The organism is Paraprevotella clara YIT 11840 (assembly GCF_000233955.1).
Taxonomy (GTDB): domain Bacteria; phylum Bacteroidota; class Bacteroidia; order Bacteroidales; family Bacteroidaceae; genus Paraprevotella; species Paraprevotella clara.
The window spans coordinates 1-56732 of the sequence record NZ_JH376582.1 but is presented as its reverse complement, the minus strand read 5'-3'; the positions used below and the strand labels follow the sequence as shown (position 1 = coordinate 56732).

At 45.7% G+C, this 56732-nt stretch carries 63 protein-coding genes, 1 tRNA gene and 1 pseudogene (1 of these 65 running past the window's edge); 41 read left to right on the top strand and 24 right to left on the bottom strand.

Features of this window, described 5'->3' with window-relative positions:
- Positions 1 to 4806 carry the 3' portion of a hypothetical protein gene (locus tag HMPREF9441_RS02570; RefSeq protein WP_008617644.1) on the top strand. Its footprint begins 981 nt before the window's first position, so the window shows 4806 of its 5787 coding nt (coding positions 982–5787); the start codon falls outside the window, past its left edge; the stop codon is at positions 4804 to 4806.
- Between the two features lie 114 nt (positions 4807 to 4920).
- Here HMPREF9441_RS02570 and asnA read toward each other — a convergent pair whose 3' ends face one another.
- A complete protein-coding gene (asnA, locus tag HMPREF9441_RS02565) occupies positions 4921 to 5961 on the bottom strand; it encodes an aspartate--ammonia ligase (protein ID WP_008617643.1) in 1041 nt (346 codons plus the stop codon).
- Positions 5962 to 6139: 178 nt separating this feature from the next.
- Here asnA and HMPREF9441_RS02560 point away from each other — a divergent pair.
- Both HMPREF9441_RS02560 and HMPREF9441_RS02555 read left to right on the top strand, forming a co-directional pair.
- Positions 6140 to 6213: transfer RNA gene (locus HMPREF9441_RS02560), tRNA-Arg, on the top strand.
- Positions 6214 to 6542: 329 nt separating this feature from the next.
- Positions 6543 to 7577: a phage integrase SAM-like domain-containing protein gene (locus tag HMPREF9441_RS02555; protein WP_244949582.1), complete on the top strand. Its 1035-nt coding sequence runs from the start codon at positions 6543 to 6545 to the stop codon at positions 7575 to 7577.
- Positions 7578 to 7616: 39 nt separating this feature from the next.
- Here the strand turns inward: HMPREF9441_RS02555 and HMPREF9441_RS02550 are convergent, their stop codons facing one another.
- From HMPREF9441_RS02550 to HMPREF9441_RS02530, 5 genes are all read right to left on the bottom strand, one after another.
- Complete coding sequence (locus HMPREF9441_RS02550; protein ID WP_008617634.1) at positions 7617 to 8186, bottom strand: ORF6N domain-containing protein; 570 nt, start codon at positions 8184 to 8186, stop codon at positions 7617 to 7619.
- Between the two features lie 102 nt (positions 8187 to 8288).
- Positions 8289 to 8591, bottom strand: coding sequence for a helix-turn-helix domain-containing protein (locus HMPREF9441_RS02545; RefSeq protein WP_008617625.1), 303 nt, complete (start codon positions 8589 to 8591; stop codon positions 8289 to 8291).
- On the bottom strand, positions 8575 to 8910 hold the full coding sequence (locus HMPREF9441_RS02540) for a type II toxin-antitoxin system RelE/ParE family toxin (RefSeq protein WP_008617619.1): 336 nt from the start codon (positions 8908 to 8910) through the stop codon (positions 8575 to 8577). Before HMPREF9441_RS02540 ends, HMPREF9441_RS02545 begins: the two co-directional genes overlap by 17 nt.
- Before the next feature lie 103 nt (positions 8911 to 9013).
- Positions 9014 to 10411: a DUF4041 domain-containing protein gene (locus tag HMPREF9441_RS02535; RefSeq protein WP_008617618.1), complete on the bottom strand. Its 1398-nt coding sequence runs from the start codon at positions 10409 to 10411 to the stop codon at positions 9014 to 9016.
- 1 nt (position 10412) lies between these two features.
- Positions 10413 to 10703 carry a helix-turn-helix domain-containing protein gene (locus HMPREF9441_RS02530; protein ID WP_008617617.1) on the bottom strand — a complete coding sequence of 97 codons (291 nt, stop codon included), beginning with the start codon at positions 10701 to 10703 and terminating at the stop codon, positions 10413 to 10415.
- 192 nt (positions 10704 to 10895) lie between these two features.
- Between HMPREF9441_RS02530 and HMPREF9441_RS02525 the strand changes: the two genes are divergently transcribed.
- From HMPREF9441_RS02525 to HMPREF9441_RS02355, 38 genes and pseudogenes are all read left to right on the top strand, one after another.
- Entirely contained in the window at positions 10896 to 11228 is a 333-nt protein-coding gene (locus tag HMPREF9441_RS02525; RefSeq protein WP_008617616.1) for an SH3 beta-barrel fold-containing protein, read from the top strand.
- 223 nt (positions 11229 to 11451) lie between these two features.
- A complete protein-coding gene (locus HMPREF9441_RS02520; protein WP_008617614.1) occupies positions 11452 to 12552 on the top strand; it encodes a DUF4417 domain-containing protein in 1101 nt (366 codons plus the stop codon).
- Positions 12545 to 12883 (top strand): hypothetical protein, encoded by a 339-nt coding sequence (locus HMPREF9441_RS02515; RefSeq protein WP_008617613.1) that lies wholly within the window; start codon positions 12545 to 12547, stop codon positions 12881 to 12883. The genes HMPREF9441_RS02520 and HMPREF9441_RS02515 overlap by 8 nt, the downstream gene beginning before the upstream one ends.
- Entirely contained in the window at positions 12883 to 13398 is a 516-nt protein-coding gene (locus tag HMPREF9441_RS02510; protein ID WP_008617611.1) for a hypothetical protein, read from the top strand. The genes HMPREF9441_RS02515 and HMPREF9441_RS02510 overlap by 1 nt, the downstream gene beginning before the upstream one ends.
- A 184-nt stretch (positions 13399 to 13582) precedes the next feature.
- Positions 13583 to 14044, top strand: coding sequence for a hypothetical protein (locus HMPREF9441_RS02505; protein WP_008617601.1), 462 nt, complete (start codon positions 13583 to 13585; stop codon positions 14042 to 14044).
- A complete protein-coding gene (locus tag HMPREF9441_RS02500; protein WP_008617600.1) occupies positions 13998 to 15233 on the top strand; it encodes a PBSX family phage terminase large subunit in 1236 nt (411 codons plus the stop codon). The genes HMPREF9441_RS02505 and HMPREF9441_RS02500 overlap by 47 nt, the downstream gene beginning before the upstream one ends.
- Positions 15234 to 15245: 12 nt before the next feature.
- Positions 15246 to 16760, top strand: coding sequence for a phage portal protein (locus HMPREF9441_RS02495; protein ID WP_008617599.1), 1515 nt, complete (start codon positions 15246 to 15248; stop codon positions 16758 to 16760).
- 170 nt (positions 16761 to 16930) lie between these two features.
- Positions 16931 to 17551 carry a hypothetical protein gene (locus tag HMPREF9441_RS02490; protein ID WP_008617598.1) on the top strand — a complete coding sequence of 207 codons (621 nt, stop codon included), beginning with the start codon at positions 16931 to 16933 and terminating at the stop codon, positions 17549 to 17551.
- A gap of 20 nt (positions 17552 to 17571) precedes the next feature.
- Entirely contained in the window at positions 17572 to 18165 is a 594-nt protein-coding gene (locus tag HMPREF9441_RS02485; protein WP_008617592.1) for a head fiber protein, read from the top strand.
- Between the two features lie 14 nt (positions 18166 to 18179).
- Entirely contained in the window at positions 18180 to 19259 is a 1080-nt protein-coding gene (locus HMPREF9441_RS02480) for a hypothetical protein (RefSeq protein ID WP_008617590.1), read from the top strand.
- The gene (locus tag HMPREF9441_RS02475) at positions 19259 to 19594 is read left to right on the top strand and encodes a DUF6706 family protein (RefSeq protein ID WP_008617587.1); all 336 of its coding nucleotides are present in this window, start codon (positions 19259 to 19261) and stop codon (positions 19592 to 19594) included. The genes HMPREF9441_RS02480 and HMPREF9441_RS02475 overlap by 1 nt, the downstream gene beginning before the upstream one ends.
- Before the next feature lies 1 nt (position 19595).
- The gene (locus tag HMPREF9441_RS02470) at positions 19596 to 19934 is read left to right on the top strand and encodes a hypothetical protein (RefSeq protein WP_008617579.1); all 339 of its coding nucleotides are present in this window, start codon (positions 19596 to 19598) and stop codon (positions 19932 to 19934) included.
- Positions 19925 to 20329, top strand: coding sequence for a hypothetical protein (locus HMPREF9441_RS02465; protein WP_008617578.1), 405 nt, complete (start codon positions 19925 to 19927; stop codon positions 20327 to 20329). The genes HMPREF9441_RS02470 and HMPREF9441_RS02465 overlap by 10 nt, the downstream gene beginning before the upstream one ends.
- A 1-nt stretch (position 20330) precedes the next feature.
- The gene (locus HMPREF9441_RS02460) at positions 20331 to 20855 is read left to right on the top strand and encodes a hypothetical protein (RefSeq protein ID WP_008617576.1); all 525 of its coding nucleotides are present in this window, start codon (positions 20331 to 20333) and stop codon (positions 20853 to 20855) included.
- An 18-nt stretch (positions 20856 to 20873) separates the two neighbouring features.
- Positions 20874 to 21068, top strand: a pseudogene (locus HMPREF9441_RS19305) (hypothetical protein); the annotation flags it as partial.
- Positions 21069 to 21126: 58 nt separating this feature from the next.
- Positions 21127 to 21510, top strand: coding sequence for a hypothetical protein (locus tag HMPREF9441_RS02455; RefSeq protein WP_008617573.1), 384 nt, complete (start codon positions 21127 to 21129; stop codon positions 21508 to 21510).
- Between the two features lie 35 nt (positions 21511 to 21545).
- Positions 21546 to 21704 (top strand): hypothetical protein, encoded by a 159-nt coding sequence (locus HMPREF9441_RS18550; protein ID WP_008617572.1) that lies wholly within the window; start codon positions 21546 to 21548, stop codon positions 21702 to 21704.
- Positions 21704 to 22102 carry a hypothetical protein gene (locus HMPREF9441_RS02450; protein ID WP_008617571.1) on the top strand — a complete coding sequence of 133 codons (399 nt, stop codon included), beginning with the start codon at positions 21704 to 21706 and terminating at the stop codon, positions 22100 to 22102. Before HMPREF9441_RS18550 ends, HMPREF9441_RS02450 begins: the two co-directional genes overlap by 1 nt.
- Positions 22102 to 26226, top strand: a complete 4125-nt coding sequence (locus HMPREF9441_RS02445) for a hypothetical protein (protein ID WP_008617570.1) — start codon at positions 22102 to 22104, stop codon at positions 26224 to 26226. Before HMPREF9441_RS02450 ends, HMPREF9441_RS02445 begins: the two co-directional genes overlap by 1 nt.
- The gene (locus HMPREF9441_RS02440) at positions 26223 to 26648 is read left to right on the top strand and encodes a hypothetical protein (protein ID WP_008617569.1); all 426 of its coding nucleotides are present in this window, start codon (positions 26223 to 26225) and stop codon (positions 26646 to 26648) included. The genes HMPREF9441_RS02445 and HMPREF9441_RS02440 overlap by 4 nt, the downstream gene beginning before the upstream one ends.
- 73 nt (positions 26649 to 26721) lie before the next feature.
- Positions 26722 to 36969, top strand: coding sequence for an RHS repeat domain-containing protein (locus tag HMPREF9441_RS02435; protein WP_008617568.1), 10248 nt, complete (start codon positions 26722 to 26724; stop codon positions 36967 to 36969).
- Between the two features lie 71 nt (positions 36970 to 37040).
- A complete protein-coding gene (locus HMPREF9441_RS02430; protein WP_008617567.1) occupies positions 37041 to 37358 on the top strand; it encodes a hypothetical protein in 318 nt (105 codons plus the stop codon).
- Between the two features lie 108 nt (positions 37359 to 37466).
- The gene (locus tag HMPREF9441_RS02425; RefSeq protein ID WP_008617565.1) at positions 37467 to 37928 is read left to right on the top strand and encodes a hypothetical protein; all 462 of its coding nucleotides are present in this window, start codon (positions 37467 to 37469) and stop codon (positions 37926 to 37928) included.
- 1 nt (position 37929) lies between these two features.
- Entirely contained in the window at positions 37930 to 38217 is a 288-nt protein-coding gene (locus tag HMPREF9441_RS02420; RefSeq protein WP_008617564.1) for a hypothetical protein, read from the top strand.
- A complete protein-coding gene (locus tag HMPREF9441_RS02415; RefSeq protein WP_008617562.1) occupies positions 38214 to 38432 on the top strand; it encodes a hypothetical protein in 219 nt (72 codons plus the stop codon). The genes HMPREF9441_RS02420 and HMPREF9441_RS02415 overlap by 4 nt, the downstream gene beginning before the upstream one ends.
- Before the next feature lie 2 nt (positions 38433 to 38434).
- Entirely contained in the window at positions 38435 to 40879 is a 2445-nt protein-coding gene (locus tag HMPREF9441_RS02410) for a pyocin knob domain-containing protein (protein ID WP_008617560.1), read from the top strand.
- 122 nt (positions 40880 to 41001) lie between these two features.
- Positions 41002 to 41445, top strand: a complete 444-nt coding sequence (locus HMPREF9441_RS02405) for a lysozyme (protein WP_008617558.1) — start codon at positions 41002 to 41004, stop codon at positions 41443 to 41445.
- 2 nt (positions 41446 to 41447) lie between these two features.
- A complete protein-coding gene (locus tag HMPREF9441_RS19160) occupies positions 41448 to 41582 on the top strand; it encodes a hypothetical protein (RefSeq protein WP_008617554.1) in 135 nt (44 codons plus the stop codon).
- Positions 41583 to 41761: 179 nt separating this feature from the next.
- Positions 41762 to 42910 (top strand): Fic family protein, encoded by a 1149-nt coding sequence (locus tag HMPREF9441_RS02400; protein ID WP_008617553.1) that lies wholly within the window; start codon positions 41762 to 41764, stop codon positions 42908 to 42910.
- A gap of 82 nt (positions 42911 to 42992) precedes the next feature.
- Complete coding sequence (locus tag HMPREF9441_RS02395; protein ID WP_008617552.1) at positions 42993 to 43550, top strand: hypothetical protein; 558 nt, start codon at positions 42993 to 42995, stop codon at positions 43548 to 43550.
- 182 nt (positions 43551 to 43732) lie between these two features.
- Positions 43733 to 44026 carry a hypothetical protein gene (locus HMPREF9441_RS02390; protein ID WP_008617551.1) on the top strand — a complete coding sequence of 98 codons (294 nt, stop codon included), beginning with the start codon at positions 43733 to 43735 and terminating at the stop codon, positions 44024 to 44026.
- Between the two features lie 79 nt (positions 44027 to 44105).
- Positions 44106 to 45086 (top strand): hypothetical protein, encoded by a 981-nt coding sequence (locus HMPREF9441_RS02385; protein ID WP_008617550.1) that lies wholly within the window; start codon positions 44106 to 44108, stop codon positions 45084 to 45086.
- A 23-nt stretch (positions 45087 to 45109) separates the two neighbouring features.
- Complete coding sequence (locus HMPREF9441_RS02380) at positions 45110 to 45535, top strand: hypothetical protein (RefSeq protein ID WP_008617549.1); 426 nt, start codon at positions 45110 to 45112, stop codon at positions 45533 to 45535.
- Positions 45536 to 45585: 50 nt separating this feature from the next.
- The gene (locus HMPREF9441_RS02375) at positions 45586 to 46128 is read left to right on the top strand and encodes a hypothetical protein (protein ID WP_008617547.1); all 543 of its coding nucleotides are present in this window, start codon (positions 45586 to 45588) and stop codon (positions 46126 to 46128) included.
- Between the two features lie 2 nt (positions 46129 to 46130).
- Positions 46131 to 46424 carry a hypothetical protein gene (locus tag HMPREF9441_RS02370; protein WP_008617545.1) on the top strand — a complete coding sequence of 98 codons (294 nt, stop codon included), beginning with the start codon at positions 46131 to 46133 and terminating at the stop codon, positions 46422 to 46424.
- A 47-nt stretch (positions 46425 to 46471) separates the two neighbouring features.
- Positions 46472 to 46906, top strand: coding sequence for a DUF7841 family protein (locus HMPREF9441_RS02365; RefSeq protein ID WP_008617542.1), 435 nt, complete (start codon positions 46472 to 46474; stop codon positions 46904 to 46906).
- Positions 46903 to 47325: a hypothetical protein gene (locus tag HMPREF9441_RS02360; protein WP_008617541.1), complete on the top strand. Its 423-nt coding sequence runs from the start codon at positions 46903 to 46905 to the stop codon at positions 47323 to 47325. The genes HMPREF9441_RS02365 and HMPREF9441_RS02360 overlap by 4 nt, the downstream gene beginning before the upstream one ends.
- 18 nt (positions 47326 to 47343) lie before the next feature.
- Positions 47344 to 47517: a hypothetical protein gene (locus tag HMPREF9441_RS02355; RefSeq protein ID WP_244949581.1), complete on the top strand. Its 174-nt coding sequence runs from the start codon at positions 47344 to 47346 to the stop codon at positions 47515 to 47517.
- A gap of 95 nt (positions 47518 to 47612) precedes the next feature.
- Here HMPREF9441_RS02355 and HMPREF9441_RS02350 read toward each other — a convergent pair whose 3' ends face one another.
- From HMPREF9441_RS02350 to HMPREF9441_RS18295, 18 genes are all read right to left on the bottom strand, one after another.
- Positions 47613 to 48047, bottom strand: coding sequence for a hypothetical protein (locus HMPREF9441_RS02350; RefSeq protein WP_008617537.1), 435 nt, complete (start codon positions 48045 to 48047; stop codon positions 47613 to 47615).
- A gap of 86 nt (positions 48048 to 48133) precedes the next feature.
- Positions 48134 to 48283, bottom strand: a complete 150-nt coding sequence (locus HMPREF9441_RS18545; RefSeq protein WP_008617536.1) for a hypothetical protein — start codon at positions 48281 to 48283, stop codon at positions 48134 to 48136.
- Between the two features lie 8 nt (positions 48284 to 48291).
- Complete coding sequence (locus HMPREF9441_RS19000; protein WP_244949580.1) at positions 48292 to 48540, bottom strand: hypothetical protein; 249 nt, start codon at positions 48538 to 48540, stop codon at positions 48292 to 48294.
- Between the two features lie 194 nt (positions 48541 to 48734).
- Complete coding sequence (locus HMPREF9441_RS02340; RefSeq protein WP_008617532.1) at positions 48735 to 49049, bottom strand: hypothetical protein; 315 nt, start codon at positions 49047 to 49049, stop codon at positions 48735 to 48737.
- A 2-nt stretch (positions 49050 to 49051) separates the two neighbouring features.
- The gene (locus HMPREF9441_RS02335; RefSeq protein ID WP_008617530.1) at positions 49052 to 49456 is read right to left on the bottom strand and encodes a hypothetical protein; all 405 of its coding nucleotides are present in this window, start codon (positions 49454 to 49456) and stop codon (positions 49052 to 49054) included.
- On the bottom strand, positions 49446 to 49910 hold the full coding sequence (locus HMPREF9441_RS02330; RefSeq protein ID WP_008617528.1) for a YopX family protein: 465 nt from the start codon (positions 49908 to 49910) through the stop codon (positions 49446 to 49448). Before HMPREF9441_RS02330 ends, HMPREF9441_RS02335 begins: the two co-directional genes overlap by 11 nt.
- Positions 49907 to 50230: a hypothetical protein gene (locus HMPREF9441_RS02325; RefSeq protein WP_244949579.1), complete on the bottom strand. Its 324-nt coding sequence runs from the start codon at positions 50228 to 50230 to the stop codon at positions 49907 to 49909. Before HMPREF9441_RS02325 ends, HMPREF9441_RS02330 begins: the two co-directional genes overlap by 4 nt.
- Complete coding sequence (locus tag HMPREF9441_RS02320) at positions 50227 to 50835, bottom strand: hypothetical protein (RefSeq protein WP_008617526.1); 609 nt, start codon at positions 50833 to 50835, stop codon at positions 50227 to 50229. Before HMPREF9441_RS02320 ends, HMPREF9441_RS02325 begins: the two co-directional genes overlap by 4 nt.
- Complete coding sequence (locus HMPREF9441_RS02315) at positions 50816 to 51169, bottom strand: hypothetical protein (RefSeq protein ID WP_008617525.1); 354 nt, start codon at positions 51167 to 51169, stop codon at positions 50816 to 50818. The genes HMPREF9441_RS02320 and HMPREF9441_RS02315 overlap by 20 nt, the downstream gene beginning before the upstream one ends.
- 6 nt (positions 51170 to 51175) lie before the next feature.
- A complete protein-coding gene (locus tag HMPREF9441_RS02310) occupies positions 51176 to 52099 on the bottom strand; it encodes a radical SAM protein (RefSeq protein WP_008617524.1) in 924 nt (307 codons plus the stop codon).
- 195 nt (positions 52100 to 52294) lie between these two features.
- Positions 52295 to 52687, bottom strand: coding sequence for a hypothetical protein (locus tag HMPREF9441_RS02305; RefSeq protein ID WP_008617523.1), 393 nt, complete (start codon positions 52685 to 52687; stop codon positions 52295 to 52297).
- Positions 52688 to 52736: 49 nt separating this feature from the next.
- A complete protein-coding gene (locus HMPREF9441_RS02300) occupies positions 52737 to 53183 on the bottom strand; it encodes a hypothetical protein (RefSeq protein ID WP_008617522.1) in 447 nt (148 codons plus the stop codon).
- A 1-nt stretch (position 53184) separates the two neighbouring features.
- Entirely contained in the window at positions 53185 to 53376 is a 192-nt protein-coding gene (locus tag HMPREF9441_RS02295) for a hypothetical protein (protein WP_008617521.1), read from the bottom strand.
- On the bottom strand, positions 53373 to 53837 hold the full coding sequence (locus HMPREF9441_RS02290) for a DUF6633 family protein (protein ID WP_244949578.1): 465 nt from the start codon (positions 53835 to 53837) through the stop codon (positions 53373 to 53375). Before HMPREF9441_RS02290 ends, HMPREF9441_RS02295 begins: the two co-directional genes overlap by 4 nt.
- A 64-nt stretch (positions 53838 to 53901) precedes the next feature.
- Positions 53902 to 54708, bottom strand: a complete 807-nt coding sequence (locus HMPREF9441_RS02285) for a DUF6291 domain-containing protein (RefSeq protein ID WP_008617518.1) — start codon at positions 54706 to 54708, stop codon at positions 53902 to 53904.
- Positions 54698 to 55195 (bottom strand): DUF6291 domain-containing protein, encoded by a 498-nt coding sequence (locus HMPREF9441_RS02280; protein ID WP_008617515.1) that lies wholly within the window; start codon positions 55193 to 55195, stop codon positions 54698 to 54700. The genes HMPREF9441_RS02285 and HMPREF9441_RS02280 overlap by 11 nt, the downstream gene beginning before the upstream one ends.
- 13 nt (positions 55196 to 55208) lie before the next feature.
- Positions 55209 to 56378 carry a DEAD/DEAH box helicase gene (locus HMPREF9441_RS02275; protein ID WP_008617513.1) on the bottom strand — a complete coding sequence of 390 codons (1170 nt, stop codon included), beginning with the start codon at positions 56376 to 56378 and terminating at the stop codon, positions 55209 to 55211.
- A 1-nt stretch (position 56379) separates the two neighbouring features.
- Positions 56380 to 56732, bottom strand: a 353-nt coding sequence (locus HMPREF9441_RS18295) for a hypothetical protein (RefSeq protein ID WP_216593505.1), incomplete at its 5' end; no start/stop codon positions are given.

The window sequence follows — 56732 nt, the reverse complement described above, 5'->3', positions numbered from 1 at the left end:
ATGTCAGGCAGTTCTGATGGGAACCTCTCTGTGCGACTGGCCGACAATGGGGCAGGGTTGAGTCTCCAAACGACAAGCTTGTCCGATGAAGACCGGGTTATCAAATTCAGGAAGCAAGGCGTGCGCGGAAATACCCCTTGGAGCGTGACGGACGGAAGCAAGGCCACCATCGTGGTGACGAAGATCGTGGACCGTACGACGTACAATATCGCCAAGTTCAACCTCACCTTCCGCAAGGACACGCGGTTGTTGACGCAGCACCAGTTGGAGCGGATTGACACGCGCGACGGGAATGTGGCAACACAGACTTGGTACATGCCCACACGCACACCCCGTTATTTAAGGGAAAACTACCAGTTGCTGACCTCGCGTACGTTCGATTACGACCCGGCGGTGGCTGCTGATTATGGGTCGGATATGTATTATCCTTATCCCTTGGAATGGGGCTACAGTTCCTATGCGTTCTTCGACGGGTCTCTCAAAACTGATTTTGACGGGTCTACAAGTAATAATTCTAATTATGGAAACCAACCTTTTGTGGAATGGGGTAGTTATGCCATTACCAATTCGTATGTGGGGTATAATGATATGGTTAATTTAAAAGGAACCTCTCCGGATCCCTATTTGGGTGGTCGTGGGGAAGAAGGCGACAAATCGGAATATTTCCTTTATGTGGATGCGGCCGATTTGCCAGGTTCTATTGTCACGCTGCCTTTCGCGGTAAACCTTTGCCGGGGATCAGAGTTGTTTGTCAGTGCATGGGTAAAAGGAGCCGGAGCAGCAGATGCAAATAACGCAGTTATCGAGGATGCGGCCATGCTTTTTACCATCAACGGCATCGATGCGGACGGGAACAAGACTCCGCTGTACAAGCAGTCCACGGGGCAAATCCGTACCACGACGTATATGACGACGGCAAGTTCTACAGAATATACGAGGGATAACGGCTATGGGACGGGCACGAACGACTGGTATCAGATTTTCTTCTCGTTTATCAACGATGATGAAAAGAACGCGGGTTTCGTGTCATACGAGTTGCAGGTGGACAACAACTGTGCCAGTACGGACGGCGGTGACTTCTACCTGGACGACATCGAGGTGTTTATCGCCCAACCTACGGCAGAGGTGGAACAGTTGGAATACACCTGCGTCAACGACCGCACGCCCTTGAACATCACGTTGGACTGGAACCAACTTTGCGAACGCCTCGGCATCGATGAAAGTTTGACGCATGGCAATGCGGCTGAAGGCATAGATTTCTGTTTCATCGACACTGTGAAGTATGCCCGGTTGTTGGCCGATGCCGGAACCCGGCAAGACAGTATCGAAGCACTGAAGGACGCGATAGTAAACGTGGGGGCGGCTGATGACGAATCGGAAGGTTACGACGAACCTATAGTTTCCTTGTTCTTTTACCTCGATTGGGAAAAAAATGACCCGTATCCGAAACATCAGGTCGGGGCTGACGGTCGTAAAATATATAACATCGCATACAAGCATAAAAAGGACGACGGAAATTTCTATTTCTATGCCACGGGAACAGAGGCGGAAAGTAACCGCAAGTTGTCTGTCGACTTTTACTCCGACCTTTCACCCAACCGTCCGTACCTGATGCTGATTATCGACCGCGACCTACAAAAGGGACAGGCCACGGCGGAGGATTTCTACGATATGATGGACGACCCTTGCGGCATCAAGACACTGTTCTACGTGACCTCCCAAACCATGGTGAAGGTGAATGGCGAGGTGCTCGACCCGCAGACCGATTTCTGCGAGGGGCAGGTGTTCAGCTTCGGGGCACAAATCCGCGTGCCGACCGGTTTCAATGACGAAGGGGAACAGCAGTTTGTCGTGTTGAACGAAGGCGTGTATTTCGACTGGTTCTTCGGAACGGAGGATGAATTCACGACAGGCAACATGGAGTATGGCAATGTGTCTTTATTTAATGCGTTGCAGTGTTTCCGCGAGCATTATCCCGATGCGGAGACCTTGGATGGCGTGGTGCCTCAACAAGCGGATGAGGATAAGCCGGAACTGACGCAGGATCATATCGACCTCATCCGCCATTACCTGACCGTGGAAGGCGATGCGGGCGGCATGAACCATCCGCTCGTCTTGCACCGCGAGAACTTGGACATCCGGATATTGGAGACGGGCTTGCAGTTGGTGGTGTATCCCATACATAAGGATTTCCCTCCTGCGGAAGCAGGCATTACCGATGAACAATGGACAAGGGTTTGTACGAGCTACGTACCTTTGGAATTGCATGCCAACGGGAAGGCCCCGACGCTGTATGCCGGTTTTAACCATATCATGGACTATCCGGCCGGTTACAACCCGGCCTTGCGTATCGGGTTGGACCAGATAAAGCGGGTGAAATGCGACGGAGGGCAGAGTACGAACACGCTGCGGATAGACCTGCGCGATGCTTCCTACGTGAGCGACGGCGTGGATCGGTTGGGCCTGATAGACTATAATCCGGGTACGGACGAGGTGGATTATACGCAGGTGTATCTCGTAGACACGGATGACCCACAGTATGAACGTTACTTTGCCAACACCACGCCTGAAAACTTTAACGAATTCATGCTACCTATCGGGAAGTTGTCGGCTCTCGTAGGCGAAGAGTATGAGGTAGGGGGAGGCTTTGACAACCATGCCGACCTTGGGTTCTTCTTGGATGAACAGCAACTGGCGGACGGGACTACGTTCACCTTTGCTCCACGTGAAGGGTACTATTATACTTTTATCGTGCATTTCGAGGAAAAGACCGGTGGTGGAGAGGCCACGACCAGTTGTTGGGGTTCGTTCCCGGTGACAATGAAGGTAGTGCCCGAATATCTCGTGTGGGACGACAAGCAGGCCGGGGAAAATGGAGTGGCCACGGGCAACTGGCACGAAGACGGCAACTGGCGGCGCGCAAGCAAGGGTGACTTGCACAAAGCGCAGACTGACAATACTTACGAGGAATATGCGGACGGAGACGGACGGGCGTTCACGCCGATGTTGTTTTCCAAGATCGTCATGCCGAGAGGATCGAAAGTGGAACTGTATGCAGCGGGTTTGTCGCCTTCGGGCAGCGGACAGGCATGGGTGACGCAGCGTCCGCAGCATATCGGTGCACCGACAGACAACATCCAATATGACCTGATGGCTTACGACCATAAGGCAGATGGCAGTCAATTGGAGACCGAGCCGTTCCGTGTGAGCATGGCGGACGAGATCCATTTCGAGCCGGAGGCTGAGATGTTGCATGCCGAATACCTTTATTATAATAAGGCTTACACGGACGTGGAACTGGAGGGCGGACAGTGGTACACTTTGGCTTCGCCCTTGCAGGAAGTGGTGGCCGGGGATTTCTATACGAAACGGAGCGGGCGAGAGGATGCCGGATACTTTACGGGAATTTCGTTCGACGGCTCGGAGAACGACCGTTTCTCCCCGTCGTTCTACCAACGGGCGTGGAAGGATGATGCGGAGACGGTTCCGCTGCAAACGCGGCAAGACGGCGTGAAAAATGTGGCTGTGGCCGGAAACTGGAGTGCGCTTTACAACGACGTGGACGAGCGTTATCCTTCGGGGTGGGGCTTCTCGTTGAAAGTGCAGGACCTTGCGGACGAGGCCGGAGGCAAAGTGTTGGTGCGTTTGCCTAAGGAGGATGACTCTTATCGGTACTACAGCCAGGACGGCGCGGCATCTGGACATACGACCGGAATAAGAAGGAACGAGTCCGCTGTGGGTAAACTGAAGTCGGATAGTTTGTTCGTGAGGAAACTTACACCGGATTATGGTTGGGGGAGTATTGTGGATGGGGCACTCGAAGTAGGGCTTGGGACTTCTGCCGCAGGTGGTTATTACTTGGTGGGCAACCCGTTCATGTCGCATTTGGACGTGGCCGAGTTCCTGACGGTCAACAGCGATGTCTTGGAACGGAAATATTGGTATGTGGAGAACGGAGTGCAGGATGCGGCCGTGGCCGCTGCGCAGGGCGATCAAGGATGGATTTCTGTGGCGGAAGGTGCATCGGGTCCTGCCCTTGTGCCTCCCATGCGTTCTTTCTTTGTGAAGAAAGCGGAGAACGCCGCAGGCCGTACGGTGAAATTCACGGCGGGCATGCAGGCCTTTGCGCCGGAAGCAGCCGGAGGAAATGTCAATGCCAACCTGTTGCGCTTGACGGCCACGACGGAAGACGGGCGCGAGAGCCATGCCGTGGTGGCCTATGCGGATGGATCCTCCGAGAGCTATGTTTCAGGTGAGGATGCCGAACTCTTCCTCGACTCCAACTTGGGCGATGTGCCTTTCGTCTACACTGTGGGCGGCACGCAGGCCCTGAGTGTCAACGTGACCCCGGCCACGAAACGGATTCCGTTGGGCGTGTACGGTGCGGAGGACGAGGCGGTGGCCTTGCGCTTCGAGGGTACTGACGTTTGTAACGGGGCAGAACTTTACGACGCGCAGACGCAGGCGCGGACGGCACTTTATGACGGTATGGAAATCACGGTGCGCACCAACGAGGACGGGCGTTATTACATCGTGCCTGCGGGGACGGGGCTTGAAAAGGAAAAAGAAGCCGGTGATGAGTTTGCGGTCTATTCCGTGCGTTCCGGTGAAGTGGTTGTGGCTTCGTCTGTGGGCAGTCTGGCTTCGGTGAAGGTCTATACGGTCGGTGGTGTGCTGATGGCAGAGGAAACATGTGCGGAAGGCACAACCATGTGCAGGCTGGTCGTGAAAGGAAATGAGAATTATGTGGTGCAAGTGACGAATGTCCACGGAAAGAAAGCCGACGTGAAACTCCACGTGAAATAACATGAATATGTTTAAGGGGAAAGTGTGTTTTTTCCCCATATAAGTAAAAGCCTCCCTACGTTATAAAATGTGGGAGGCTTTTTGGGCTGTATAACCATGCGATGACAATGTGGGTCAAATCAGTATCATGCCGGCTTCCTTGCATTCCCGGCGCATTTCTTCAGGCCAGATGCTCGATTGGGTTTCGCCTACATGTGCTTTGTGGAGCAGCACCATACACAGGCGGCTTTGCCCGATGCCGCCACCGATGGATTGGGGCAGAGTTCCATCGAGCAGCCGACGGTGGAAATAAAGGTTCTTACGGTCTTCTTTTCCGCTCAGTTGCAGTTGTCGGAGTAAAGCCTCTTGGTCTACGCGGATGCCCATAGAGGAAAGTTCGATGGCGCGGCCCAATATGGGATACCAGATGAGCAGGTCTCCGTTCAGTCCGGCCAAGCCGGTACGTTCGTCAGTAGTGGAGTAATCGTCGTAATCCGGAGCACGTAAGTCATGCTCTTTTCCGTCGCCCAGCTTCCCGCCGATGCCGATAATGAATACGGCACCGTACTCCCGGCAGATGGCATCCTCACGTTCTTTCGGGGTGAGGTTGGGATAACGCTGGCGAAGTTCCTCGGCATGTATGAAATGTATGTCCTCCGGCAGGAATGCTTTCAATTGTGGGTAGGTCTCGCAAATAAAGAATTCCGTGCGTAGGATGGCATTGTAAATGCGGTTGACGATTTTTTTCAGGTATTCCGTGTTGCGGCTGTGGGACGGCATGACACGTTCCCAATCCCACTGGTCTACGTAAAGCGAATGCAGGTTGTCCATTTCTTCGTCCGCACGGATGGCGTTCATGTCGGTGATGATGCCGTATCCTGGTTCCACATTATACTCAGCCAGTGTGACCCGTTTCCATTTGGCTAGCGAGTGAACCACCTCCGCTTGTGCCTCGTTCATGTCTTTGATGGGGAAAGTGACAGGACGTTCCACTCCGTTCAGGTCATCGTTCATTCCTAACCCTTTGAGTACGAATAGGGGAGCAGTCACCCTGCGTAAACGCAGTTCGGTGGATATGCTACTCAGGAAGAAGTCTTTTATTTTCTTAATGGCAATTTCTGTCTGCTGCAAATCCAACAGCGCATGATAGTTTTCCGGTTTGATTAAATGACTCATTGCTTTATGACGTTAATTGATTTCTTTCAGAATGTTCTGCAAAGATAGCGTATTTTTGTTAACGTGGAAGCGGATAAAGTGTTTTTTGTGTCTATATGATAATTTTTATTCTGCGGATTAATTTTTTGAAATAGTTTGGTGCGTCTTTGTTTTTTTCTTAATTTTGCATCGTTTTTAAGGCTCCGTAGCTTAGCTGTATAGAGCGTCAGATTCCGGTTCTGAAGGTCGAGGGTTAGAATCCCTCCGGGGTCACGGTAGAAAAGAGGATTTTCAGTAATGAATTTCCTCTTTTTCGCTGTATATAAAGGAATTGCACAGATGGAGACGAAAATATGTCATGAAGAACCTTATTACAAGTAGACTTTAAGACTTACAAGTAACCTGAATTTGTTTACCCATTGTTTATCCTAAAAGTTATGGCTACATTTAAAGCAACAATAAAGAAAGACAAGCAACGTTCTGATAAAACATGGAATGTGCTTATCAGATTCACGCATGAACGTAAGGTGAGATATATCTCTACAACGATGTACGTCACAAAGAAAGACCTGACCGCGTCTTTTAAAATCAAAAACCAGCAAGTGATAGATAAATGCGAGGATTTGATTCGGGTTTATCGGGACAAGGTTAACAAACTGAATCTTGAAATCAACTCCATGGACATTGATTCACTCATAGATTACCTGAAATCAAAAGATGATAAAAGCGGCATAGATTTTATCGCCTTCTCAAGGAAATGGTGCGCTTCCCATACTGAAATAAAGGGAATAAGGAATTACTTTACAGCCCTAAATTCGCTTTGCACGTTTTTTGGAAGAGAATCTATACTTTGCAGTGAGATAACCGTCCAAAAGTTGAAAGAGTACGAGGAATATCTTTCAGACAAGAAGCGTGCACAATCCTTATATCCATCTGCCATTGTCCGGCTTTTTATGGAGGCAAGGAACTATTTTAACGACGAGGATAATAACATTATCCGTATAAAACAAAACCTGTCAAAGTATAAGCCTAAGCAGCAAAATGTAGCCGAAAAGAGGGCGTTGACTGTGGATGAAATTAGAAATGTATTCAATATTCCTTATACCGGAATCAAAGTGAGGGGGATGGGCAATAGAAGGGATTTGGCGAAGGATTGCTTCATGCTTTCTTTTTGCCTGATGGGCATGAACTCTGCCGACCTGTATAATGCCGCAGAATATGACGGAGAATATATCACTTACTATCGTACCAAGACAAAAGACCGGAGAAATGATAATGCAAAAATGGTTGTCAAGGTACACCCTATAATAAAGCCTTTGATAGAGAAATATCGTGGTAAGAAACGTGTGTTTAACTTCTATGAGAGGTTTTCTTCAATGGGTGACTTGAACCGCTCCATAAACATAGGACTTAAAGAAATTGGAAGAGAATTGGGAATAGACAACCTCCAATTCTATTCCGCGAGGCATTCCATGGCCACAATCGCAATTAATAAAGTAGGAATAAACAAATATATTGTCAACGACATGCTTTGTCATGTGGATTCGTCAATGAGGATAACCGACCTGTATATACAAAAGGATTTCGCTCCCGTCAATGATGCTAATTTTAAGCTAATTGAATATATGTTTGGATAAGATGCTTAAAGCCGGAGGAATATTCTCCGGCTTTTTTCGTTATTTGTTTTTGATAAATCCTATCGGGTTACGTGGCTTCTCTTGCAGTCGCTTTTGTGCCTGAAGCTCGGCGAGCGTCTGGTTTATGAGTTCCAGTTGCATACGGGTGTCCTCGTTGATGTCGTTTTGGTCGGCAAAGACTTCCTCAATATAACCTTTCAACTCTTTAATTTCTTGTTGAAGATCTGAGAGTTCATTTACAGGAGGATTTGCTATCATCTGCCGTATGGAAACAAATGCACGCATGATTCCCCTATTAATCTCTATTGCAGTCTTTGAATTGAGAACACTACTGAGCATCGCCACTCCTAATTCAGTAAATGCAAAAGGTAAGTATTTGATATTACTTCCTCTTCCTTTGTTCAAGGTGCCAATTTGGCATCTTGAAAGTTCTTCACGAGTAACTTCAAACATAAAATCCTCTCCCTCAAAACGTTCTATATTGCGTCTTACGGAACGCTTTAGTTGAGAGGTTTCCGTGCCATACATTTCCGCGAGGTCAAAGTCAAGCATTACTTTCTGCCCTCTGATTTCATATATTTTGCTTTGGATGAGTTGTAGTTGGTTCATGGGTTATTCTCATTTTTCTATTTTGATTTTCTTTTCGCAATGAGGGCAATGTATAATCCCCTCTTTGGGGTTGTCAAAGAGTTCTGTTAAATACATGTTTTCTCACATGACAGGTTTGACTATCTCAACTTTCAATCCAAGTGCATCAATAATACGGAAAAACAATCCAACTCCCGGTTCGATTACTCCTTTCTCAATTCTTGATATATAGGTTTTATTAGTTCCCACTTTTTCCGCCAATTCTGATTGTGTCATTTTTTCTTGTTTCCGTGCATCACTAATCATTTGACCGACACAGTAGGCGCATGCTTCACGGTGAAACTCGTCCCTTTTCGGTGTACCAATCTTTCCGTATTTTTCATCCAGTATGGCATCAAAACTACCAATGTCATTTCTTTCCTTCATAATATTCCTTTTTAAGTTCTAATGCTTTCTTTATTTCGTTATCAGGTGTTTTTTGCGTTTTCTTCTGGAAGCCATTAAACAGCATCACGATGTTCCCTTCGTCAAAGATGAAAAACGCTCGATAAATGCACCCGTTATATGATGCTCTGATTTCATAAAGACCGTCACGTATAGACTTCACGAATTTTTCACTTACCCGTTCTTGTATTTTAAGCATACCCAAAACGTAGTCAAGTTTTTTTTGCGCTCCACTATCTAATGAGCGATAGAATGAAATGAAATATTCTCTATAAAACAATATTTTTCTTTCTTCTTTCATGGTACAAATATAGTAAAAGTTTACATATATAACAACTTTATTCGGACTTTTCTTTGATTTTTCCCACAAATTCCTCTAAATTCGCTATTGTAGTGGTGAAATATCATAAGTTGCTTGTTTTTAAATTATTGTTAATTAGATTAATTATTTTCTGAGATTCGCGATATTGTTCTGCTTGGGGATGTTTTACAAATTCAACCGTTTTGTCGTAATTGGCTTTTACTACTTCCTCAATTTCTTCAAGAGTGACATTGAAAAATTCCCTTCGTCCATTTATCATATTGACTTTTTTATTCTCGAAAGCATGATGCAAAGCGGTTTCCAAGGATGGTGCATCATCTGAAAATATCATAGCATGGACATCAAATTTGAATGGAACGGAAGCATCGCCTAATTCATCTACACGTTCCATTGGGTCAAGGCGGCGCGTCATTCCTATTTTATATATATTTTCTCCAAAAGAACCGATATTTGATATGATATATACATATCCTGCCCTCTTGTTAGCCTCTCGATAATCTATATCTTTTATAGCTATATCTAAATCTGAAAGGTGCCTTTCAATTTCTTCTTTCTTTTCTAATAGAACTTCTTTCTCCAATTCGCTACAAAATTCGATTTGTTTATTGAGTTTTACGAGTGCATTAGTATAGTGTTTTTGTTCTTTTTCAATATCTTTCCTTGTTTCCTCTATCTCTCTTTGCAATCGAGCTTCTTCTCGCATTTGTTCACGAATCCTACGCTGTTCTTCCTTTTCTTCTTGCTTTTTTACTGCATATTCATAGGCTAATTGTAATTCTTGTACTTTCAATTCGAGATATTCATAAGAGATAGAAACAGCATTTTTTGTGTTCATTCTATTTAACGCTTCATAGGATTTCCGTATTTTCTCTATGAACGCTGCGATATTATTAAATTTTACTTTACTTATGAGCATGTCACACTCATCATTAAAACAGCGTAATATCTGTTTTATATTCTGATTAGTCATAACCCGGCCTTGTGCCTCGCTACCATTTACAGTCCACACCTCAGAACATGTAGCTGCGGTTTTGTATAAAATCATATTTTTTTGTTCTGTCCGTATAGCGTCAAGTCTATCTTTATACATTTCAGAACTTGCAAAATCATAAATGGGAGAATACATACCAAATTCCTGTAATAGGATTGTTTCATCTAATTCTACAATTTGCGACTTCTTTTGCTCAATTTCTTCGGAAAGAGAGATTATTTTGTCTTTCAAAGAATCTATTTCATTTATATATTGCTGTTTATCTTGTTCAAATTTCGTATTTTGTTCTTGAATAAAGGATAGTGTTCTTTCTTTTTCCCTTTCTATATCAGCTATCTTTTCATATTGAGAGAGTTCTGAACATCGTGATTGGAGATTTGTAATTTCGGAAAAAAGTTTTTCCTCTTTCTCTTTTGCAGATTCAATATCTTTTTTCAGAAGTGCTATTTCTGTAAGTTCTTTATGCTTTAGAAAATCTAATAATCCCATATTATTTTAGTTTTAACAGTTTCTCCAAATCTTCAAAAGAGTGAACCTCATAAAGAGTCCCTTTCACTTTTACATAGCCGTTTACTTCGGAATCAGGAGTATTTCTCACAAATAGTTCCGCAATATCTACTTCTAAGGCATTTGCAATACGTTCTAAGGATTGTAATTGTGGATAATCACCTCTCAATGTCTTGTTAAGGCTAATATCAGATATGCCCATTTTATCAGCCAAATCTTTTTGAGTAAGACCCTTAGACTGGCAGAGTTCTTTTATTCTTGCTCTAAAGTCCATAATACTACTTAGTTTTATTTTGCGAATATAGGTATTTATACTATATAATACAAAGGAAAGTGAAAAATAAATCCATATAGTTTTACATTTAACATAAATTAGCTATATAATTATTGCTTAATTAAACTATATAGTATTACTTTGTAGTGTCAAACAAAACGAAGTAGTATAATTAATAAAACATAAAGAACTATGGCAATAGAAAATAGAAATCAGTTAAGCGAAATCATGAATTTGGCTTGGCAAATGGTAAAAAGAAACGGCTACACGATGAGTGAAGCATTAAAAGTAGCATGGACTAATATCAAACTTCTTGCATTGCTTCAAAAGAAGATAGTAGAGTTCTATTTCAAAAAAACAGACGGCACGTTACGCCAAGCGTTCGGCACTCTCAAAGAGGGGCTAATCGGTGAGGTAAAAGGCACAGGCAGAAATCTAAATGACAATTTGCAAGTTTATTGGGACACTGAAAAAGAAGAATACAGGTGTTTCAAGAAATGCAATCTGGTTAGGTTCTCGAAATAAAGGCCACAATGACAAGACAATAATAGCGAGTTGGGGCTTCGGCCAACGTTTCTTGCAATGATGCCCCCACCGTCAAATGGGCGGTGGGGTTTGGATGAATGATCGTGCAAATACAAGTATTTTACAACAACGCAGGGATTGTCACAAATAAGATTTTAATTTATTCCGTTGTGATTTATAGTATTATTACCTTTGAGAATACCATTTTCTCAAAGGTATTTTTATGCAAAGAGCCAAGATAGACATACAGAAAGTTTTACCCAATGAAGGACAGATAGAAGGACTTCCGAGAAATCCCCGTCTCATCAAAGACGAGAAGTTCCGGAAGTTATGCCGTTCTATCCAGTCGCTTCCTGAAATGACAGAGGCGAGGGATATTCTTGTCTATCCGTATCAAGACAATTACGTTGTGATTGGCGGCAATATGCGGTTGCAGGCCTATAAGCATTTGAACTGGCGAGAAGTCCCTTGTTGCATATTGCCTGAAAACATACCGGTGGAAAAGCTCCGGCAGATGCTTATCCAGGACAACAATCCTTTCGGAGAAACAGACTGGGACGCTTTGGCTAATGAATGGGATAGCATAGAGTTGGATGAATGGGGCTTTGACGTGTGGCAAGAACCGAAAGAGGAAAAGGCCAAGGCTAAATCCCCAAAAGAAACATCCGAAGAAAAGCAAGAACAGCCGGACTTCTTTGCTGCCATGTTAGGCGACCGCATATATGACAGTAACAATGAGTTTGACATACCGAACTTGCTCCTTGACCGCCAGCCTACAAGCGGCTTGTTGCTGCCTTTTGCCGGATGGGGAGCGGACACGAGGGCGAAGAAGGGCATATCCACTTATCATTTCTATGTGGAGGATTACCGCTTCACCAACATTTGGAATAATCCCGTATCGGTATTGGATAGCGGATGTACCGAATTGGTAGAACCTAACCTGTCTTTGTTCGACACTACACCAATAGCCTACGGATTACAACAAATCTATATGAAGCGTTGGATTGCCCGTTTTTGGCAGGAGTGCGGCGCAAAGGTGTACGCCGATCTGAACGTGGCACAGAAGTTCTACAAGTACAACCGTTTGGGCATTCCCGACGGTTACAATGCTTTCGCCACACGTGGTTATGCCGACAGACAGGAATATTTGAAAATGGAGATACAAATCGCCCGTGAAATATCCGGCAGGGATAACCCCAATATGATAGTTTACGGCGGCGGTGAGAAGATAAAGGAACTGTGTACACAGAATAATGTGCTTTATGTGGAACAGTTTATGGCTAATAGGACTAAACAAATCAAGAAAGAAGGCAAAAATGGCTAAAACAAGTGGAGGAGTAAGAGGTAAAAGCTCATCAAGAAGTAGTGGAGGCAATTATCAGGCTTCCGTTGCAGTGGAAAACCGTCATGGAGAAACAAGATGGTTGCAAAAGAACTTCCGTACACAAAAGCAAGCTGAACAATGGATTGACAGAGTGGCTTCCCGTTTCGACAGCCCGGCTAAATCCGGATTTGCAACCACAGCGGCTATTGATAAAGATACGAAACGTGGTACCCAATATGATATTTACAATCGTGACTTGGCTCGTGAGTTTGAAGCAAAGGATAAACGAGAGTTCAGAGCTGGGCGTGGTGGATATACTGGTAGAAGATAATGGCAAAGACTTCGGGCGGTGTGCGTACATATCGACAAGGCAGCTCCACTTACCGCAAAAGACAGGCGGAAGTTGAAACCATGCGTGCCAGCGGCAAGTATTCCAGCGTGGAGATGGGCAAAGGTGGTGGCTACGTAGCTATCGAGAAAAGCACAGCACGCCACAAACCCGAAGAACTGGAAGCCGCCCGAATCCTTGCAGACAAAGGGTATAAAGTGACGCTGAAAAATGAAAGCGGAGAAATGAAAACTCCAGATGGATATTTGTTTAAGGCTTCATTTGAGCAGCGTACACCACAAGGGAACAATGCCCAGAACTTCAAAAAAGCATTAGGACATGCCGCTGAAAAGAATGCTGATGTCTTGGTTGCTTATATGAAAAAAGGAAGTGGTCATACACGCAAAAGCATTGAGGATGGGATTAAGAAGTTTGAAACAAAGAATAACAAGCGATTTAAACAAATTATTATTGTAACAGAAGATGGGAAAATACACCGCCATAAGCACAATACATAAAAAAGGCAAGAGCATTTTAATGTCCTTGCCTTTGCATAGAGCATGTGGGTTGGCTATGCTGTGCGAACTTCAGTACATCCCAAACAAGATGCGTTCCCCGGGTGGTTGCCCACATCCGCTCCCGAACCTACGCCATTGCAAAGATAGTGATTATTGTCGAGAAAACAAGTTATAAACAAGTTGAATGAACAAAGATATAGGTAAATACGGAAACAAGTTCACCAGCACCAACCAGCCTCCCAACCGTGGCAGGAAGCCCAAACTGTACACCATCGCCAAGAAAGCCTACGGGCTATCTTACGAGGAGTACAAAGAAATGCGCATGTACCTGATGCAACTTTCTAAAAAGGAACTGGAGGAGCTTGCAAAGGATGAAAATACTCCTATGTGGGTTGTTATTCTTTGCCGTACCTATATAAAGGGGGCGGCTAAAGGAGATTCGCGTTCACTGGAAGAAACAAAGGCGGATTTGTGGAGCAAGGACATTGCGGCTACCAAGATTGACGTAACTACCAACGGCAAGGACATTGGGCAACAGATTGTTTTCTCGCCCACACCTTTGTCGGAGAAAGATATTCAGGAAATAAAGGATATTCAGAATGGCAACAAAGAAGATAGCAACGACACCGGTATATCAGAAACTTGATGCCGCTTACCGTTCGGGCAGGTACAATGTGTTTGTCCTTGAAGGCGGTTCTCGTTCAAGCAAGACCTATTCCATTATCCAATTTTGGATAAGGTATGCTTACGAGCACCAAGACCGGGTAAGACGTGTTATCGTCTCTCGTCTGAAAGCCACATGGATAACGGCTACCGTATTGAAGGACTTTCTTGATGTGCTGAAAGATTACGGTTTGTATGATAAGCGTAACCATAACAAGTCAGTGGGTGCGGGTGTATATACTCTCTATACTACTGAATTTTGGTTCTTGGGACTGGATGATGAACAACGCATACATGGCATGAAGTCGGATGCTTTCTGGATTAACGAGGCGGTAGAATCCAGCTTCGATGATTACGCCCAACTGATGCAGCGTTGCTCCGGCTTTGCTGTCCTCGATTATAACCCGTCATACGATGAGCATTGGATTTACGACAAGATATGCAAGCGTGAGAAAACACGGTATATGCACTCTACCATGCTTGACAACCCTTTGATTCCCGACAATGCCAAGGAGCAGATTCTAAGCTATGAGCCTACGGAGTATAACATTCAGCATGGCACGGCGGACAAGCGCAAATGGCAGATATACGGACTTGGTAAGCGTGCAAGTCTTGAAGGGCTTATCTATGAAAATTGGGGATATTGCAAGGAAATACCGTCAGGACTTTCAAAACGTGGTTACGGCATGGACTTAGGTTTCACGTTAGACCCTACGGGGATTGTGGAGTGTGCTTTTGACGTACAAACGAATACGCTGTACTTACGTGAACTGTGTTATCGCACGCACATGGAGGCGGCAGACATCATCAAATTCTACAAGAGGAAACAGCCGATGCGTGTCATGTCAGAAAGTGCCGATCCGCGTCTTGTGAGCGAGATACATAACGCTGGGATAAGGATTTACCCTGTCGTCAAAGGGCAAGGCAGCGTGGAAGCCTCTATTTCTGTGATGCACGGTTACAGGATTATGATCACAGAAGACAGCGTAAACCTGATAAAGGAGATAAAGAACTACACATGGATGTTTGATGATAAAATAAAGAAGTTCATCAACAAGCCTGCTGACGGACAGGCTGATCACTTGCTTGATGCGGCAAGGTATTGGGTAATGGGTGAACTTATGGGACGAATTAAGCAGCCACGAGACAATTCAGGAATATTCGCACACTAAAAATATTGAGATATGAGGACGATAGACGAAGTTTTAAGAATTGAGGATATAGACCAAAAGATAGCCTATCTAAAAAAAGGTCGCAAGACGGAACTTCCCGATGCGGTAAAACTCTATAATGACTGGAATCCCAACCGGCACGAGATAATCACAGACAAGGAGAAGTATCCGAAGATTAAAATCACGGTCGAGAAGGAGAAAGAAGTCTATGATGAAAAAACAGGTAAGACAACCACCATCCCGAAAAAGACAAAGGATGTGGAGCCGAACCGTATCGCTCTGCCCATTGAGCAGGACATTGTGAACATTCAGACTGCTTTTACTGTTGGAACAGAACCGAAGATGAACTGTGAACCGGAGGAAAGCGAACAGGGCTTGTTCTCTGCTCTGAAAAAGGTATTAGAGAAGAACAAAATTAAGTACCAGAACAAACGTATTGTGCGTTCGTGGCTTTCAGAGCAGGAGTGTGCCGAATATTGGTACGTGGTGAAAGATGATGGCTTTTGGGCGAAATTGAAACGCAGGATTGGCAACCTTTTCGGTGCATCCGCTCCCGAATACCGCCTGAAAAGCGTGATATGGTCTCCGTTCAGGGGTGACAAGCTCTATCCATTCTTTGACGATAGCAACAATTTGGTGGCTTTCTCCCGTGAGTATAAGAAGAAGGATTTGGACGATATGGAAATCACCTGTTTTATGACCATCACAGCGGATTCCGTTTACCAATGGGAACTGACCGACGGTTGGAAGCCTATTCCTTCATTCAAGCATGGTTTCAAGAAGCTTCCTGTTTTGTATTGCTACCGTCCGGAAGCCTATTGCGAGAAGATAAAGACGCTCCGGGTACGTCTTGAAAAGCTTATGTCAGGCTATGCTGATTGTATAGACTATCACTTTTTCCCTATTTTAATGCTGTTCGGTGATGTACAAAGCCTTTCTGGAGAGTTCAAAAATCGTGTAGTGGAATTACAAGATGGAGCGAATGCGCAATACCTGACGTGGAACCAGGCGAGCGACACGGTGAAATTGGAGTTGGATTCGCTCATTGAGAAGATATACTCGATGACAAACACGCCGCGTATCTCCTTCGAGAACCTGAAGGGAAGCGGAAATGCCCTCTCCGGCGTGGCATTCGATTACGTTTTCCTATCCACCCACCTGAATGTGGAGAACTTGGCGGAAGTAATCGGTGAGTTCATGCAGCGGCGTGTGAATTTCCTTGTCTCCGCGCTCGGCTCTATCAATTCCAGCCTTGAAAAAGCAGCCGAGACCATTGACATTGATGTAGAAATAGAACCTTACCGCCTTGATAACATCGATGACCGAGTAAGCACGGCGGTTAAAGCTGTTAGTGGTAATGTGTGGTCGCAGAAGCATGGCGTACTGTTCGCCGGGAATGCAGATAGATTGGAAGAAGAACTCCAGCAAATCAAGGAAGAACAGGAGGAAAAGCAACGCATGGAGATTGAAAAGCAGAGCAAAATGTCACAGAATAAGCCTCAAAATGAGAATCGGCCAGCAGTGTAGTATCGACAAAATGTTAGTTCGGAGAATAGCGGTATCTTTCAGGGTATCGCTATTTTTGTTTAATTCATGACAATCACGCGTTTGTCACGTATTATTCTTTCCTAAATTTCTTTTTTATTTTCCACATTCGTAATTTTACCATAGGAATTTATTAATCAAACTCATACGGTATGAAAGAGAAAATCTTAGTAGCACTGAAAACGAAGTATAAAACCTTTGGGTTTAGTGAAAAGGCGTTTGACGGGGTGGCCGACTACTTATCTAAAACCGTAACTGAAGAAAGTCAGATAGAAACCGCCATCGACGGGGTCGAAGGGCTTTTTAAGGGTTTTCAGGGAGATGTTGATTATGTACGAAACGAAAAATCGGGTCTACAAAAGCAATTGGACGAACTGAAAAAGAAAATCGAGAATCCCAATCCTCAACCTAAACCGAAAGAAGAAAAGAAAGACGATGTACCAGCATGGGCGCAAGCTATCATTGACTCAAACAAAACTCTTTCTGAAAAACTTTCTGGTTATGAGCAGGAACGTGTGCAAGCTCAACGTAATGCGCAGGTCTCCGCCAAGGCAAAGGAGTATGGTATTCCCGAAACACTTGTGCCCATGTTGAACATTCCGAACGATGCGGACTTGGATACATTTATGAAGGACGCAAAGCAAACGTTTGTCAATGCGGGATTTCAAGGTGTACAAGTTCCCAAAACAGCAGAGCAGCGTGTCGAAAAAGAGAATCATGACATTGCTGCTATGATTAACAAGGGAACGGAAGAGATTAAAAAACAGAATTAAAAACTAAAGGTAAGAAGATTATGCCAGCAGGATTTAAGTATGATTTAAAATCTATCGAAGCCAATATGCCGGAGATGTGCCGTTACGAGACGGTATATCGTTATTCGGGTGGCTTCAATCTGGTTTTGGATAATTTGACTGGAGTGGATAAAATTCCACCCATGGCACCATTGGTGCTTGATTTTGTAAAAAGACAGGCAACAGCAGTCATCAATGTAGATGTGGTAGAGGATATTTCCGCAGGGACAACCTCCTTGAAGATAAAGAAAAATTCCTTTGCCTATAAAGGTATGCACTTAGGTAATGGTACGAATGGAGGAACAATCGAATCTATTGATAAAACCTCTAATGCCGAGTATGATACAGTGACTTTAGCTGCTTCACCAACTTTGGCAGCTAAAAAAGGAGACACTTTGTTTGAAGCTACAGCAGCCGCAGGGAAAACTCCCAAAGCTACCGCAACCGCACTGAACTACGCATGGACGAAAGTAGAAGAAGGTGCAACCGTCACCGCTATCGGACAGGCTTACGAGATTAGACCAACCAAGCTGATTGTTCCTATCTCAGAAAAGGATAAGGCTTCGTTAGGTGACAGATTCATGTTTACTTATTAAAGAAAGGAGAGTATATGTATTTGACAGTTCAGACATTATTGAATGACCCTGAAATAGTAAAAGCGGTGATTGACCGTGTGCAGGCTCTCCGTCTTGATACTATTTTCTGGAAGAAGCACCTTGATTTCGAGGAAACGAAGTCTCGCGTGTTTAAAACTTATCTCGGTACGGTTACGGGTGTTACAGCCGGTTCCGTTATCGACCGAAATTCTAACAAGCCGTTAAGAGAGCGAAAATCTCTCGGTTCAGGTTATGGTGAAGTCGCCTATTTGGGTGACCGTTACCAGATGGACAATGACAGGTTGGATATGTTACAGGAGCTTGTAACCAAGTACAACAACGCTCGTCCGGCAGACCAGCAAAGAGCATTAAACGATATTATCAACTATATTGTGGATGATTATCGCCAAGTATTGCTTGCTCCACATAAGCGTATGGACTTAGTTGATGGTGCCCTGCGTTCTGACGGCAAGGCAACGGTGAAAGTGGATGACAATCCACAAGGTATTGCCATGCTTGATATGGAATTGCCTGTACATCGTATCACTCCAACAACGGGAGATAAGAGCAACTTCATAAAATACCTTATGGAGCAGGTCGTCGAACTTCGTACCAAGTTTGGTATGTTTGTTTCTATGGAAATGTCTCGTAAGACCTTCATCAAGTCGATTGTCGGCTCAAAGGATTTCGGTGATTTCTATAAACAGTCCTTTGCGCAGAAAGAGGTGCAACTTTCTTCCGGCTTGATGTCGAGTGAAATGGCTACTACGATTTTCCAGGGATTAGGCTTTCCACCTATTGTTATCAATGAGGATTTGGTAGAACTTGCTGACGGTACAATGAAGCAGGTATTCAAGGATAACCGCATTTCATTGTTCACCACGGCTAAGCAAGGAAAGATGCGTTGGCACACTCCGTATGAAATCACAGACCCTGTTCCGGGTAAAAACTACACCCGTTCGGAAGGAGGTATGTATATCTCCAATGTAAGAACGGAAGAAGGCCGCTTCATGGAATACGGTTGTGAATGGATTCCGGAATATACGGCTCCGAATAAGATTGTAATTCTTGATTTGGATACGATGTTGGCGTGATGAAAGTATCTGACTACATAAGGCAGACCTTCAGGGACTTTGGCGTTGCTTTGAGCGATGCCAATCTCCTTGCGATTCTAAAGCCATCAGGAGTAAATGGGGATGATGATGCAGAAAATCTGAGTGACAACCAATTCAGGGCTGTTTCGGTCAGTATGACAACGTTTATTCCTACACTCCTACTTCGTGGTAGTTCTAAATCCGTATCGGAAAACGGACATTCCAAATCGCAATCGTGGGATATTCAGGGTATCAAAGACTATTACTCTTTGAAATGCAAGGAATACGGTCTGAAAGACTTGTTATCCAATAAACCAACAATTAGAGCGTGGTAAGATGTTAGACGAAGCTCCTCACATATTAGTGGTAAGGACGGTGATACCGCCGGAGAATGACGAGTACGGGCGACCGATACCCGGCACGGGCGGTGAATCGTGGGATGAACTTACTGAATGCTTTTGCCATGACAACTCCCAGCAAAAGGAAGTGTCGGTGAACGGCAAACTGTGGGTTTATTCCTACCATGTAGTGTATGAGGGCAAGAAGTTGGCATTAGACACGAAAGTCAGGTGTTTGGATAAGGACACGAAAGAGATTGTAGGAGGGGGCAAGGTAATCAAAAATGCCGAATGTTATTCTGAGGAACTGAAAGGACGTTGTGATATATGGATATGATAGTCACGGGTGACATATACAAAATACTCTACGAAAAGGTTCGGGAGTTTGGGATAAAGGCTGTTTATGATAGTTGGAACCCCATAACATCCGAACTGAAAGAGGAAGCTATTGTTATCGTAACTTCTACGCCGATTGAACCAGATACCTATTGGGAAAAAGCTTTCGTACATGTGAATATTTGCGTACCGGATTATCTGGAATGCGTAAATAAAAGAAAGCTCACTGAAATGGAAAGATTGGCTAATCAGTGGATTTCCTATGGAATTGTTGATGAATACGATAACAATTGGTATCAAATATCCAAAATATCATTAGGTACTGAAAGAGATGAAGCATTGAAATGTAGCTATGTGAATTTAAAATTATTGTTTGAAATTTTAAATGTAAAATAAGATGAAACCGTTTATAGGAATAAAAAAAATATGGTACGGCGACGTAATAAATGAAGCTGTAACCAAAACGAGTTTGAAGACCCTTATAGGTGAAATGACCGAAGTTAAGAACTCCCACCAAGATACGTGGCAGTACACGGAGGATGATCCGACTTACACGGATTACATCAACGAGCTGAACGGCGAGATATATTATCGTGATGTTACCCAAAATGGAGCAAAAACCATCGCCTTTACAATGGGTGAATGGACTTTTGAAGATAAAGTTGCCTTGCAAGGCGGAGAAAAGGTTGACACAGACGCCGGTTGGGGAGCCTCCGATACTCCGGGCATTGTTAACTTGGGTATTGTGGCGCAAACCAAAACAGGCAATTATATTGTCTTTACCAATGCTGCCGTTATTGCCAAGGGAACACCGGCTGAAAAGAATATCGGATTAGGCGTTACTGCTGTTGCCATGTCGAATCCGGCAGAAGGAGTTAAATCAGATTACTTATTTGACGGGGAAAAGGTTAATGCCACATGAACTACTGTTACCGTAACCTCTACACCTTCCGACGCGACAGTGAAACTGGATGGTGAAACGGTAAAGTCAAAGCGGGTGAACGCTGGGGCTTCCGTTCGCTATGAAGTGTCAAAGGTTGGTTACACCACCCAATCTGGAACGATAGAAACCAAATCTTCAGATGCAGGCAAGACTGTGGATAAACAGATTGTTCTTGTAGCAGTTTCAGGATAATGTTTAATTGTAAGGGTAAGGTGATAATGTTTTGCCTTACCCTTTTTAGGTCTTTAATATGAAACAGAACGCAGCAAAAATAGTAACAAGTGCCATCCTTGATATGGACTTTAAAACAGTGGTAGTAGCAGGGAAAGCGTATATAATTATGCCGCCAACAATGAAAAAACTTGCCGGAGCTGGTTATTGGCTTTCCGGAATTGAGGGAGAAACCATTAAAGATGCGCTTTTATCGAAAGACAATATAGAAGCCTTTTCACACGCCTTGTCGTGGTTGATACAAGGAGACGATGGTCTGTTTGAAGAACTATTGAACGGTACAGATAAAGAACTGAGTGACGCTTTGGAAGAAGCCTATTCATTGATTTCTACTGAAAATTTTTCCAAGCTGTTGGCTTTAGCCAAGAACGTAGCAAATCTGACAGCAAAACCGAAACAGTAGGAAATGATTGCTTACTGGGACAAATCGCATCGTTCATGGAAAATCTGCATTTGTCTTACGATGAAGTGGTGAATAAGATACCCTACCGTAACTTGGTAATCATGCAAAAAGACAAGCTCCATGTGGCTTTCGGCGAAGTATTACGTGAAGTATCGGATGAGGATATGTTCAAGAATAGAAAATTTGACGAGTAATGCAATTCAAAGGCGACATATCGGGTTTGGACGAACTGGAACGGCAAGTGGAGGACGTTTATTTCAATAAACTGATTGAAATAGGTAGAGATGCCGTAATATATGCGCAAAAGAACGGAGAGTACAAGAATCATACCTATAATTTGCGCAATGCCCCCGGATTTTGTGTTGTTCGTTCCGGACAGATAATCCACATGGAAGTTGGCGACGATGGCGGACATCCAGAAGCGAAGAAGAACACGGAAAACCTGCTTATCTATTCAGAAAAGCCACAGGACGGTCTTTATTTGGCTGACGGTATGCCCTACGCATCTTTTGTCGAATCCAAAGGGTATAACGTGTTAAGCAATTCAATATTATATGCCAAACGGCAGGTAAACAAGAAAATATTCAAATAATGGCTGGTATATTCGCAAACGTAGACAGTGACATTCAGAAACTCAGAAAGCTAAAGACTGAGATAGAGAATGTCAAGAAAGCATTGAAGCAAATCAATGTGAAAGTTGACATTGATATCGCCAAGGGGATGGAAGCGCAGTTGCAATCCCTCATGGGGCAGTATGATGCCTTGGTAAGGAAAGTTTCGGAAACGGAGGGGAAAATCATGGTTTCCACCAAGAGGATAAACGAGGCTTCGGAAAAGATTATCAAGGCGCAGGAGCAGCTTTCAAAGGCGGCGGGCGTGAATCCGCAGCCGGGAGGCGGGAATGCCAACACGGCGGCGAACAATGCGGAAACGGCAAGCGTGCAGGCACAGGCTAAGGCGTATGATGAACTGGCGGCAGAAATTGACGCAGTTATGGGAACGCGTATGCAAAACATCAAACGCTTAATTGAAGAACAAAATGCAATACGTTTGATAAATGGAGAAATAAAGCAACTGACAAAATACCAGTCAGGCAGCTTGACACTTTCATCAAGCCAACAAAAACGGTTGGAACAACTCAATAATTCTTTGTTAACGCATAAGGCAGCCTTATCGGAGGTTCGTCAAACGTTGATGAACAATGTGAAAATGGATAATGTCGCGGCTACTTCAATGAACGGGCTTTCACAATCATTGTCACGTATGAGGATTGCTTATCGTGAACTGACAGAGGAGGAACGAAATTCACCTTTCGGCAAAGAGTTACGTACATCCATTAACCAGGCAGACGCAAAGATTAAGGAACTTGATGCTACAATAGGCAACCATCAGCGCAACGTTGGCAACTATGCTTCGGGATGGAACGGACTTAATATGTCTGTACAGCAGATAGTACGTGAACTTCCTGCGGCAACAATGGGGCTTAATATGTTCTTTCTTGCCATATCGAACAATCTTCCCATCCTGACCGATGAGATAAAGCGTGCCAAAATCGCCAACGAGGAATTAAAGAAGTCCGGACAGAAAGGAGTACCGGTGTGGAAGCAGCTTGTTTCTTCCTTGTTTAGTTGGCAAACAGCCATGATGGTTGGGATAACTGTGCTTTCAATGTATGGTAAGGATATTGTGGAATGGGTGAAAGAATTATTCAATGCAAGAAAAGAAATATCAATTCTTGCTGACGAGCAGAAAGAATTGAATAAAGCCATGTCAGAGGCAATGAATTCTGTCGCAAAACAGAAAACAAATTTGCGAGTACTTTATGAAATGACACAGAATGTAAATGCCTCTATGGAGAGCAGGATATCAATTACAAAAAGATTACAACAACAATATCCATCATATTTTGGGAATCTATCACAAGAGGCTATTTTAGCCGGAAAGGCATCTTCGGCATATCAACAACTTACAAAAGACCTGATGGCCGTGTCGTATGCGAGAGCATACCAGAAAAGAATGGAAGAATTGGCCGAAAAATCTGTTAGTGAAGAAAAAGGATTAAATGCTGATACGAACTATATGAATCGTAATCGCATTTTTTATAATAACGCAAAGGCTTATCTTGAAAGTGAACAGGCAAAAGAAGATAAAAGAGATCTTGAACGTTCAAAAACTGGTTGGGTTGCGGATTATGATGCTGCTAAACGATATAAAGAAGCATTAGAAATTAAAGAACGATATGAAGAACGAGAAAAAAGGGCAGAACAACATCGAAAGAAAATGGAAATTATTGAAGAACAAATGACTTCATATAGTAAAAAAATACAAGAAAATCAGGAAAAAATAACAAAGGTAGAAGGTGACAATAAACAAGGCCGTTCATATTGGGAAGAACAGGTGAGTATAAGAAAATCAGCTTTCGAGGCAACCCAAAAAGGAAGTAAGGAGGCTGAAGAAGCACTTAAATCTCTGAAAGAGGCTGAAAAAGAATTGTCTCAATATAATACATACGGAGAAATAAAGAACGAAAGCAACAAATATGTAGAAAAGTTTGATAAATTATCCGAACTCGAAAAGAAGAATGCCACAGACCGCATCCGCCAACAGGAAGATTTGGAGAATAAAGTGGCCCAATCCCGGATAGATGCCATGGATGAAGGCTTTGAGAAAGAGAAAGCCCAAATGGAACTCAACCATAAAAAAGAGTTGCAGGAGATTGGCCGCCAACGTCAGGATTACGTCAATGCCGTCATACAAATGGAAAAGGAAGCTTTTGATGCCAAGGAGAAGTTGAAAGCGTCCAATGACAAGAACTATAAGCCAAAGGCATTTGATTCTTCCACCGTAAGCGTTGATACATCCGCGTTCGACATTATGGGAAAGGAAGCGAGGGAAAGGCAGAAAATGGAAATAGCCAAGTTCTATCAGGATATCCTTTCCGAATATCAGGATTACGTCACGAAGTACAACTCCACGGTGGAGAAGTTTGCCAAGGCAAGGCAAAAGTATGAGGAAGCTGGAGCTTCCGATGACCAATTGAAAGAGATTGAACACCAAAAGGAAGAAGCGTTAAAGGCCATAAACAAAGAGTTCGCATCCCGTGAGGAAAGCTTTAACTCTTGGGCTGACAGCGTGATTGATTTATCTATTGGAAAACTCCGTGAATTGCTTAATCAGGCATATCAGGAGATGATGAATATGGAAATCAGTGACCCGAACAATCCTGATTTGGCAGTCAAGAGGGCGAAAGTGGCCACGCTAAGAAATGCCTTGGAAAAGAAAGAGATTGAAAAAGAGGTATCTCCCGGAAAGTCCATTAAGGATTGGGACAAGTTGTATAAAGTCCTTACCGATGTGAATGATGTATTCGAGGAGATAGGAGATACTGTCGGGGGAACATTCGGTGAAATCATCTCTTTAGCCGGAGGTATCGCTTCCTCATCATTGCAGGCAGTGGGTGCCATAAAAGGCATCGGTGAAGCGGCATCGGGATTGGAAAAGGCATCGGGCATATTAGCCGCAATAAGTGCCGGAATGAAAATCATATCAGGAATAGGTGGTTTCTTCAAAGAAAAGTTTGGTGCCGACTACTCGGAGTATGATGCCTTGAAATCCCAATATGAAACCCTGATAGGCATTTGGGACCAACTCATAGGCAAGAAGATGGAGTATATTGACATTGATTACGGTATTGAGGCACAGAAAGCCGCAGACGAAGCCGCCAAGCTTGTCAATATACAAATAGAGCGTCAACGGCAACTCATTAAGCAGTTGGCTTCAAGCGGAAGTAGTGCCGGTTCCCATTCTCTTGGATACCGTATAAATGACCGACTTACGGCAGAAGACTACGAACGCATATCCGGCCTTGTAGGCGAGAAGATAACGGCTGAATACCAATTATGGGACTTGTCTTCCGAACAGATGGAGAAGCTGTTGACGGACGAGAGGCTTGTGTCCGTATTGGGCGAGGTAAACGGTGAGTTCATCGAATACATTCAGAATATAGCGGATTATGGCAACCAACTTGAAGAAATAGCTCAAAAGGAAAAAGAAGCATTGACCGGAATCGGCCTTGACGAGTTCAAGAGCGGATATGTGGATTTGCTGTCCGATTTGGATTCAACAAACGAAGAATTTGCCGACAATTTCGAGAAATATTTGCAGAATGCCATATTTTCTTCGCTTATAGCCAACAAGTATAAGGACGAAATAGAAAGTTTATACGACCAATGGGCGGCAGATTCAGAAAGTGGTGGAAGGCTTACTCCGGAGGAAGCAGAAAGGCTACGGCAAGAACAGAAAGAACTTACAGACCAAATGCTTGCCGACCGGGAACAGCTCATGAATGATTTCGGTTGGGAACCGTCAGGTGGTACTTCTGCGCAACAAGCCAGTAGCGCGGTTAAGGTACAGGCATCCCAAGAAAGCGTGGATGAGACCAACGGAAGGCTCACGGCCATTCAAGAAACGGGATACCGTATTGAGAATGTCAACCAGCAGCAGGCCATTGCCATAACTGAACTTAAAGGCTCGATTTCAGGATTGTTGTCCAAAATTGGCGGCATGTACAATATTTCCGATGAGACCCGTACAATTTTGGCCAATTCTTATTTGGAACTTCAACAAATCAGAGAAAATACAGGTGAAATAGTCAAGCCAATCAAACAGATGCAAAAGGATATAGAAGAAGTAAAACGAAACACATCAAGATTATGAAAGGTGAATTACTAATTAACGGAAAAGATGCCTGGACAACATGGGGTGTATGTATGGGGGAAGGATTCCTTGATTCAATAGATGCACCCGCTCCAATGAAAGACTACATAGAGAATGAAAGCAGATTGGAGCATGGCAAGCGTGTAATAACTGATAATGCCAAACTTGACTCACGGGAGTTGACATTGGCATTTACCATTACGGGTACCACAGAAAGTGATTATAGGACAAAGAAAAAAGCTTTCCTGACAGAATTGGGTAAAGGGGTCGTGGCCATCAAAGTCCCGGCACTAGGAAGTGAAGTTTATAACTTGGTCTACTTGGGTAAAAATATATCTTATGGGTTAAGCCTTAACAGGTGTTTCGGTAAATTTTCAGCCAAATTCGAGGAACCCAATCCAACAAATCGGGGAGATTTGTGACAATAGCCAGATTGTTGCAAAATCGGTTATCCAATATAATGTGGCATGAGTAATATTCCTTACTTTTGGGAATATGATAGAGATAAAGGATAACAACGAGGTATTAGTTTTGTCCACACCGATAGGTGTAGGTAGCAAGCGAAAATTTGAGTTGATGAAAGATGACTATATCACGCTCAAATTTTCCTTGCTTAATCCCATATCATTCAAAATGGGATGTTATGCAGAATGTGATTTTGGCCGTTTTGAAATCATAGAAGACCAAAAGCCATCTTTCAACAATTCCACGGGCGGTTATGACTATGAGTTGAAGATGGAAGCCTCTTACATGAAGTGGAAGAACAAGATCTTCAAGTACACACCGGAAACAGGAGGAAATGAAGCCGCTTGGGATTTGACGGCGCAATTGTCATACCATCTTGACATCTTCCTGCGTAACCTGAAAGTATGGGGATTCCAATCTGGCGATGAGGACTATGAATACGAGATTGACAATGATGTGAATGTGGATGCCTTGGTCATGCACTATTCCAACACCAACCTCATTGATGCCCTTACCTCCCTTGCGGAAGCCGCAAACTGCGAGTGGTGGATGGAAGACAAGAAAATCCGTTTCGGCCGCTGTGAGAAGGGGGAAGCGGTGGAAATAAGCCTTGGCGAAGAAGCAGAAACCATGAGCCTGTCCAAGAGCAGCGGTGACTATTTCACGCGCATATACGCCTTTGGCTCCACGCAAAACATATCCAGCCGGTACCGGAAGAAACTGGAGTTCACCATAGACACGCTTAACCGTTCTGGAAACAAAAGCGACTTTAATGACAGCAAGAAGCCTGTAAATCCGTCTTTTTTCAGGAAAGACCTCATAAAGTATTATTCTTATGAAAAACAGATGGATGGTGTAGGTTCGGTGTCCGCAAGCTTGGCCACTCCGGACGTGGAAGAATATGAGTTGTATGACAGTATTACCATAAATGCCATGCAACTATACAAATCCGCTTATGTACTTGATTTGTCTTCCATGGTATTCAGCTATGATTTTTCATCATTCCCCAATGCCGTATTGGATGTAAGAGTGGAAATAGTGGCATCCGGAAATGATTCAAGCACGGTGTTGTCGGAATCAAGCTATACCATTGACAGTTCAAACAAAACGCTCAGGCTGTCCAAGGAAAGATTTGAAAGCCCGTACGAGGCAATACGTAAACTGTATTTGCGCATCACATATTCTTGTGTATCCCCATTGGTCACATATATTCCATATACCATTGTGGGTGATTGCATATTGGGTTCTGTATATGGTTACGTGGAAACGGATGTGAATTATGTCAGTGATGACGGAGGCAACCACAAAATAGGAGTAACCATCAACCGTAATGCCATGCCATATACGGACGAGCATGCTACCTTATTATACGAAACCACGTCAAACGACAAACTATATATAGGTGCCAAATTCACAATAGAAGGGCTTGTGAAAGGGAATGTACCCCTCGGCTATTTTGATTCCGACGTGGACGGTCTTACTGTAAACGGGGTTGTACAACGCAGGCTGATGCTTCCTGAAGGCACACCGTACATAGACGTTTACCCCGACATGTCACCCGACGAAGTGATAGAGGGTATCGTGACTTTCGACTACGTCTATCCACGCAAGGTGCTTTCAATATCCTCTGTCGAAGAGGAAATGATTGATGTCACGGAAGGCGAAGAAAAGAAACCCACAGGAATGAAAGTACCGGTGTACACCATCAAGACCACCGGACTTGTGGGGTTCGACAAGTCCTATGTGATTTCAGAGGAACTTACGGTCACTTTCCAAACGGGCAGGCTTGCCGGACTTACCTTTGGATTGACGTTCCTTCCGGAGAAGAGTGACGATACGTCCACATGCTTTGAAATCGTGGCCAATGAGGATTACGGAGGCCGTTTACCAGATACTGTAATGAAGCCGGAGGCCGGGAATGATTTTGTCATGGCCGGATACGACACGGAATATGTCTTTGAGAACCTTGTCCCGGAAGCGGAAGAGGAACTGAAAACGGAAACAGAAAAATATGCCGAAAAAATCAGGAACAATATCGGCACCGTGTCGGCCAAACTCATGTCAGACTGGTCAAAGGCACGTAATGAGACACAGGATACGCCTTGTCCTTTCGGTGTCGGCCAAAAAGTGAGGGTAAACAACTCTTCATTCTTCCCAAGCCCCCGTACCATGCGCGTACTTGGCTATGAACTTGCACTTGACATTCCATGGGATTCTCCGGTATATACTATAGGTGAAAGTGCTTCCTATTCCCGTCTTGGCGCACTTGAAGACAAGATTGATTCCATCAAGCTGAATGGAAGCAGTTACTTCTCTGGAAAGGTAAGTTCTTCAACCTCCGGTACAAATGTATATTTGATAAAGAAGGATGACGAAACCGAGCCGTCGGATACAAACGCTTATTCTTCGTTAAGGACAGACAAGGAGATAAAGGATAGCATCAATAAGAACAACCGGGAACTTGACAACAAGTTCGTTTCAAAATTGAAGGATGATACGGTACAGGGCATCCTTACATTCTTGAAAGACATGTTGTTTGGTGACTACCAGGCAGGTGAAAGCGGAGGGCGTATCGGCAGTGAAGGGGATGCAGAACTGGCTTCACTGCTGTTAATGGGCGCTTTGGAGGTTGGCAAGTACGTGGCCGGGAATCGGGGCGCGAAGATTGGCGAGGACGGTGCTGCGGAACTTCTGAGCGTGTTTGTGCGTGGGATGGTAACGGCCAAAGGCATACAGTCTCCTGGATTCTCTTCGGGTGCGCTTGGCTCGGGGCTGTGCCTGAAAATGAACGAACAGGGAAGCAGTCGCCTTGAGGTGGACGAAATGCTTGTGCGCAAGGTGGCCGAGTTCATCCAGCTTGTGATTCAGGAAATCAAGCACGTGGGCGGGCAAATCGTGCTTACCCCGGCCTCGATGAAGTGCATCCGTGTGGAAGATACGGGGAGTGCCTACCGTTGCTATTTCGAGGCGACGGACGGGGTAAAGACGGTGGAGAACCAGTTTGTCGCCGGTGACCAGGCACGCGCCCAGACGTTCAACGTGAAGGAGGGCGTGAACGAGAACGTGAAGAACACTTATTACTGGCGTCTGGTGACGGGCGTGGGGGACAACTACATAGACCTCTCGAAGACGGACTGCGATGCGGGGAGCACGGTACCGGCCGCCGGTGACGAAATCGTCCAGTTGGGAAACCGGAATGACGTGGCCCGACAGGCGGCCATTATCCTTTCGGCATACGGGAACGATGCCCCTTATTTCAAGATGTACCGGGGAATCAACTCTTACAAACTGGAAGGCAAGGAGTTTGTCAACCTCTCACGGGAAGATGTCATGATTATCTCCGACAATATAAAATTGTCCACCGGCGAGACGGTGAAGGAATACATCAACGGCGCGGTGGGAGACGTACAAAGCAAAGTGGATGAAGTGAGCGGAAAGGTGGAGGACGCGGTGGAACGTCTGGCGGAGCAGCAGAATTACATCGCCGCCCTACAGAAGATCATCGAGGACTTGCAGGACCAGGTTGACGGTGTAATAGAAAGCCACTATGGTAAAACCGACCCGACAACCTCCAACTACCCGGCGAACGAGTGGACCACCGAAGAACAGAAACAGGCGCATTCAAACGACACTTATACCAATCTCAGCACGGGCAAGAGCTGGAAATGGGTGAAGGACGGTGACACGTGGAAATGGAACCCCATCACGGACACGGCCACGGAAAAGGCTTTGGCCGCTGCTGCCAAGGCGCAGGATACGGCTGACGGCAAACGCAGGGTATTCGTCAGCCAACCCACCACGGGGCAGGCTTACGACGTGGGCGACCTTTGGGTGAACGCGACTTACGGGGATACGTACAAGAACGACCTGCTGCGTTGCAAGACCGCCAAGAAAGAGAATGAGGCTTTCTCCATCTCGCATTGGGAGCTTGCCTCACGCTATACAGACGATACGAAGGCCAACGAGGCGGCAGAGGCCGCACGGGAGGCTGCGGAGGCCGCGAATGCGGCACAGGAAGCCGCCGACGAAGCCGCCGCCACGGCAGGGGAAGCCAAGACGGAAGCACAAGCCGCCAACACGGAGCTGGACAACCTGAAATCCGACGGCACGATAAGCCCGGTGGAGAAAACCGCGCTGAAGCAACAGCATGCCGACATAAAGGCGGAACACGGGCAGATAACGGCGGAGGCCGGAAAGTATTCCATAAGCGTGACGGACTATGAGGCCGCGTACAAGAAGGCCGATGCCGCGCTTACCAAATACACTGCCTCCACTCCCGAATACATCACCGTGGAATCCGACTATTCGGACATCTCCGCCTATTATTCCAAACGGCAGACGATATTGGATACCATCGCCGCAAAGGCCAAGGAAGCGTCGGACGCGGCGAAAAAGGCGGCAGACGACGCTGCCGCGAAGGCAGATGAGGCGGCAGAATCGGCGAGCGAGGCGGCACAAAAGGCCATAGAGGCCAAGACTGCCGCAGACAATGCGGCCACTGCCGCGAAAAACGCCCAGACCGATGCCGACGAGGCGAACTCCATGCTTTCGGACATCGCCAACGACAACAAGCTCACGGCGCAGGAGAAACAGCAGACCAAGAAGGAATGGGACGTGATAGTGTCCGAGAAGCCTAAAAACGACGCTTCGGCTGACAAGTTCGGCGTATCCAAGACAGCCTACGGCTCTGCATACACGGCATTAAGCACGTATATAACGCCCCTATTGTCAGATTTAAGCTCCACGAGCAACATCACGGGCACGGAGTTCAGGGCGAAGTTCAAGGCTTACTATGACGCACGCACGGACTTGCTGAACGCCATATCGGCCAAGGCCAAGGAACTGGCCGACAACGCGCAAGAGGCGGCTGACGCGGCGGCGGAGAACGCCTCGCAGGCCATAGAGGACGCGGCGGCGGCGAAGAATGCCGCCGACAAGGCGCAGGCGGACGTGGACGCCGAGAAGGAGCGCATGGACGAATGGGCGGCCGACGGCAAGTTCTCCCCTTCTGAAAAGAAACAGTTGAAGGAGGAGCTTGCCCGCATCGACGGGGACAAGACGCAGGTCACGGACGGTTACACGAAGTACGGCCTCGGCACTCCTACGGCCTATAACACGGCTTACACGAACTACCGGACGGCCATCAACGGCGTGGTGTCTTCCTCTTCGGAGACCGTGGCCATCCCTTCGGACTTCTCCACGAAGCGCACGGCGTACTATACGCAGAAGAGTGCCGCCCTGTCGGCCATCTCGGACGCAGCGAAGGCGTACGCGGACAAGGTGGTGGCGGGGATTGAAGTCGGTGGACGTAACATTCTTATGGAGACCAACCAAGGGAAGAAAAGGTGGTACGCAAATACGAATGAGGGGACGGGGAACTTCGTTGTCTCCGAATGGGTAGATTCGGGAGTGAAAGGCGTGAAGATAGAGTTGATAAAAAAACCTTCTTCTTGGAGTATTTTTTATTATAACCTCAACGGGACATTGGATTTGCTTGAAGCCGACACCACCTATACGTTGAGCTTCGACATCCTTTCAAACGCATCAAACAAGTCATTACTAGGAATAAAGAATACTGATTTCAAAGGGGACCTTACCAACAGTCCTTCGTTCAGCTTCGAGGCCAACAAGAAGAAGCACGTGGCATTGAACCTTGTGACAAACGGCCTGTCCTCAAAGGATTCCCAAGTGTTGTATTTCGGATTCCCTTTCAACTCATTAAGTTACATATGTATCAAAAACATGAAGCTCGAAAAAGGGAACGTTGCTACGGCGTGGTCTCCCGCCATAGAGGACGTGAACGGGATGATAGAGGATGCCCAAAAGGCGGCAGATGACGCGGCGGAAGCGGCCAAGAACGCGCAGGTAGATGCCACGAATGCCAACAAGGAGCTGGCGAACATCAAGAGCGACAACCTCATATCCCCCATCGAAAAGACAGCCCTGAAACAGCAGCAAGCGGACATCCGTTCGGAATACGGGGAGATTACTGCCAACGCCTCACGCTATGCCGTGTCCACCACGGCTTACAAGTCGGCCTATGACCTTGCCAACGCTGCCCTGACGAAATATACGGCTTCATCACCGGAATATATCACGGTGGGCAGTGACTACGCGAACATATCGGCCTACTACGATGCGCGGAAGACCATCCTCGATGCGATTGCCGCTGCGGCCAAGAAAGCTGCGGACGATGCGACGAACAAGGCGAATCAGGCTGTGGAGGATGCCGCGCGTGCGGGGCATTACTATCTGGACTTGGACAACGACGGCGGCCCGGTGTCGTGTGACGCTTCGGGGAACGTGACCGGCGGATTCCCGAGCAGCAAGGCCACGGTATATTATGGCACGGAACCTGATACGGGTTGGGCGTTTACGGGTGCATTCTCCGGATGTTCCGGAAGCGTGAACTCATCGACGGGACAAATCACGGTCACGGGGGTAAGCGCGGATACTGGCACGGTGACAGTCACGGCCAAGAAGAGCGGAAAGACAGACCTATCTGCGGTATTCTCTGTATATAAAGTAAAGGCGGGAGCGGACGGAGCGGACGGCACAAACGGAGTGGGCATCAAGTCCATAACCAACAAGTATGCCGTATCCGCATCGAACACCACCGCGCCGACATCGTGGAGCGATACGGTGCCGACAATGACTGCCACGAACCGTTATCTGTGGAATTATGAAATTGTCACCTATACCAACAGCACGACAAGCGAGACCAAAAAGAGGGTCATAGGTGTATACGGGAATACTGGCAACACGGGCGCCACCGGGGCGACGGGTGTGGGTATCAAGTCCATTACGGAATATTATTTGGCCTCTTCGTCATCGAGTGGAGTGACAACTTCAACGTCAGGATGGACGACTTCGGTACAGGCCACTTCATCTTCCAAGAAGTACCTTTGGAACTATGAGGTGGTGACTTACACCAATGATACGAAATATACGAGCAGTCCGGTGATTATCGGTACTTATGGGGATAAGGGTGATACTGGTCCACAGGGAGTACAGGGTCCAAAGGGTGCGGACGGGACGCCCCGCTATACTTGGATACGCTATGCTGACAACGCATCGGGTTCGGGCATCAGCAACTCTCCTACGGGAAAAACTTATATCGGGTTTGCTTATAACAAGACCACCGCCACGGAAAGCAACACCCCTTCGGATTACACATGGTCACTTATCAAAGGCGAAAAGGGCGACCAAGGTGTTCCGGGGGCAAAAGGGGCTGACGGGAAAACCACTTACACATGGATAAAGTATTCCGATAACTCGACGGGCAGCGGGATGTATGACACTCCCAAATCCACGACACAGTACATCGGCATAGCAGTAAACAAGACAACGGCCACAGAGAGCAATACTCCATCGGATTACACGTGGTCTAAGTTCAAAGGTGACGACGGTGCGGACGGGAAAGGCATCAAGAGCACCGCCGTGACTTATCAGGTAAGCACATCGGGCACCACGCCGCCCACGGGGACGTGGAGCGGTTCTATCCCTTCCGTGGCCGCCAACCAGTACCTTTGGACGCGTACGGTTATAACCTACACGGACAATACCACATCCACGTCGTACAGCGTGGGTAAGATGGGGGCTAACGGAGCCAAAGGTGACAAGGGCGATACGGGACCCGCAGGAGCTGACGGTGACGGCATCGTGTCGGTATCGAACACTTACCAGATAGGCAGTTCCGGCACGACGGCACCGACAGGAAGCTGGAGCGCAACCGTACCTTCGCCACAGAAAGGTAAATACCTTTGGACGAAAACGGTGACGACTTACAAGAAGAGTGACCCGACGACAGTGTATTCCGTGAGTTATTACGGTACGGACGGCACGGCGGCCAAGTACGTGAGGGTTGCGGGCGACCAGGTGTTTATATACGCCAATAATTTTTCAGGGAATCCCACACCTACCTCCATTACGCTGACGGCCACCCTCACGGGGACATCCGGCTACCAGTGGAGCTATAAACAGGCGGGACAGACTTCTTTCACGAACATATCGGGAGCCACTTCGCAGACTTATGCCTTGGCACATAACAATTCAACGGTTTGGGGCAGCGCGAAGTCTGTGACCATACGTTGCACATCGGGCGGTGTATATGACGAGATGACGATAGCCAAGGTTTCTTCGGGTACCAACGGGACAAATGGCAAGGATGGCACGAATGGCAAGGATGGCACGAATGGCACGAATGGAAAGGACGGTGCAGATGGTAAGAACGGCGCGGATGCCTACACCGTAATTCTTGGCAACGAATCGCATGCCTTCCAAGGAACGACGAGCGCGGCCATCGCTGCATCCACGAAATGCGAGGTTATCGCATACAAGGGTGCCACAAGGGTGTCGGCAACGATTGGTACTATAACCGGAGCACCGTCGGGAATGTCCACGAGCATTTCAAGCAACGGAACCACATCGGCCTCGTTCACGGTGTCCGTCACTTCTTCGTTGACTACCGGACAGGGCGTGCTGACCGTGCCTATCACCGTGGACGGGAAGTCCTTCACGAAGAATTTCTCATTTTCCGTGGCTTTCAAGGGCAACACGGGCGCCACCGGGGCGACGGGTCCCAAGGGGGATGATGCTGTATTCTATACCATAGAGCCTTCGGCAAATGTGGTGAAGAAGTCTTGGGACAACAAGTTAACCCCGACGTCCGTGACTTGCAAAAAATTCAAATGTGTGGGCAACACACAACAGGAGACTACGGAGAAAACGTTGAAATACCAACGTGTAGGCCAGGATAGTTCGGTACAGAATTACACAGGAGCTGTAGCCATCACACAATCCACCACGGAGATAGTGTTCTACCTTTATGACGGGAGTACACTCATGGGGGGATGTACACAAAGAGTCCCTGTCGTGGGTGACGCTGTGAATGTTTATGAAAAGGTTCATGCGGATTTCGTCATGCTTGAGAATGAATTCGGCGTGATGTCTACCAAGGTCACTACCGTGGTTGATTCCGTGACGGGTCTTGAAAAGGAAGTGGAGACCAACACGTCCAAAATATCGGCCATTGACGGGAAGGTGAATAGCACGGCATCGCAGGTGAGTTCCTTGGGCACGAGGGTGAGTACCGTGGAGCAGACGGCAAGCAGTCTGAAAACTACGGTACAAGGCATACAAGGGGATGTGAGCACTTTGGAGCAGACGACGAGCAAGATTTCTTTAAAGGTGGATAGTATTTGGCCGGACAATATTTTCCCGGATGGAAGTTTTGAAAACGGTGGATTGGCGAACCGAAACCTGTCAAATTGTACGGTTTCAATTGACACGTCCTCACATATACATGGTAGCAAAAGTTTGAAAATACAATGTGTAACAGGGAATTCATGGGTATATGTAGGGCGTGCGCAAATTCCAGTTGTTTCCGGAAAAGTATATACCATAGTCATGTGGATACGGGCGACGTCCACTTTTACAGAAAGCGGCGGTGCGACAGGGGCTTACTTTTCAAAAAACGACCAGCTTGAACTGGCTGGATTCACAGCTTTCCAACCTCAATTTACATCGGCATGGACAAGGAAAGCATATAAGGTTACCGCTCCGAGTGGAAGCAATTATCTTGTATTACGCCTTGGAACGGCGGGACAAACGACAAGCCGTACGTTGTATTTTGACAGCATCATGGTTTTTGAAGGGGACTTGACAGGAAGTTTGCCTTCAGGATTCGTGGAGGGGAAACATGACGGGGAACTTGCCACGGGAATAGACGTGATAAACAAAAAAATCACCGTGACGAGCGACCAGTTTGTCATACAGAACAATGACGGAGAAGTGACGGCGAGCGTGGACGCAGACGGGGTTCTGAAAATAGGAAGTGGGGAATTTTCGGGTTACATGAAGACCGTACCACAGGTGGACCCCAACAATAACAGCGTCACGGTGACGAGGGACGTATTGAAGAAAGGGGGATTCTTCTGTTTCCCGACAAGGGACGGAAGTTCGCGCGGCACTGTGACACTGCCCACATCCGGTGACTACTTGGGGACGCACCTCTACATATACAGTGGAAGCAGCGTGCAAACGTCGGGTGCAAAAATATCTTACAACGGGGTGGAAAACTACACCTCTCTTGTCGTAAGTACATCTTGCACATACGTGGAACTCGTGGCCGTGCCAAACTCTGTGGATGCAGCAAGATGGCACGCCTACCAGACGGGACAAAGCAGCACGCTGCCTGACATCGTGTGGCTCTTGCTCGTTCCTGGCGGTGCGACGTACAAAGCGTCGGGCACGGTGTTGACCATAAGCAGGGCGTGATTGGAGGCATCCGGCGGAAAAAACATGCGAAATTCAAATAACATTATTCATTAATTTAAAAACAAAAGGTTATGGAGATTAAGACAAACAGCACGAGGGTGATTTACAACGGAGAGACCACAACGGCAAATGCCAAGTACTACATCGAGTATGAGACGGACGGCAAGGAACTGAAACGCGTGAACGCCTCGGTGAACAAAGTGGAGGAAGTGGAGTTCCCTATGGAGGAAGGCATGCAGAAGGGCGTGCAGGAAACCCCGTTGGGCGGCATCTATTATGAGAACGGTTATTACACGATGTCGAACTTCCCGGAGAGTGAGGAACTTCCGAAGTACATATCGGATGCCATCCAGATAGTGAAGCAGATAAAAGAAGACGCTTCTGCCTGACTATTGAAACAACGGGTATAAGGCGGCGGTGCCTGCCTTACCCGTTTGCCGGGGTCTTGTCTTGTGGACCGGGGGGGGCTTTGGCATTAATTAGAAAAATGTATTGTAATGGAGAAAGCTATTATTGATTTTATTGAAAACCACATGATGAACCACATCATACTCATAGCGTTATGCGTGGCGGCCACGATAGGTGCAATGGCCGTGGATTTGGTCTCGGGGGTACAAAAGGCCAAACAACGCGGTGAGGCACGGACTTCTACGGGATATAAGAAGACGGCCACGAAGGCTAAGAAGTATTTCACGCCTTTCCTGACGTTGTGTTTTATCGACATCCTTTGTTGCGTGGTGATTCCCATTCCGGTGTTCTCGATGTTGTGGACGGCTTACTGCATTTTCTGTGAGTTTGTGTCCGTAAGGGAGAAATCATGGCAGAAGGAGGAGCTTCGGAAGGCGGAGAAGACGATGAGAGTAATCATTGACAACAAGGATGAGATAGCCAAGATGGCGGCAGAGCTTCTGTTTCAAAGGGAGAATGAGAATAATACAGTAAAGAAGGAGGAAAAATAAGATGGCACTTAGGAATTTGAATTTCACCCTTCAGGGTGACAGGTATGTGGCGGAAGAGACGGTGAACGCGGACTATGCGCTTCATCTGGAAAGGAAGGCGGGCGGCGGTTTTTATATTTTGCAGCGCAGTTCGGACGATGGCATGTTCGTGTCGTGCCCGCTCCCGGCGGGCTTGTACAATCCCGGCCAGTTCATAGACTGGTGTTTCGGCCATGGCGTTTATCCGATGCACATCAGGATTGAGAGCATGACGGAGGTGACGAAGGGCACTATCAGGGAGGCGGAATGATGGAGAGGATGAACTTTTCACGGTTGAATATGACGGGGCTGGGTACAGCCCGCGTCAATTCTTCCGGTATCACGGAGTGCGGGGATTCGTATGAGCTTGTCGACAATGCCTTGCTCTTGGAGCAAGGGAAGGCTTGGCTTTGGGCTGACGGAAGTCCCGTAATGATGGCAGAGGTGACGAGAAGGACAGTTAAGAAACAATTAAAACATAAGTAGTTATGGCAGTAGAAGGAAAAACGATATTACAGACTACGGAGCGCACGGAGCTGACGGGGAAAGAGGGTATCCCGTTTCAGGAGGGTGTGCAGAACGGGCATGTGCTCATGGAAAGGTTGAAAGAGTATGTGGGCGAGGGCTTGGTAAAAGAGGACGGCTTGAAGACCATCAACGGGGAAAAGTTGACCGGAATTGGAGATATCACCTTTGAAAGCGATGCCGGTAAGCCGGTCATATTGAGGTATCCCAAATATAATGAAACCTCGGACGATTCCACGATGCTGGAGAAGGCCAACAGTGGCGAATGGTTTTGTACCCTACCCCAAATGTTGGAGAACTATAACGACGGTAACCTGAAAGCACCTTTCATCGGGGTTCAGGACGACACGAATGAGAATTTCAGCCCCGTGACATGTTACCGTATATATTCGGCAAGCAATTACTATTTTATGCTGTATTTCCTGGAGTCTAACAACAATATGGAAATACAGTTCAGGGGGTTCCGCATGAAGTATGATCCACAAGATCTGACGAAGTGGACGGGCGTATTTGATAACGGCACAGTCCGACTTTCTTTGGCATCTGCCAGCAATGACGGGCTGATGAGCAAGGAGGACAAGGCCAAGGTTGACGGAATCTGGTTCAGCGAAGATGAGAACAGTGTGCTGTTCAACGGGAAGAAGTACGGGGTACATGTATTTAAGAACCTACAAAGATTAAGCACGTCATCTTCTTCGGATGATGTTAAGAAAGCATTAAACATAGACAGTCCACAAGACCTTGAATCTTTAATATCTAAAGGATTAAATTTTGTTAGTGTTGATACAGAGTCCACGGATAAAAATTTATGTCCGTGTTCAGTCCGGTATGCTGCCCCCAATATTATATCAATCACTTATTGTTCTGCATATAGCAGTAACATTTTAACTGTACATATTAGTGTGCTTTCTGGGAGCAGTTCCAGTTTCAGGGTTGATGGCATAGAAGACCCTATAAATTCCATCCCATCAGTAAACAATACCCTGACATCTACATCAGCATCTGAGGCATTATCGGCATCCATGGGTAAGAAATTGCAGGATGAGAAGTTGGCGAAGGAGGATGTGGTGGACAACCTAACTACGGATGAAGCTTCAAAAGCCTTGTCGGCTGCTCAGGGGAAGGCGTTGAACGACAAGATTGCGGAAATCTCAAATCCTGCCTCTGCGGAAAAGGATGGATTAATGTCGAAGGAGGACAAGGAAACCTTTGACAACATGAAAGACGGTGGTGCCATCGAGTATAAGGAAATTTCCGGGCAGACGGTGGATGCCGATGACCTTATCGTGCCGAAACTCACCGTAAGATACCTGAACAAGAACGCCTCCACAGCGGAAAACATATCGAATATACCGGCAAAGGGAGGCTTCGTTTTGGAATCAATGTGCGTGAGGTATGTGGATGAGGATAATTGCGGGTATATACAGACGTATTACTCCCAGAATTCGGATTCGAGGATACTCCCCTTTTCCCTCACAAGACAATATACAAACGGGAAGTGGACTGAGTGGCGGAGTACCGTGGGAAGATACCTGTGCGTCAATGAAGCCTACGAAAAAGTGGGAACTACTTTTTTAGGTACCGGGTTCCAGGTGGGGAACATATTCGACCGCTCCATAGTGAAAGACGGGGCTTTGGCCATTTCAACTCAAGACGTTGCCCTTCACCTGACAGGAGTTAAAAACAGTACCACTTATAAGGTTGTGTCGAATGCTTCAGTGGGATACTGGATGATGAAGAACTGTCCGGAACAATTTTTCCATGCCGGAAAGGTCGCAGTAAGTGAAGACAAGACAAGCGAATCGGATGAGACGAAAAAAGAATACGTGGCCGAAGTGGTGTCCGTGGATGCGGAAGGGGGGACCGTGACGTTCTCGGAGAGCTTGAACCCATACACGGATTTCAATGATTATTCCGCCTCGTTCAAAGCCTATGCGGAAAACGGTTCGTTGTGCCTTTCGGCAGGCACTTCCACATTTCTCGGCATCGCCGGGGAAGAGTGCGTGGCGGGCGCGGAAAGTGCTGACGGGTGCGTTGCCCTTGGCGACCGTTGCGTGTCCACGGGTGGTTGTTCCGTGGCATTGTGTTGGCAAACGGTGGCGCGGAACTTCGCCGAGACGGCGTTGGGGATGTCCAACAAATCGCACAAAGGGGATTCTGCGGACAAGCAGACGTTGTTTTCCATCGGCAACGGGACGCAGTATTTCAACGATTGGGGGACGGCAAAACAGAAGAACGCCATGGAGGTGATGAAGAACGGTGACGTGTACATCGAAGGTGTCGGCGGATATGACGGAATCAACGATGGTTTCACAGCCCAATCCGTGCAGGAAGTAATCTCCGGTTTGCTGTTGGAGGTTTCGGCATTAAAGGAGGAAATAGAAGCACTAAAGGGAAGCGGGGCATGAAAAAAGGGAGGCCGCCGCCTCCCTACACATTAACCTTAATCTTAATACTTTATGAAAACATATTAATTACATAAGCGTCCCTCGCGGGAGGCAGAAGCAAAGTTAAACAAAAAAGTGGAGATATGAAAGCAAGTAATTCATTGATCGAGGCGATAAAGCGTTTCGAGGGATTCCGGGGCACGGCTTACCGTTGCCCGGCGGGGGTGTGGACGATAGGCTACGGACATACGGCGGGCGTAAAGCGTGGCGACAAGATGACGGAGGGCGAGGCGGAACGGCAGCTCAGGCGTGACTTGGCGGAATATGAGGCATTCGTGGACAAACTGGGCGTGACGGAGAGGCAGAACAAGTTTGACGCGTTGGTGGATTTCGCGTATAACCTTGGGTGCGATGCGTTGGCCGGTTCCACACTTTTGAAGAAAATACGGGCTTGCGCGCCTGATGCGGAGGTGCGTGCGGAGTTCATGAAGTGGGTGTATGCGACGGTGGCCGGGAAGAAGCGGAAGCTGGAGGGGCTGGTGAAGCGTAGGAAATGGGAGGCTGACAGGTTCTTTAATATCGCATAGCAATGGGAACGAGTGATGAATACTGGCCGATGCTTGACGACGGCGGGGGAGACGACGGGAAGGGTTTGCCGCCTTGGTTGGTTTTCCTCGTGTTGGCCGTGGGGGTCTGGATGCTGGCGCGGGCATTGGCGATGTGAAATGAATGATTATTAACCCGGTGACGGGGAAGCGGTCTTTGACTTGGTGGGATTGCAGTTTTTTGCAAATTAACAATTAATTGCATTGCAAATGCGTAGTAGTTTTGTATCTTTGCAAGATGTTGTAATACAATATAATAAAATAATAATATTGCAAATGTTATAATGATAATGTGCAAATGATGGAACAAAAGATAATTATGCCTGAGATAGGATTTGATATGCCTATAACAGATTTGGTTCTTGAATTGGAAAAATTAAGATACAAAGTTCTTGAAGGTACCACACATCCTTTGGTTTTTATGCAAATCAAAAACGTTTTCCATATGCTTGAAAGTATTGGTTCTTCTCGTATAGAAGGAAACAATACAACCATCATGGATTATGTGGAGAGTACAAAAATTAATGACGAAAATAGGAATAGGTCAAATGAACAGATTTTAGAAATATTAAATATTGAAAAAGCAACTTCTTTTATTGAAAGTGTTATTGATGACACTCCAATTACATTGTATTTTATAAGAGAACTTCATTCTTTGGTTGTCGATTCCCTTAGTGAAAGCAAGGAAGGTTGTTGTACAAAAGGTGAATTTAGGAAATGCAATGTCCGGATAAGTGGGTCTCTCCATACACCTCCTGACTTTTTGCAGGTACTACCTCTGATGCAAGAACTTGTTGATTTTATCAATGAGACAACCAAACCTAAATTTGACTTAATAAAAATATGTATAGCACATCATCGTTTTGTGTGGATACATCCATTTGAAAATGGAAATGGCCGTGTCGTACGATTGTTTACTTATGCACTATTGTTGAAGAATGTCTTTAAGAGTAAGCAACGAATTATAAATCCGACTGCTGTATTTTGTTCTGATAGAAGCAAATACTATAATTATTTGTCTTTGGCTGATAAATATACTAACGAGGGTCTGATTGCTTGGAGTGAATATGTCTTGAATGGGCTTAAGGTTGAAATTGAGAAAATAGACCATATTGTGGATTATTCTTATCTGCGGGATAAGATACTTATTCCATCTTTATCGGATGCATTATCGAATAAATATATCACAGATGTGGAACATTCCATTTTGAAATTAACTGTGTCTAAAAAGACACAAGAAATACAAGCATCAGATATAAAAGAGCTTTATATCACGAAGACTTCATCAGAAATATCCAGGATCATACGTTCGCTTATTGATAAAAGAATGTTAATTCCCATTTCGGAACGAGCAAGAAAATATGTTATCTCTTTTGGTAGTAATTATTTGCTTAGGTCTGTTCTTAAGTCTCTTGATAATAATGGTTTTCTACCTTTGAATAATTAATTGTATAATTGGTAATAAAGCGGCAATCCCACATAAACAAGTCGGGGTTGCCGCTTTTTCGTTGCCACAAAAAGAAGTAGGAATGAATAGATTTTTTAAAGTGTTCTGGCCTTGGCTGATGGTGCCGGTGTTCTGGCTCGTGGTCGGCCTGTTATTGTTTGCCATATGCGGATGTGCCGGTTCAAAGCATTTGGAAACGGAACGTACGGCAGATTATACGGGACACAGTTCTTCTTTTGAGGATACCGTGGACAGTCTGCGTATGGAGTTGTCACGTGTCGTCCGGCATACGATGGAGCGTTTTTCGGACTTGAAGGTGGAGAAGCGGACTGTGGTATGGTCGGAACCGGATTCTTGCGGGAAGCAGTATAAGGAACGTGAGAGCCACACGAGCATTGACCGGCGAGACCGGGAGATTACGGAACTGGAAGAGAAAACCATGGCAGACTATCTGAGGCTTTCACACCGGATTGATTCGTTGATGGAAAAGGTGGAAGGTTTGTCGTTGGAAAAGGTAGCAGAACGTAAGCTTTCGTGGTGGGAGGAAACCAAGCTGCATTACGGAGGATTTGCGCTTCTGGCTGTGGTTGTTTGTATCCTTATCGGATTCGGAAGGTTTGTGTACAGGCTGAAAAAGTAACGTTTGCTCCTTCGGGGACGGGAGAATGAAAAAAAGCCCCCAACGTTCCTTGCATTACCACATGACAAGACGCGAAAATAGCTCGCGCGTTGAGGGCTTTATGTCTTCATCGCGAGCTATTGTTGTATATAAACGCCTTGTCATGTGGTTTGACAAAGGTATGAATAAAAATTGAATATTGTATGTGTAAGGCAGATATTTTTAATGAGATTATTCAGGTTGTCAGCAGGGAAACGGAAATCGCACCCAAAGTCATATTGTCGGGAAGCAAGGAGGCGGAGGTCGTCGATGCGCGTTACTTGCTTGTGTATTTCCTTTTTAAGGAGGGCTTCTACCCTTCCCAAATTGCATCATTGGTCGGCAAGACGAAACGGGCGGTAAACTATATGCTGTCTAATTTTTCTTCGCGTGTGAGGTGTGGGAAAATGATGGGAATATATCGGGAAAGAATCGGGAATGAGTTGGGAAAGAATTGATTTTGAGTGACATAATGTATTTGTAGTTTTGCAGGGTCAGGATATGCCTGACCTTGTAACTATTAATTAAAAATACATTATGGAGAGAACTTATGTTTTTAATCAGGAGCCTTCGAGCGGTGGGGGCAACAAGTTTGACATCATGGCCATGCTTCCTAACCTGATGGGCGGCAAGGGAGTGGATCCTAACTTGATGGCGCTCCTTTCTCAGGGACGCAACAACCAGGACCAATGGGGAGGCTCATGGTGGTTTATCTGGATTATCCTGCTTTGGTTCTGCTGGGGCGGTAACGGATTCGGTTTCGGAGGACGTAACGGAGGAGGATTACCGGCTGAATTGAACGGTGATGTGGGTCGTGAATACCTGATGAGTGCCATTCAGGGTAACGGCAATGCCATTAACCAGCTCGCTTCTTCTTTGAACTGTTCTACACAACAGTTGCAGACGGCTTTGTGCAACATCCAAGGCTTGATTCAGGGTGTAGGGAACCAGGTGGGCATGTCCACGCAGCAAATCATCAACGCCTTCCAGAGCGGAAACCAAGCCATTCTCACTCAGATTGCCGACTGCTGCTGCAAGACGCAGACAGCTATTGAACGTCAGGGATATGAGAACCGTTTGGCAAATTGCGAAAGCATGAATACGCTCACCCGTACTATGGAGGGTAACACTCGCTCTTTGGCTGATGCTTACCGTGACGGTTTTAATACGCTTGTCGCCAAAATGGATGCGGCAGAGGCGCGTCGTCAGCAAGAGGCTTTGGCAGCCAAGGATGCGGAGATTGCCACATTGAAGGGTGAGATTTCGCAACGTAACCAGAACGCTACCATCCTGAATGCCGTAGGACAGCAGATTGCGCCTTTGGCGGCAGGCTTGCAGGCTTTGCAGGGGGATGTGGATGGTATCAAGTGTAAGATGCCTCCCACAGTAGCGGTACCGTACCCGCAGTTGCAGGTATATAACCCGGAAACTTTCCGTGCGGCAGCTTTCGGTGCATACGCCGGAGATGTGGCTTATGGCCGCAGCGGTTATGGATGTGGTAACAACTACTGGGGTTAATTCCGGTAAGAAAGGAGGTAGCTATGTGGCCTAACTTTTTTACAGGACTTCCCTTTCCGTTCCCGTCACTGGGCAGGGTGAATTTCAACACCCTCCCGACGGTGGCGGTCACGGTGGGCACGGAGAATGTGACGCTGGAGCTTCCCAACCATGCGTTCCGTAACAGGGACTATGTGGGCGGGTTCTACATCAACCTCCGTCAGGCGATACCGGCCGGTACGACGGGCACGCTCCCCATACTGATAGGGACAAACGGTGATACCCGTCCGCTTATGGCTTATAACAATGAGCCGGTGACGGTGGCCAACCTTGCGGGAACGGGCATTTATGAAATCCATTATAACAAGTACACGAATGAGTTGTTCCTTGTCAATGGAGGATACAGGCCAACGACCGCCACGGCGGCACAGGCAAACGTGAGAACGGCTCCGGCTGGAGTGAACAAGTAATTAACCGGGGCATCGCAGGTTGCGGTGTCCCTATTTAAAAAACAACAATCATGTTTCAGAATTTAAGGGCAAACAATCAGTTATTCATCCTTCATAAGGAAGCTAAGCATTATGTGGAGATAGGTTCGGTGGTGAGCGTGTCGGCTCCCAAACCCAAATATCCCATGACACAGCCTTTCCCGTCACCGCAGATAGAAATGGTGGTGGACGTGGTGGCCAGTATCAACGGGCAGAATACGACGTTCCAGAACCTTCCGGCAGGCGGTGACATCGCGGACTTCGGACAGAACGGGAATATCGTGGTCTCATGTTCGCGGGATGCGATGAACAATGAAATCTCGATGATAAAACAGAAGAGCAGCGAGATTGTCAACAGCCGGGATTACCATCTTAATGTGATAACCGCATGCGATGAGATGCTGACCATGCTCAACCCTGAATTTGCGGAGAAACAAAGGCAGGAACAGGAGATTTCAAGCTTGAAAAGCCAGATGGCCGACATGAGCAAGAACATGTCCGACCTTATGGCGTTGAACCGGCAGCTTATGGAGCAGCTTGGCCTGAATGCTGAAACATCTAAAACCAAGAAGTAATTATGGGAATGTGGAGTATTTTGGAAGAGGGGCGTGACGATTACGGACGCGGCTTCGGAATGAGAGGCGGCAGTGAACTGGAGGAGGCTTACAGGGAAGGTTGCCGGCATGGTTATGAAAAGGCCATGAGAGAGATGCACGGAGGAATGGGGTTCCGTGGTGAAGGCGGTTACAACGGTGGAGGAAGTTATTCCGACATGGGGGAACGCCGTATGCCGGGCTACTTTCCGGAGTATCCTCGAATGGATGAGATGGGCGAACGTCGGCGCAGACGTGCCAACGGGGAGTTTTATTAACATGGGAGGGGTGGAATGCCCCTCTTTCACTAAATCATAAATGGGTTATGGGACAAAGATTGGATACATACGACAGGCTTCCGTCGGGAATGAAAGAGTATCTTTCACAGTACGGGTGGCATTTCTCAAAAAAGATGTGCGAGTGGGCCGTATCGAAAATGAGGGTGTCGGATGATTCTTCATCTGCCGCATCTACAGGTAAGACACGTAAGCTGGAGGCAATGAAGAAGGATGAAGTCGAGGAGCTTTTGAAGAAATACGGTATCAAGTTGGAGAAGGATGCCGGATACGACTGCGTGTACGTGGCCAACATGGCGAAGGCGGATTATTACAAGAGCTCGATTGCCGACGAATCACATCTTGCGTTGTTCGTCAAGGATTATATTGATGATCCGGACGGATATGAGGGGTTGCCTTTCACGAGGTTTTACGCGGATTGCATCGGAAGCGGTACACCGATTATGTGGTCGGATATGTTATGATAGTGCAGGATTTCTACATACCGGAATATGACTGGAAGGTTAGGGTTTACTATGCCGTGACGACGTACTGGAAGTATGAGATTCTTCATGAGTTGAAAAGGATAGGATGCCGGGGTGAACAGCTTGAAAGGGCTGCCCGGAGCCTTTCTGAGGGTAATCCGGACACGGGGCTTACGTATTCTGACTTTTACGGGCGAGAGACGTTGATGGTGATTTCGCTTACGTCTACCCCTGAGCAGTTCCAGAACTCATGGGACCATGAGAAGGGGCATTTGTGCCGGCATATCTCACAGGCGTTCGGGATTGACCCGTTTGGGGAGGAGGCGCAGTACCTTAGCGGGTATGTGGGCCAGAAAATGTTTCCGGTGGCGAAGAAATTCCTTTGTGAACATTGCCGGAAGGAACTGGTAAGAAGATGATAAGTATATATGGAGCGAATGGAAGTAATGAAGGTATTGAAAGCTGTGTTCAGCGGCAAGAGCCGGGAGGAAGTATATAGTATGCTTTCTGCGGATGAGAAGAGAATATTGAATGACATTGCTGCCCGTCATGGTGTGAGCCGGGGGATGCGAAGAAAACTTGAACGTGATGCGAGGAAGGGAATACATTGATGAGCTGATTGACAGAACCGACAATATTCCGTATATGGATTATTGCCGGTTGCTGTCGGTACTGTATTGGAATTTATGAGGACCAATACTATTGTTCATTTTATCAATCCATAAATTTTCAGCCATGACAGAATCTTATTGTAGATGAACTCCACATCATTACGGAAGTCCATATAGTTCTGATAAAGGAAGACCAAATTCGCACAATTATTAGAAATTGTGCTTTTAGCCTGAATGCCTAACACTTTGGATAACTCGTTACGCAACCCGGAAGCCATCTTATCGCCTGCCAAAGAGGATGGAGAGTAAAGATATAATATAATGAAGATGAACTTTTTACGTTGCATTACTGTACTTATACCTTCATCGGACTTTTTGCAAATGATATTGGTGAACGTTTTATAAATTAGGGGAATAAGCTTCTTGTCTGATAGTATCGGTTTTATTAAGATGTTTTCTTCTTTGGACAAATCCGATTTTACGCTTCTGATTTTCCTAATGCGTTTGATTTTATCAAAATCCAGTTCCATGACACGATTATTTAATTAGAAATCCGTATATTTGTACCTAAATAATCGTTGGGGGCCTGCTTGGTCGTGCGGGCTGGCTCCCTTTTTTATTTTCCATTTGTCTCCCGTCCCCACAGCATTGCATTGTAGAGTGAGGTAGCATAGAGTTTCACTTCCCAATTTTTGGTAAGATATTCGTTACCAAGGGCTGCAAGACTGGCTTTGTACCAGAGGTATTCATTTCTTTCAAGTTTCATATATTCCTTTATTTGTCCGGTTCAATAAATTCGACATCGTAGAGTTCACAAAGTTGCTCGAATGTAGCTTCCTCTAAATCATGGTCGAAGATGTGGAAACACCCAAAGTTGTAGCCGAAGTTCTGACCGTCACAGAATGTTTGCTTTTTCGCGAGCGCACATTCTTTGCTTTTCAAAGAGAAGCATACGATTTCATTTCCTTCATTAAGGAGTTGTTTAAGCCGGGAGTAGTCCCGGCTGGTTTTGTAGGGTATCATAGGCTGATTATTTTTAAGTTGCTCTACTTTTGTTAGATAATCCTCTTCCGATTCATAGAAAAGTCCATCCCCGCCTCTGTACCCAACTTCTCTGGTGACGTTATTGACTGTCCATCCTTCCAGATAAGCACCGCAATTAGTACAACACTTTTTCAAGGATGGGTTTTCTGTCCCACATTTTTTACATTTCATATTTATTCTCCTTTCAGCTTTTTATCCACCATAATACGCAATGCTTCTTCACCTCGTCCCATCTTGTTCATCATCTCGGCAACTTGCGAATCGAAGTCACGGCTTTGCAGTCCCACCAAAGCGATTAAAGCCAATGATTGAATCTGTTCGGACTGGATGGCAGTCACTTCGATTACTTTTTCAAGCATGCCTTCATTGCTGAACCCTCTTTGTTTCATGCCCCTCAGTCCGGCGGCATTCTTTTGGCTTGAAGTGATTGTTTGCAGGATATATCTCAATACACTACTTTTGTCTTTGAGTAAATCTGATATTTCCATTTTTAAAACCCTCCTTCCTTGTATTTGGTTATACATTCATCCAATTGCTTTTTGGCGTCTTCCACAATCTTTTGATATTGCCTGATTTCTTCAATTTCATTTTCTGACAATTTAGGACAACCTTTGAGCCATGAATGGTAGTTACAACCGTTTATTCCGAAGAAGGAACATTCTGTGTTATAGTCATACCATTTCAGCAGTTCCCCTTCTGGGGCGTTTTCTTTCAAGTCGGTGACTATAACGTCCATGTTGAAGTGATAGTCGCCACAGCACACTATTTCGCCCACGCATCCGGCGACCCAACCTTTCTTCGCATCCTCATAGTCGAAGCCGTGCTTTTTGCAGAAGGCTTCGAGCAGGGCGTTGCAGGAATCGTAGTAATTGTTCAATAATTGGTTATTCTTCATCGCTTCCTCCTTCCAGTAGTTCGGGGTTGTCGTGGATGTTGCTGATAAATTCAAGATGTGAACCTCCGCATAGGCGAAAATTCCTTTTGTCATTTGACAGGTGGAATCCTCCATTGTTCCATTTTATTTGAAATGTATCGTATCCGGCGACATTGGTACAAAAAACTCCATTAGGAATATCAATTCCATACTCTTTGGTTTTGACTATATCCCCCTCGTAAATCTCTTTTCCGTTCTTGTCGTACAATCCTGTGAACTGCCCGACGGTATCGGGATTGACAACTGAAATTTCATCGTCAAGATATTCGATGGCTACATCTGTCCTGTTGGTTATTTCATAATTCTCTTGTGAACCATGATATATTATACACCCATTTCCGAAGTGGATTAAGTCACCGAATACCCATTCGCCGTTTTCGATTCTTTTTCCTCTGAATCTGATTTCCCGTTTCATTCCTGTCCTCCTTTCTTTTTTAGTTCTGCCACCAAAGCGTCGGATTGACTGACTGGCATTTTCGATGTTTTTTCGCAAGACAAGGTTTTATCATTACAGAATGCTTGCGTTTCCGCTATGGCCTCCTGTATGCGGACTTGATTCCAGTCGATGGTGTCTTCGTTCTTGGTTTGTAAAAATTCAAGTTCCGACTGGGAATAGTAAATTCCACTGCAATCATCGCTTATATATACTCGTTCGATACCGTTTTTACTAATCACGCGTTCTCCCGTTTCGTTGACATTCACTATATGCCCGTTTGATTTTATTCTTGCTTTCATATCCATTTTACTAATTCAAACTCATATACCCACACATAAGGATTGCTTTCCCATGTGCCTTTGCCGCTTATCTTGTCTATCAAAGCAGCGTAGGCTTCACGGGGTGTATCAAATCCATCATCTTTATTTCCTTCAAAATCATAGAATATGGACGGTGGAAATTTATCATCTCCTGAATCCTCAAATATACCCTCTTTGATGCAATCATTATCAGATATTTCCTGCAACCGCTGTATTCTTACTTTGTTGATGCGGATGCGGTGAAGCATATAATCTGCCCTGACAAACATCTTGTTGTTCCAACCTGCAAGTTTTGTTGGTTCAACACCTTCAAACTCAAGACAATCGTCCCATAAAGCTCCATAAGACATGTCTTTATAGCTTCGTGCAATGGCAACGATTTTCCCCTCCTTATAATGGCAATACTTGGATTTTCGTATATCAATAAAATCCCCATCGCTGTTTTCGTACACTAAAGTATCTTCCCTCTCATCCCAAACTAATGAGAAAAATTCCTTAGATATAATTCTTCTTGTCTGCGTTTTTCTTCCTTCCAATACAGCTTGTGTCAAGCCGTATTTGTCATTAAACATTATCTTTTTCATTTTCAATACTTTTTATTTCCTTGTTTGGTAACAAATCTTCAATGTATGCCCAACGTTTCGGTTGTATTTTATTTATTCCGTACATAAATGAGAATCCGCCGCTGTGATAAAATTGACTGAGGAGAAAAAAACTACTACCTCCTGATTTTACCTCTACGAGACATTGGGCGTTCCTGTCTTTGGGTCGTTCGCTTGCGTCGTGCCATACAGATTTTATACGCCAGTTGGCACCACTGACAAAAGCCTGTTTAACGTCTCTAACTTCTGCATAATCGCTGTCCTCTGATTGGGCGGTATATATTGCCGCCGCTTTTTCAATATCTTCCCTTTTCATATCACTTTATTTGAAATACTCTTTGCACTTGAATCCTTTTCGTGGCTCAAAGTCTTTAAACTCGCAAGTTCTAAATATCCACTTTTTATCTACCCATCCTGCTAAATCCTTTTGCCATTGAGGGAGGATCTGCCGTGGGTTGTTTAAATCTCTATACGGTTGGGCGTGTGGTAGGTACCTACGTCCTTTATTTCTCCAATAATTCACCCGATTAAATGATTCTTTAAAATCGTCAAGAAGAATGCAATAAAAGAAATATTCACCCTTGTAACCGTACTTTTCTATTAAAGCCGTAGCGCGTTCACATTCAATTATCTGCTTCGGTGTATCGCAGCCGAATCTTATACATTTTATCCATTTGACCTTAGCTAATAGTTTTGCAATATCATCCGTAACTAATCGTGCGTCTAATCCTTGATTAAAATCTACATGTAAATTCAAACGGATAATCTTTTCTATCTGACTTAATCCGTAATCGGAAGCAAGTATATTATTGTCCATGAGAATAATATTTTTTCGCCCTTCTATGGCTATTTCCTCGATGTCCATATAAGGCCGTATGTTTCCCTCTTTTTTGGGTACGACACACCATTTGCATTTATTGGGGCAACCACGTGTAAGAAAACCGTAGGCTGTTTTATGGTCTATGGAGGGGTATAAGCTGTAATCAGGTTGCATCCGGTCGATTTGTTCCGGAAGAAACTTCTGTATATCATATCCTGTTCCACCTTTCTCTATGCAATCCGCATTGTTTATGTATTGATGGTAATCTTCCGTAAATGAAAATACTTTCGCCATATACAATTTATCATAGTGTTCGAACGGGTTATACCATTCCACCCTATCACCTTGCTTTTTGTGCCATGCACTTATCTTCATAAGAGCAAGATTCGGATAATTGCTATCTACAGCCAATAAACCTATATTCATAAATCAAACAGTTCTTTTTGTTTATATACATTGCCGTTTTTCAGTCTCACTTCGCCCAGGACAATTCTATTGCTTTAAATATCTCATAGGCTACTTGCGGAACAAGCTGCCGTGTGTCAAGTGCCTATCCATCGATTCCAAACTTAATCTTAATCAGATTGATGATGGCTTTATATTGCTTTTTCTTTTCCATCACTATTTCTGTTTTTCGTCTAAAAAATCAAAAGCATCGTCCACTTCAAGCCTAAGCCCAAGTTTAGAGGGAAAGGACTTGATGTAGTTGTAGAATCTGAATGCAAGCTCATCATCGTCACCGCACCTGTCTATCAGCGTAAGAAGGAGTGCATTCGTAATGTCGGCATCATGCCCGAAATTTTCCTGGGTTGAAGATTCCAAATGGGCAATATCCCGTTTTATGCACCTGATGGCATGAATGGCGGTGTTATAATTCCGCTTCACATCGTGACGCAGGGCGCAACCTTGCTTCTTGAATGCTTCCTGCATATCCATGAGGTTGGTTTCCAATACATCGGTCAGTACGTACACGATGTTGGTCAGTGTATTTAAGTTGTCTGTTCCTTGTTGCATGTCAAAATAATGTTTTTTGGGGATTTTGGATAATAAGCGGATGCTTGGGCTAATAGCTTTCACCGCTTGACGTGGATGCGGTGAGGGGGATGAAATAACGGCATGAGGCATCCTTCGGGCGGACTTCCTTGTAATCCCCGTGGCGGCCTTTCACGTGCCAACAGCGGCATTTGTACTCCCCTGCGGAATAATGCACGCATTCGTTGCAATGGCATGACGGGTCATAGGGGCCATAGTAACTGGGCTTTTCTTTCTCCCGTGGTTCGTGCAACGTTTCATCCCGCTTGACGGCCTTCTCCGGTTTCCGGTTGGCTGGATTCCTTTTCTTTGGCGGGAGAGTACGGCGTTTAAGACCGATCGAGCTTGCCTTTTGGTATATCCCGTGCAAAGTGTGCTTGGACAGCAATACGGAAATCTCGCGTACCGGCATGGTACCGTAATGCGCCTGAAGGAACTCCAGTTCCGCAGGTGTCCATTGGTTTTCTGAATAGTTCATGTTAAAACGATTTTTTAAATCTGATTTGTATGAATCCCCTCCGTTCCACCTCGCGGAGCAATTCCATATCCTCATCCCGTATTTCGACCTTCGTTTCCTTGTTGACGGTCATGCCCCAAGGGGTGCCGAAACGCTTCCTGATGCGGGCGCGTATGGATTCGTCTTTCGTTACCCAGTAAATAGTCAGTTTCATGGTGGAGTGAGTTGTCTGAGGGCTTCTTTGTCGCCATCGGCGGCACGTCGGCGAAGTTCTTGCACTAATGATAAGCTTGTATGCCCTTTCGGCGGGACAAATCTCCTGCGCTCGATTTCTTCAGCAAGCTTGTTGCGGTTGATTAAATCAAGCTCCTTGTTGCGTTCAGGAACAAACTCCTTGAAGAAAGCGTTACCTATACGCCGGGAATCAAATGCGCCGTATGAGTTATCGTACCGGCCTGCCTTGTAGCGTGCGAAGAACAGCATGACTTCGGACAGCTTGAATCCGGATATTTGCGATGAAAACGACTGGCAGAATATGCCTATACCGTCCACAACGCCCTTTTCACGGCTGCTGGAAGAGCCGAACAGGGCGGACACCTGTGTGTCTACCCAATAGGCGGAAGTACCTCCCCCATAAAGCGCGTCAAGCTGCAATAGTGTGGGACAATCTGCCATATACGCCTTTTCTGGATTACCGGCGGCATATCCCCATTGCATCGGAGAAAATGCGTCCACTATCTCAGAACGGCCTTTCCACTTGGTCAGCCAAGCCCGCTTCGAGGTCAAGCTTATGTTGTTGCAAACGTTCAAGAGCGTAGGCGTTTGCTTCTTGCTTGCTTGTATAATTGCTCCGATTTGCTGTTCCATGATTGTTTCCTGTTAATCCAAATAAGCCTGACCAGTTGTTGGCCATTGACTGCTCAACCACATTACGGGCTGTATCAGGGTCGTTTCCACTTAACGTGAGAAGTTTTTTATAGCATGCTTGCAAGGACTTTTTCGATTTGTAGCTTTCACGTTTTTCCTGCTTGTATTTTAGCCATGTCTCAAATATGTCCTTGAAATCATCCGACACAAAACTTATGTCCGGTAGCTTTGTGCCCTCTTTGGCCTTTAATGCCGCCTCTCGCTTTAGTAATTCCTGTTCTCGCGCATTCAATTCCGCCTCCCTTTCCGAAAGTGTATCTTCATCCGGATTTAAATCCTGCCCACCTTTAGGGGGGCTTATGGGGGGATTATTATCATTTACATTATCATTTACATTAGGTTCGACTTTGGTTCCGGTTTGGTTACCTTTTGGTTTCTCTTTGGTTTCCACTTGGTTCGGCCTGCCTCCCTTTTTTCCATTCTCAAACCGTTGGTTGTTGACATCTATTTGTGTCTTTGCCATAGCCAGCATGGCTTTCGCTATCGGCTTCAGTTGTCCAGTAGTTTCTCCTGTTAAGCCATACTCTATTATGGCTGTGAGCACGTCTCCCTGAACATCTCTCGGCAGATTCTTGATTGCCTCCCACCAGCTACCGTAAAAAACAAAACTATTTCTCATAATATTTAATCCACCCTCTTTCAAGTTTATGTAATTGGATATGGCATTCCCTGCAAAGGGTTACACCATTGTTTACATTAAATCTTAAATCTGGATATGTAGAAAAAGGCTTGACATGATGTGCATTCAACTTCCCGCCATATTTACCGCAGTGCCTGCATGTATAATTGTCTCTTCTGAACACATTTTTTCGCCAATGTTTGTATTCACTTGACTCTCTTTGCTTATGATTATCATCCGTAATACCTCCTTTCCAATTCCAATGATTTTCGCCACTTGGGGGTTCTTTCAACTTATTTTTATCTACTTCCTTCTTAATAAATGAGAATGCCATCTTAGCCAACGGTTTCAGCTCCGAGATTGTCCCCGATGCTACATATTCTATGATTGCATCGTACACCTCAAGTCTGACCTCCGATGGATAACCCATCAACACCTCTTGCCATGCAATATTAAAGACAAAAGACTTTTTTGTTTTTTGTGCCATTGTTTTAGTTGATTTAAAATCTCACATTGGTTAATTGCCTGTAACCGGAATATACTGCCCACTTTCCGTTGCCGCCGTCCACAAGGCGCAAATCCTTGACTTCCCCGAAACGCTTAATGTTTCCGCATAAATCAACAATCCAACCTGCTTTCTTACTTGGATGGGGACGGATGGCGCGTCCGACTATCTGATACCACAGTGCCAAAGACATTGTGGGGCGTGCCATAACAATTGTATCAAGTTCTGGATAGTCAAATCCGGTGGTCAATACGCCCACATTGGCCACGACAGGTATTTCGCCGGCCTTGAACGCTTCGAGAACCCTTTCACGTTCTTTTTTCGGTGTTTCGCCAGAAACGATGGCCGTGCCCGGAATACTCCATGTGAGCCGTTCGGCCTCTTTCAGGAAACGGGTGAATACCAATATACCTTTGCGCCTTACTCCACTCTTCGGATTCATAAGCCTTTGGACAATATGGACAAGATAACCGTAAAAATCTATCCGTTCATATTCTCTGATTACCGATTTATCGGTATAGTCGGCGCCGGTGGTGTTCACTTTCAGGTTGAGTTCGTTCCATCCGATAGGATTCATGGCGTAGTAGTCCAGTTTCGCCAGATAGCCCATATCGAGCAAAGTAGAAATCTGTACCTGATAAATGACTTCCGAAAAGATACATGGACGTGTACGGGTGATGAACTTTAACATAGAGCCGAAATCACGTGAGGAAGACAATCTATAAGGAGTCGCCGTCAAGCCAAGAACCTTACACTTCACTGCATCAAAGAAATCCTTGTACATTCCCTCTTTGTGATTAACAAGATGGCATTCGTCCACGATGATGTTCTTAAAGTGGGTAAAGAGTTCAGGATGAGCCTTCACAGAACCGATGGTAGCAAATGTTATCCGGCTTATTTCCTTTGAGTTGAAAGAAGCTGAATAGATACTGCAATCAAGAATACCATATGAGCAGAGTTTCTTGAAATTTTGCTCGAGTATTTCACGTGATGGACAAAAAATAAGCACATAGTCATTTAGTCTATGTGCTATATCCGCAATTACTATTGATTTACCCGCCCCTGTTGGCAGTACCATGATGGCATTGTTCTTCTTCGCTTTGTTGGCAAAGAAACTGACTGCTGCATCACTGGCTTGCTGTTGATAATCACGTAACTTGTACATATTAATCGTTGAAATAGGTAAGTTCAAATTCCGTATCGGTAAATTTTTTCATTCTTGGCATTTCAGGGTTTTCACGTAAATGAAGTTTCTCATAAATTTCTTTTGGCTTCATGTTAGGATGCTTTCCTCTTATTCTGCAAATAATGCTGCTACCACTTGCTACATAGATATAGCCAAATTCACCATCTTTAAGTTCATTAAAGCGTTCTTCATCTGTTTTATGCTTATACACAAACGGGGCTTGTTTCCTATTCAGATGATATTCGTATTCTTCTTCTGATGCACTCCAGCCACACTTTGGGCAATATGAAGTTTGTGTGGTACAATAGGAGCAAGGAGGATTAATGTGGCAGG

Excerpts from the sequence above, each read along its gene's own strand:
- asnA (WP_008617643.1), bottom strand. The coding sequence starts at position 5,961 with ATGAGTCATTTAATCAAACCGGAAAACTATCATGCGCTGTTGGATTTG.
- HMPREF9441_RS02550 (WP_008617634.1), bottom strand. The coding sequence starts at position 8,186 with ATGAACCAACTACAACTCATCCAAAGCAAAATATATGAAATCAGAGGG.
- HMPREF9441_RS02545 (WP_008617625.1), bottom strand. The coding sequence starts at position 8,591 with ATGAAGGAAAGAAATGACATTGGTAGTTTTGATGCCATACTGGATGAA.
- HMPREF9441_RS02540 (WP_008617619.1), bottom strand. The coding sequence starts at position 8,910 with ATGAAAGAAGAAAGAAAAATATTGTTTTATAGAGAATATTTCATTTCA.
- HMPREF9441_RS02535 (WP_008617618.1), bottom strand. The coding sequence starts at position 10,411 with ATGGGATTATTAGATTTTCTAAAGCATAAAGAACTTACAGAAATAGCA.
- HMPREF9441_RS02530 (WP_008617617.1), bottom strand. The coding sequence starts at position 10,703 with ATGGACTTTAGAGCAAGAATAAAAGAACTCTGCCAGTCTAAGGGTCTT.
- HMPREF9441_RS02525 (WP_008617616.1), top strand. The coding sequence starts at position 10,896 with ATGGCAATAGAAAATAGAAATCAGTTAAGCGAAATCATGAATTTGGCT.
- HMPREF9441_RS02520 (WP_008617614.1), top strand. The coding sequence starts at position 11,452 with ATGCAAAGAGCCAAGATAGACATACAGAAAGTTTTACCCAATGAAGGA.
- HMPREF9441_RS02515 (WP_008617613.1), top strand. The coding sequence starts at position 12,545 with ATGGCTAAAACAAGTGGAGGAGTAAGAGGTAAAAGCTCATCAAGAAGT.
- HMPREF9441_RS02510 (WP_008617611.1), top strand. The coding sequence starts at position 12,883 with ATGGCAAAGACTTCGGGCGGTGTGCGTACATATCGACAAGGCAGCTCC.
- HMPREF9441_RS02505 (WP_008617601.1), top strand. The coding sequence starts at position 13,583 with ATGAACAAAGATATAGGTAAATACGGAAACAAGTTCACCAGCACCAAC.
- HMPREF9441_RS02500 (WP_008617600.1), top strand. The coding sequence starts at position 13,998 with ATGGCAACAAAGAAGATAGCAACGACACCGGTATATCAGAAACTTGAT.
- HMPREF9441_RS02495 (WP_008617599.1), top strand. The coding sequence starts at position 15,246 with ATGAGGACGATAGACGAAGTTTTAAGAATTGAGGATATAGACCAAAAG.
- HMPREF9441_RS02490 (WP_008617598.1), top strand. The coding sequence starts at position 16,931 with ATGAAAGAGAAAATCTTAGTAGCACTGAAAACGAAGTATAAAACCTTT.
- HMPREF9441_RS02485 (WP_008617592.1), top strand. The coding sequence starts at position 17,572 with ATGCCAGCAGGATTTAAGTATGATTTAAAATCTATCGAAGCCAATATG.
- HMPREF9441_RS02480 (WP_008617590.1), top strand. The coding sequence starts at position 18,180 with ATGTATTTGACAGTTCAGACATTATTGAATGACCCTGAAATAGTAAAA.
- HMPREF9441_RS02475 (WP_008617587.1), top strand. The coding sequence starts at position 19,259 with ATGAAAGTATCTGACTACATAAGGCAGACCTTCAGGGACTTTGGCGTT.
- HMPREF9441_RS02470 (WP_008617579.1), top strand. The coding sequence starts at position 19,596 with ATGTTAGACGAAGCTCCTCACATATTAGTGGTAAGGACGGTGATACCG.
- HMPREF9441_RS02465 (WP_008617578.1), top strand. The coding sequence starts at position 19,925 with ATGGATATGATAGTCACGGGTGACATATACAAAATACTCTACGAAAAG.
- HMPREF9441_RS02460 (WP_008617576.1), top strand. The coding sequence starts at position 20,331 with ATGAAACCGTTTATAGGAATAAAAAAAATATGGTACGGCGACGTAATA.
- HMPREF9441_RS02455 (WP_008617573.1), top strand. The coding sequence starts at position 21,127 with ATGAAACAGAACGCAGCAAAAATAGTAACAAGTGCCATCCTTGATATG.
- HMPREF9441_RS18550 (WP_008617572.1), top strand. The coding sequence starts at position 21,546 with ATGGAAAATCTGCATTTGTCTTACGATGAAGTGGTGAATAAGATACCC.
- HMPREF9441_RS02450 (WP_008617571.1), top strand. The coding sequence starts at position 21,704 with ATGCAATTCAAAGGCGACATATCGGGTTTGGACGAACTGGAACGGCAA.
- HMPREF9441_RS02445 (WP_008617570.1), top strand. The coding sequence starts at position 22,102 with ATGGCTGGTATATTCGCAAACGTAGACAGTGACATTCAGAAACTCAGA.
- HMPREF9441_RS02440 (WP_008617569.1), top strand. The coding sequence starts at position 26,223 with ATGAAAGGTGAATTACTAATTAACGGAAAAGATGCCTGGACAACATGG.
- HMPREF9441_RS02435 (WP_008617568.1), top strand. The coding sequence starts at position 26,722 with ATGATAGAGATAAAGGATAACAACGAGGTATTAGTTTTGTCCACACCG.
- HMPREF9441_RS02430 (WP_008617567.1), top strand. The coding sequence starts at position 37,041 with ATGGAGATTAAGACAAACAGCACGAGGGTGATTTACAACGGAGAGACC.
- HMPREF9441_RS02425 (WP_008617565.1), top strand. The coding sequence starts at position 37,467 with ATGGAGAAAGCTATTATTGATTTTATTGAAAACCACATGATGAACCAC.
- HMPREF9441_RS02420 (WP_008617564.1), top strand. The coding sequence starts at position 37,930 with ATGGCACTTAGGAATTTGAATTTCACCCTTCAGGGTGACAGGTATGTG.
- HMPREF9441_RS02415 (WP_008617562.1), top strand. The coding sequence starts at position 38,214 with ATGATGGAGAGGATGAACTTTTCACGGTTGAATATGACGGGGCTGGGT.
- HMPREF9441_RS02410 (WP_008617560.1), top strand. The coding sequence starts at position 38,435 with ATGGCAGTAGAAGGAAAAACGATATTACAGACTACGGAGCGCACGGAG.
- HMPREF9441_RS02405 (WP_008617558.1), top strand. The coding sequence starts at position 41,002 with ATGAAAGCAAGTAATTCATTGATCGAGGCGATAAAGCGTTTCGAGGGA.
- HMPREF9441_RS19160 (WP_008617554.1), top strand. The coding sequence starts at position 41,448 with ATGGGAACGAGTGATGAATACTGGCCGATGCTTGACGACGGCGGGGGA.
- HMPREF9441_RS02400 (WP_008617553.1), top strand. The coding sequence starts at position 41,762 with ATGATGGAACAAAAGATAATTATGCCTGAGATAGGATTTGATATGCCT.
- HMPREF9441_RS02395 (WP_008617552.1), top strand. The coding sequence starts at position 42,993 with ATGAATAGATTTTTTAAAGTGTTCTGGCCTTGGCTGATGGTGCCGGTG.
- HMPREF9441_RS02390 (WP_008617551.1), top strand. The coding sequence starts at position 43,733 with ATGTGTAAGGCAGATATTTTTAATGAGATTATTCAGGTTGTCAGCAGG.
- HMPREF9441_RS02385 (WP_008617550.1), top strand. The coding sequence starts at position 44,106 with ATGGAGAGAACTTATGTTTTTAATCAGGAGCCTTCGAGCGGTGGGGGC.
- HMPREF9441_RS02380 (WP_008617549.1), top strand. The coding sequence starts at position 45,110 with ATGTGGCCTAACTTTTTTACAGGACTTCCCTTTCCGTTCCCGTCACTG.
- HMPREF9441_RS02375 (WP_008617547.1), top strand. The coding sequence starts at position 45,586 with ATGTTTCAGAATTTAAGGGCAAACAATCAGTTATTCATCCTTCATAAG.
- HMPREF9441_RS02370 (WP_008617545.1), top strand. The coding sequence starts at position 46,131 with ATGGGAATGTGGAGTATTTTGGAAGAGGGGCGTGACGATTACGGACGC.
- HMPREF9441_RS02365 (WP_008617542.1), top strand. The coding sequence starts at position 46,472 with ATGGGACAAAGATTGGATACATACGACAGGCTTCCGTCGGGAATGAAA.
- HMPREF9441_RS02360 (WP_008617541.1), top strand. The coding sequence starts at position 46,903 with ATGATAGTGCAGGATTTCTACATACCGGAATATGACTGGAAGGTTAGG.
- HMPREF9441_RS02355 (WP_244949581.1), top strand. The coding sequence starts at position 47,344 with ATGGAAGTAATGAAGGTATTGAAAGCTGTGTTCAGCGGCAAGAGCCGG.
- HMPREF9441_RS02350 (WP_008617537.1), bottom strand. The coding sequence starts at position 48,047 with ATGGAACTGGATTTTGATAAAATCAAACGCATTAGGAAAATCAGAAGC.
- HMPREF9441_RS18545 (WP_008617536.1), bottom strand. The coding sequence starts at position 48,283 with ATGAAACTTGAAAGAAATGAATACCTCTGGTACAAAGCCAGTCTTGCA.
- HMPREF9441_RS19000 (WP_244949580.1), bottom strand. The coding sequence starts at position 48,540 with ATGATACCCTACAAAACCAGCCGGGACTACTCCCGGCTTAAACAACTC.
- HMPREF9441_RS02340 (WP_008617532.1), bottom strand. The coding sequence starts at position 49,049 with ATGGAAATATCAGATTTACTCAAAGACAAAAGTAGTGTATTGAGATAT.
- HMPREF9441_RS02335 (WP_008617530.1), bottom strand. The coding sequence starts at position 49,456 with ATGAAGAATAACCAATTATTGAACAATTACTACGATTCCTGCAACGCC.
- HMPREF9441_RS02330 (WP_008617528.1), bottom strand. The coding sequence starts at position 49,910 with ATGAAACGGGAAATCAGATTCAGAGGAAAAAGAATCGAAAACGGCGAA.
- HMPREF9441_RS02325 (WP_244949579.1), bottom strand. The coding sequence starts at position 50,230 with ATGAAAGCAAGAATAAAATCAAACGGGCATATAGTGAATGTCAACGAA.
- HMPREF9441_RS02320 (WP_008617526.1), bottom strand. The coding sequence starts at position 50,835 with ATGAAAAAGATAATGTTTAATGACAAATACGGCTTGACACAAGCTGTA.
- HMPREF9441_RS02315 (WP_008617525.1), bottom strand. The coding sequence starts at position 51,169 with ATGAAAAGGGAAGATATTGAAAAAGCGGCGGCAATATATACCGCCCAA.
- HMPREF9441_RS02310 (WP_008617524.1), bottom strand. The coding sequence starts at position 52,099 with ATGAATATAGGTTTATTGGCTGTAGATAGCAATTATCCGAATCTTGCT.
- HMPREF9441_RS02305 (WP_008617523.1), bottom strand. The coding sequence starts at position 52,687 with ATGCAACAAGGAACAGACAACTTAAATACACTGACCAACATCGTGTAC.
- HMPREF9441_RS02300 (WP_008617522.1), bottom strand. The coding sequence starts at position 53,183 with ATGAACTATTCAGAAAACCAATGGACACCTGCGGAACTGGAGTTCCTT.
- HMPREF9441_RS02295 (WP_008617521.1), bottom strand. The coding sequence starts at position 53,376 with ATGAAACTGACTATTTACTGGGTAACGAAAGACGAATCCATACGCGCC.
- HMPREF9441_RS02290 (WP_244949578.1), bottom strand. The coding sequence starts at position 53,837 with ATGGCAGATTGTCCCACACTATTGCAGCTTGACGCGCTTTATGGGGGA.
- HMPREF9441_RS02285 (WP_008617518.1), bottom strand. The coding sequence starts at position 54,708 with ATGAGAAATAGTTTTGTTTTTTACGGTAGCTGGTGGGAGGCAATCAAG.
- HMPREF9441_RS02280 (WP_008617515.1), bottom strand. The coding sequence starts at position 55,195 with ATGGCACAAAAAACAAAAAAGTCTTTTGTCTTTAATATTGCATGGCAA.
- HMPREF9441_RS02275 (WP_008617513.1), bottom strand. The coding sequence starts at position 56,378 with ATGTACAAGTTACGTGATTATCAACAGCAAGCCAGTGATGCAGCAGTC.